This is a genomic window from Microbacterium sp. CCNWLW41, assembly GCF_037083505.1.
Map to the genome: position 1 here is coordinate 19,988 of NZ_JBAOJP010000016.1, position 56,210 is coordinate 76,197.

Genomic DNA, 56,210 nt, shown 5'->3' on the forward strand with positions numbered 1-56,210 from the left:
GTGCCCGACGACGTCGCCGCGTTCGTCACCGACCCCGCATCCACATCCGCCTGCTGCACCACATACGTCGCCGTGCACGTCAGTTCGGCACCCGGCGCCAGCGTCCGGTTCGCCGGGCACTCGATCGCCGACAGCGCACCCGCACCGGAGAAGGCGCCCTCCGCGATCGACACATCCGTCAGCGTCACGTTCCCGGTGTTCTTCGCCACGAACGAGTACGTCACCGTCTCCCCCACGACCAGATCGGTCTTGTCCGCCGACTTCACGACCGTGATCGACGGCGACGAGGTCCCCGTGATCGTCACCTCGGAGGGATCCGACGTCACCGGGTCACCCGTCGGCGGCGTGCCCGACGACGTCGCCGCGTTCGTCACCGACCCCGCATCCACATCCGCCTGCTGCACCACATACGTCGCCGTGCAGTCCAGGAACTCGCCCGGGGAGAGCGTCCGGTCGGCCGGGCACGCGATCGCCGACAGGTCGCCCGCGCCCGTGAAGGCGCCCTCCGCGACGGCGGCCTCGGTCAGCGTCACGTTGCCGGTGTTCGTCACGCGGAAGGAGTACGTCACCGTCTCGCCCACCACGAGGTCCGTCTTGTCCGCCGTCTTCGCGATGGACACGCTCGGGTCGGGGACCGAGGGGGTGGTGGTCTCGGACGGCTCCGAGGTCACGGGCGGGCCCGTGGGCGGCGTGCCCGTCGCGGTGGCGTCGTTGCGCATCGATCCGGCGTCGACGTCCGCCTGCTGCACCGTGTACGTGGCGGTGCAGACGAGCTGACCGCCGGGCGCGAGCGTCCGATCCGCCGGGCAGTCCACGGCCGACAGCGTCCCGGCGCCGGTGAACGCGCCCTCGTTGACGCCGACGTCGGTCAGGGTCACGTTGCCGGTGTTCGTCACGACGAACGAGAAGGTCACCGTCTCACCCACGACGAGCTCGGCGGTGTCCGAGGACTTCACGATGCTCAGCGAGGCGTTCTGATCCGCCGTGATGGTAACCGACGAGGGATCCGACGTGACGGCGATCTCATCCGGCGACACGGCCCGCGCGGTGGCGGTGTTCTCGACCGATCCGGCGTTCACGTCGGCCTGCTGCACACTGTACGTCGCCGTGCAGGTGACGGAGGCGTCCGGCGCCAGCGGCTCCGGCAGGGCCGGGCAGGAGACGGCCGACATCGATCCGGCTCCGGTGAACGCCGTCTCCGCCACGGAGACGTCCTTGAGGGGGACGTTGCCGGTGTTGGTCACGCGGAACGAGTAGGTCACGGTCTCGCCGGCGACGAGGGTGGTCTTGTCGGCGGTCTTCTCGAGCGACACTGCGGGCAGGCGGGCGTCGTTCGTGAACGTGCAGAGCGCGGCGACGCCCTTCGCTCCCCCGTCCGGGACGGTGAAGGCCCCGGATCCGCCGTCGCCCGAGCCGAGGGTGTTCCCGGTGTTCCGGTCCACGCAGGACCAGCGGGTGTCGTACTTCGGACGCCCGACGCCGGATCCCGTCTCCGAGACGGTGATCCGCTGGCCGGACAGCACGAGGACCGGCCCCGCTTCCTGGGGCTGGACGCCGGGGGCCGTGCCGCTCGTCGTGGCGGTGTTCCCGCCGGTGATCCCGTCACCGGTGATCGTCATCGTCACCTGGTCGGAGCTGGTGTTGCGCCCCTGCGGGAAGTCCTTGACGACGGTGACCGAGTTCGGCGAGGCGCAGGAGGCCATGTCCACCGAGCCCGCCGTCGGGAAGGCGACGTTGCTGATGTTCTGCCCCGTGGTCGGGTTGACCTTGTACATGCGGCTGCCGCCAGCGACGTAGAGGTATCCGTCGCCCGCGAACCCGATGCCGTTGAGGGGCGTCCCGCCGGTGTCGATCCGGACCAGCTCCTTGGCCGTGATCGGCACCGTCGTCCCGCCCGCCGAGGGGATGTCCTGCTCGACGACGCTGACGATGTTTGTCGTCCCCGCGCCGTTGCCCCCGGCCACGACGAACAGGTTGCCCTGGCTGTCGAACGCCCAGTCGCCGTTGGCACCGCCGTTGGGGACCGGCCCGCTCGCGACGAGACCCATGGACTGGTTCGTCTGGGTGTTGAAGCCGTAGACGTTCAGCGTGCCGTTGGTCAGGCCGCCGTAGTAGTAGTGACCGTTGGCCGCGTTGATCGCGCCGTGGGTGACCGCGGCCCCGGCGACGCCAGCGCCGAGGAGCGTCGTCTGCCCGGTGACGCTCGAGTACTGGTAGATCGAGCGCGCGGTGCCGGAGTTGGCGGGGAGGACGCCGATGATCACCTCGCCGTAGCCGTCGCCGTCCGCATCGTGGATGCCGGTGCCGTTCAGGTTGCCGGTGGCGCCGGAGATGTTGAAGGTCCCGGCCACGGTCTGAGCACCGGTCTCGCGGTCGATCTGCCAGATGTTGCGCGGGCTCTGACCCTGCTGCGTGTAGACGTCGCCGCAGAACAGCGCACCAGCCGCCGTCGCCGGCGTCTGGTCCACGATCGTGATGTTCACCGCCGTCAACGCGGCCACCAGCGTCGCGACGACAGTGGCGGCGACCACCCGCGAGCGGTGCATCAGCGTCTTTCGGACGCGACGATTCTCCCCAGTGCCAAGCATGCGTACCCCCACGGTCGGATTGGCTCCGTCCAACGATAGGGGGGTGATACCAAAATATGAGAATTACCTGGAGATTGCATACCAGTATCTCGGTATGCAATCCTCGAGCCGTCGGCGCAACCCGCCGCCCGATCAATGCCGTTCCGGAGCGCGGTGACCTCCGTGACGGCGCGGTGACCTCAGCAACGAGGGCTAGAAGCCGTCGACTCCGTGCTCCGCGAGGAACGCGGCCAGCCTCTCCCTGGCATCGATGGCCGCGAACGAGTAGCAGTCGTAGCTGGGCCGGGCCTCATCCTCGTCGCGGGAGAAGTCGCCGTACCCCAGCGCGGGGATCTCGAGGAGCCGCGCATCGAGATACTGCGCGTCGGCCAGACTCCAGGCATTCGAGCGGAAGCAGTAGTCGAACGCCGAGATCCGTTGGTCCTCCAGTGCGGTATCCGTCTCGTAGATCGCCCGCGCGATGTCCACGGCCGTGTAGTCCGGGACGCGCGGGACCAGATCGACGGAGATGCGCTGGCAGAGACCCTCGCAGGTCTTGGTCTCACTGTGAAGGGTCGCGTCGAGTCCGCCCTGCACGGCGGACACCTGCGACGAGATGGCCGCGAGCCGGTCCTCGTCCAGTCCCTCGGGAATCCCCAGCACCGAACATCCGCTCAGCCCTACGGCCAGCGCGGCGAGCGCAACGAGGAGGACCCTTCGACAACGTGCCATGCCACCATCAGACCACGAGGCTCGCGAGGTCCGCGCGCGACTGCCCACCCCGCACCCGCGGCGCGGCGGATCGCGGCGGTGTGATCGCGAGCATCCGACATCGGCAGAATGAAGGCATGGGGTACGGGCAGAGCGTCGCAGCGCAGGTCGCCCCGGTCATTCGTCACCTCGACGAGGTGAGCCCGGGCGATGTTCTCGGGGTCTATCTGTTCGGATCGGCCGCGTCTTCCGAGATCCGCCCGGAGAGCGACATCGACCTGCTGGTGCTCACCCGACGATCCCTGTCGAGTCGCGAACGGCGCGATCTGACGGATCTGCTGCTCGCCGTGTCCGGATGGCGGGGGCACGCCACTCGGTTCCCCGACGCTCAGGATCGTCGACCGATCGAACTCACCGGCCTGACGGCACCGCAGCCGGGTTCGTGGGCGGGCGCGCCGCTCCGCGACTTCCAGTACGGAGAATGGCTGCGCGAAGGGATCCTGAACGGGCACGTCCCGATGCCGGAGAACGACCCCGACGTGACGGTGCTGATCGCGACCGCACATCAGGCCCACCGGGTTCTCCTCGGGCAGCCCCTCGGCACCCTGCTCCCCGCGGTGCCCCCCGAGGCGCTGCGCGAAGCGATCCTCGCATCGGTCCCGGAGGTGCTCGCCGGCGTCGAGGGCGACGAGCGGAACACGCTGCTCACGCTCGCGCGGATCCTGGTCACGCTCGACACCGGACGAATCGTCTCGAAGGACGCTGCGGCCAAGACCGTGGCGGACACGCTCACGGGCGCCGATCGCGCGCTCATGGAACGCGCCCGAAGCCACTACCTCGGCATCGGGGACACCGCGTGGGACGCGCCGGCGGGTGCGACCACGGCCCTCGCCCGCCTGCTCGCGGACCGCGCCGCCGGCCCACGCCGTTTGTAGCCGACTGGCGCGGCCAGCGGCCACGCCGGCGTGTGCTCGTCAGGCCGTCATCGCGACGTTGTGCGTTCTCCACGCGCTGTTCCCGTTTTGACGCGCAACCTTGATTTGCGAGATCGCAGTTCCAGGACGGGTCGCCATCACCTCGCCTCTCGGCGTCCCATCGGCCGCGACCAGCCGATCGACCGGAGGGAGGCCCGCGGCCGTGCTCTCCGTGAGGACGTGATGATGGGAACCGATCGATGCGCCACACTGCGACCCGGACAGGCGAAAACCCCCGATTTCTCGGGGGTTTTCCTGGCGGTGACGGTGGGATTTGAACCCCTATCGCAGGCCACTGGATGCCGGAGCGACCGCTGAGATCCGCCTGATTCCGCGGAGGTTGGGCACATGTGCGCACACCTGAAATCGAGGTCCCGCAGATATTCGTTACCGTTGCGTTACCGCTGGAGGGATCATGGCCTGCTGGGCAGTCGCGAGATCCGCCCCGTGGAGCGCGAGGAGGCATCTGGACGTTCACGCGGCTGAAGCACCGTCACCTCGGCCGGCGGCCTCGATACCCCCGAGGGACTCCAGTCCAACCAGCGCGCAATGTAGTTGACCCCAAGCCCCGACGCACGCGAGGCGCCCTCCACTACGTCTCCTGTAGGGAAGGCCTCCCGGAGCGCTTTTCCGAGCCAGACAGCGGACTCGGTCCCGGGACGATGGGGCTCTTCCTTGTTCCATCTGCGAGCCGAGATCTGCTTGTAAAGCGACCGAGCCTGTGCATCATCGATCACACCCAGCTCTCGGAACCGGAACACAAAGGCCTTGATTGAATATCCCCACTTCTGTTTGAGCAACGCCAAAGTGCGCAGCGTGACCCGCCCGCCCAATGCCTCGAGATCTTCTAGGGCCGAATCGCCTGGCACGAGAAAAGAAGCCGCAAACCTGTTGGCCTGCTGTTCCATCCGGGCTGCCTCCGACGGCGCGGCCGGCTGCGCAGAACCTGCGTGAAGAACGAGATGTCCCAGCTCATGTGCGACAGTGAACCGTTGTCGATCACCTGGGATGTCCAGGTCCGCGTCGTGCGAAGGGCGTGCCACGCGGATGACCGGTATCCCCTCGACTGTGAGCGACATTCCCCAGTGGCGGCCAAGCTCGCGGTCGAGGGGCAGAACGACACATCCGAGTCGCTCGACGGCGCGAATGACGTTGGGGATGACTTCTTCAGCGTCGAGACCCGCGGCTGTTCGGACATCCGCCGCGATGCGGTCGATTTCGTCGTCATCATTCAGATCGCTGTCGTAGATGGGAAGTTTGACCGTGAGGGTACGCAACCCTGCCGAGCGAATTACCTCGATGGCGCTGATCGAGTCAAACGTAGTGCGATCGACTGCGCGCTGGGGCGCATCCGCGTATGCTCGCAGCTTCGGACGGTCGAACTCAGCGTTCGCTGAAGCTGTCAGATAGCTCGGTTGGCAGTCGAGAACCTCCGCGAGCGCACTCAGCATCGCTTGATCCGCCTCTTGGTGACCGTTCTCAATCATTGAGATCGACCCGGACGCGATTCCGCTTCGCACAGCCAGCTCAGTCTGAGTCAGGCCGAGCGCAAGTCGAAGCTGCCGAACGCGCGCGCCAACAACAGCCGCACCTGGCGGCATTGAGTCAATCACGATGCTCCCTAGGCTTGCTTGTCGACGTCGTCGGAATCCGGCATGTCCCAACCCGCAAGCGAGTCACCGCTATCGGGAGTGAACGACGCGCCGCCGCGCGGAGCGGGCTCATCGAAGCGGTGCATCCAACCAAACTCAAGATGCGCAACGGCACCCTCCGACTGGCCGATGACTTCGGCGACGAAGAAGCTCACCGAGTCGTTTTCCCCGAACGTGCACCCGAACACGTACGGCACCTCCCGCCAAAAGCCGTCGTCCGACAGACCTCCCCAAGTGGATCCGCTATTGGCGATGACGCGCAGGTCCTCACCTACAAGCTCAGCGCTGCGCAACCGAATGATGGCGTACTCGTCGCCGTTGAACTCATACAGCTCGACGGCGCCCCCCAGGCCCGAACGGGGATTAAGTCCTCGCCGCCCGGCAGCGGCACGGAACTCTCGCGCGATGATCGACCGCACCAACGCAGATCGCGGGACGTTGTTGTCAGTGAACGCAGGATGAAGCTCAAGCGCTGCAGTGACAAGGCCTGCGCTCGCCTCGAACTCCTCCCGGATGTCCAGCGCAACGCCACCGAGGAGATCAACGAGATCCGAAGAAAGTGCGACCATGACTATGAGGATATTCCATCAAATGTCACAGCACAAGCGCCCCTGTCCCCCCACGCCTCCCCTGCGAGTGGGTCTTCGACCTCAGATGAGGCCGTTCTCTTCTGCCCACTGCGCGAATCGGCCCTGCTTGAACGGGAGACGGTACTCCCCACCAAGGAGGTCATCGGCAAGGTCTGAGACCATGGCTACGGTGAGCTTCTCCTCGCGGATGGCGTCGCACAGCAGTGCGAGCGTTCCCCGGCAGTTCAGTTTCTCCCGGCGAGCAAGACTGCTAGCCACCCTGTCGTCAACAATGAGCTCGTGACCGCGGGTTTTTCCTAGCGCCAGGACGCCGCACTCCCCTGTATTCCGACCGCCTGCGGCGAGAAGTCGTTCGAAGCCTGCGAACGCCTGCAGGTAGGCGAGGTCAGTGCTGCGATCAACAGTGATCCAGTCAGCATCGAGAACCTGCAGCAACCCGGGATCGGTGCGGCTCTGATCTTTGACTTCAGCCTCCACGCTCTCGGGGATCATCACGTCGTAGTCCCGGCACAAGTACTTCAGCACACCGAGCCACTGCTGTAAGGCGAAATGCCGCAAGGGACCTGTGTCGAACACGCGTCCCGGCCGGGAGTCCGTCACGAGACGAACTGCCAGATGTCGCCATCCGTCGGTACATGCGGTGCGGGTAGCTCGTCCTCATCGACCGTCCCCCAGAGAAGCTCGAGCGCACGGGCCCCCGAAATCAACTCATCCCGCACCAGCCGCAATACCGCTTGCTGGTAGATCCGCGGCTGGGTTACACCTGCCAGGTCGTCGTGCGGATGGAGATCGTGCTCAATCATGTCAGCGCCGGTCGTCCGGACCTGCCGAATCTGACCGGCCTCCGCCCCGTTCACCAACTCGAGATCCATAAGTCGGCGCGCCAGCGTCGCCATATCCACCCGGAAAGTGCCCGCGGTGACGACCGCCGCAGTTCGCACGCCATCGACGATCATGCGCGTCCACAAGTCCCGCAATCCTCGGGACGGCAAGAGAAACGCCCGCGCAAAGTGGTCCAGCAGCGCTTCAGTCTGCTGCCCACCCGCAGTGACATCCCAGTCGACTGAATAGTCGTCCGCGACTAGGAAGTGCCCAAACTCGTGTGCGGCCGCGAGCCGACGACGCCCCACCTTCTGTGCGCTGTTGACGAGCGAGACCCCAGTAGCATCGCGCAGCAGCACCGTACCGGCATCGGCCGTGTCCGTCCCAAGATCACGGGTAAACACCAGCAGGCCCGCATCCCCAAGGAGGCGCTGAAGGTCGCGCGCAGGCGAATGCTCGTCAAGACCCACCGAGGCGCGTGCACGCTCCGCCATCTTCTCGGCGTCCGTGTGCGTCTGTGGCACATCGAGATGGGACCCGGGGACTTCTCGTCGGTCAAGCGCGCCGAGTTCCTGTACGAGCTCAACATCGGCCGCAAGACCCTCCAGCATCGCATCGATCTGAGAATCGACGACTTCCAGCCCCTGGGAGGACCGATGAGAGACGATTGCCGGAACTGGAGTAGTGAAGAACGATGCCATGCGCACTCGGAGCGCGTCAGCAATCTGCGAAAGCTCAAGAGCCGACACCTTCCGCGTGCCGTTCTCAATCTTGTTCACCATCGTTCGGTCCAGTTGAAGGCGCTCACCGAGATCGGACTGGTTCAGCCCGCGACGCTCTCTGGCTTCGCGGATACGCGTGCCAAGTTCAGCCGATGTCATCTCAGTCATGTGTGCGATTCTCGCACACATGACTGAGAGCGTCACTACCGGAGCCGCCCTCCGCTACCTACGACCCGAGTGAAGCAGAGCGCTGACTGTCCAGCGCAACCGCGACGGAGTCGAGATCGCCGTCGAAGAGCTCCGCGTACGTGTCGTGGGTCATCGCCGCGCTCGCGTGCCCAAGCATCCGCTGTACAGCCTTGACGTTGGCTCCCGCGCTGATCGCGAGCGACGCGGCGGTGTGGCGCAGGTCATGAGGAGTGACTCGCGGCATGATCGGCGACACTTCCTCGCCTCGCCCCTTTGCCTCAGCCGCAGCCTTGGCATCCTCAGCGCGGATCCTCTTCACAGCTCCCGCGAACCACCCCGAGACGGCGTTACCCGACCGGAGGTATCCCCGAACTCCGCCGGCAGAAGCTCGCCGACGCATCTGCACACCCCACGCTCGTCCTGTTCCTGGCATACACGGGTCTCAGATGGGGTGAGGCTACCGGGCCGTGTCAAGCACGTAGACGCGCTCAGACGGCGCGTGAGCGTCGAAGAGAACGCCGTCATGGTCGGCACCGTGATCCACGTGGGGACGCCGAAGACCCACGAGACGAGATCGTCCCCTGCCCGGAGTTCCTGGCACTGCGGATCGCGAAGCTCTGCGAGGGCAAGGGCCGCGATGATCTCCTGCCCGGTGACGATCAACTGCACGTGCGACTCCCGAACTCGCGTGACGGCTGGTTCGCGGCCGCGGTGAAGCGCGTGCTCTCCGACGAGGAAAAGCTCGTGGCCGCTGCGAATTCCCGGGGTGAGAAGCCACCGGCCACAATGCCGCGCGTCACGCCGCACGACCTCCGGCACTGCAGCGTCTCTGGCGATCTCGGCTGGAGCGAACGTGAAGGCCGTGCAGCGGATGCTTGGGCATGCCTCCGCGAGTATGACGCTCGACACGTACGCAGACCAGTTCGATGACGACCTCAACGGCGTTGCAGCGACCCTCGATCAGGCACGTCGCACTGCGAGTGTTGTCACGCCGTTGTCACGAGGAAAGTAGAAAGCCCGCCCTCCCCAGTGTTTTCTAGGGAGAACGGGCTTCCGGACTGGCGGTGACGGTGGGATTTGAACCCACGGTAGGGGGTTACCCTACACAACTTTTCGAGAGTTGCACCTTCGGCCGCTCGGACACGTCACCGCAGAAGAGTTTACGTCACGCCGAGCGCGGACGCGAATCGGGCTCACCAGGACACGGCGACGTCCGCGTGGGTGCGGAGGATGTCCTCGGTCGCGCCCGCCGGCGCACGGCCGATCCCGCACTCCGTCGCGACGCCGAAGGCGGGCGCGTGCGGTGCGGCGGCGGCGATCCGACGCCGGGCTCCTTCCACGCCGTCCTCGCGGTGCACGAGCCCGAGGTACAGCTCGGTCCCGTCGGCGAGCGCCAGGTCGTCGAGGGGCGCGAAGTACGCGTCGTCGTCACGGGCGATCGGGACGGGAAGGTGCAGCCACGTGAGCGTCCGCCCCGACGCCGCGGCGACGGCGTTCGCGAAGCGGACGAGGTTTCCCGCATCGGTCGGCTCGATGAAGTGCTTCTCGCCGGCGTCGCCGTAGCAGAGGTGCACTCCGGCCTCCACGTCGGCGGGCACGGCGTCCACGAGCGCGGCCAGACGGCCGACGAGCCCGTCGAACGGGTCCCCCGGCCACCACGCCTCCATGACCCGGCCGTACCCCGCTGCCCGCTCGATGATCCCCATCTCGCTGGCCACGTCCCACTGGATCGACAGGTCCTCGTGCGGAACGGTCCGGAGGATCCCGTCCAGCTCGCGCAGGATCGCCGCGGTGTAGAGCGGCTCGATCGCGCCGCGGTCGTCGCCGGAGAAGAAGGAGGAGATGACCGCGAGGGGCGTGGGAAGCGACACCTGGAAGCGCGTCCCGGCCGGGATCACGCCCGCGTCGCGGAGGCGGCGGAAGATCCCGTACGACGCCACGGCGGCGTCCTCGTAGCCCAGCGGCGGCAGGACGATCGACTGGGGGTCCACACCCTCGCCGATCCGGAGCGGACGCGCGTCCAGCCCCGCCCCGAAGGGGATCGGGGCATCGCCGACGCGTTCGATGCCCTCCGCCGCCCCGAGGACGTCCGGCTGGAACATGATCCAGTGGAATCGCTTGCCCACCTCCCCGTCCGGGATCCGCCTGAGCCGAGCGCCGAGGATCTCGGAGGCCGTGCGCATGGTCTTCTCGGCGTCGTCGAAGTTGACGCTCCCGACGAGATGGGCTCCCTGAGGCTGTGTCATTCCCCCAGCGTAGCGACGGGCCCGTTTTGCACGGCTCCGCGCCCGACGGGAGCACGCCCGCCGAGTTAGGATGTCCTAAGTAGGTCGCGCCCCGGGAAGGGCGCGGACGAGATGAGGGGAGCCGAGATGTCGTTCATCCGCTCGGAGGCGCTGGAGGAGACGGGATACGTCGTGCTCGACCGGTACGACCAGACGGCGGATCCGGCGGAGTGGTTCGACCTCGAGTACGTCCCGTGGCGCTCGTCCGGCATCACGCGCTTCGCCCCGCTGGCGAGCTATGCCGGCGAAGTGGAGTGCAACGGCTTCTGGAACCACACCCCGCCCCGCACGGACAAGGACGGCGTCTGGGTACCCTCGCAGTCGGCGCTCGCCCCGACGCTCGTACGCCGTGCCGCGGAGGCCGGCGCCAACGTCGGGCGCTGCCGCGTGATCGAACTCCAGCCCAACACCTACGCCGACGCGATCTACAACCTGCACCAGGACGACAACAACCGGCTCAACGACGAAGGCACCGGATGGGTGGTCCGGGGCTTCTTCAACCTCACGGACGACCCGGACTCGCTCCTGATCCTGCGATCGGACCGCTTCGACCCCGCCACCGAGATGCGCCTGCCCCTCCCGGAGGGGTCGCGGATCGTCGTGGACACCCAGCGGTTCTGGCACGCGGTGTGGCACCGCGGCGTCGCCCCCCGCTACGCCCTGATCACCTCGTGGACCTCGGGTCCCGAGCTCGACGCGTACATCGCCGCGAACCACGGCGACCCGCATCCCGCCTCGATCCCCGTGGACCCCGAGACGGTCACGGCGGCGCAGGCCGAGATGCACCGCCGCATCGAGGAGCGGCGCCGCTCGTTCGAGGCGCAGGGCATCACGATGGAGCCGCTCGAGCCGCTCTGGCCCTGACCCGCTCCCGGTCGGCCGCGCGGTCCGGGGCCGCGTGCCGATCGCCGACAACAGCGGCACGTTCCCGCCGCGACGAGGCCACCAAGGCCTCGGCTCCGTCCGCGGATCAGCGGCCGACAAGCGCGGAGAGGTTCTGCAACGACGACCGCAGGCCCGTGAGGTGGTCCTGCTCTGATACCCCCTCGGGCACGTTCTCGGCACGGATCGTTACCCTCGCCCGGTCTCCCTCCGCCGTCACGAGCCACGACATCCGCATCACGCCGCCGAAAGCAGGATCGTCAGAGGCGAACTCCACGTCCTGGATCACCCGCTCGCCCTGCTCGATCTCGACGAACGTCGCCTCGACGACGTCCTCCCCGCCGCCGGACTTCCCCTCCTCCGCCGCTGGATCGTCGTAGCGCAGGATCATCCGGTATCTCCCGCCCGGACGCGGCTCGAAGCGCTCCATGCGTCCGGTCATCCCGCCGGGCGGGAGCCAGCGCACCAGCGCATCCGGATCCAGGAGCGCCGTGAACACGCGCGCCGAGGAGGCATCGATCAGCAGGTCCGCTTCGTCCGTCCGTGCCATATCCTCCACGCTACGTGGGCTCCGGCGCGTCGGCCACCGAGCCCGGATCGATCGGACCGCTCAGGCGGTACGCCCATCCTGAAGGCGGACCACGCGGTCGATGCGCCCCTCGGGCGGTGCGACGTGGGAGATGAGGAGGACGGACTGGTCGCCTGCGGCTCCCAGGAGGTCGTCCAGCAGCGCCTCCGACGTCGCCGGGTCGACACCCGCCGTCGGCTCGTCGAGGACCAGGATCGGGAATCCGCGCAGCAGCGCCCGAGCCAGGGCGATGCGCTGCGCCTGCCCGCCGGAGACGAGCGCGCCGCGCTCCCCGACACGCGCGTCGAGGCCGCCGCGCTCGCGCACCCAGTCTCCGAGCCCGACCCGCTCCAGCACCGCGAGGAGCTCCTCGTCGCTGGCCGTGTCCCGGGCGAACAGCAGGTTCTGGCGGATGTCCTCGTCGAAGAGCTGGGGCTCCTGCTCGCACAGCCCGACGACCGCACGCAGGGCGGGGCCGGGCATCCGTGCGGCGTCCTCGTCGCCCACGCGGTACTCCCCCTCGGCGGCGAGGAACCCGACGAGCGCGGCGGCGAGAGTGGACTTCCCCGCTCCGCTCGCCCCGGTCACGAGGACCCGCTCGCCCGGTCCCAGATCCAGATCGACCCCGGTCAGCGCCGGGCGCTCCGCCCCGGGCCACCCCGCACGCAGACCCCGCACCCGCAGCGCGGGCGGACGGGTCACGGGCGAGGCGGCGGGAGGAGCCGGCGTCACGACGCCCGTGGAGCCCGGCTGGTCCGCACGGATCTGCGCGGGCAGCTCTGCCGGCAGCAGCGCGTGGATGCGCTGCGCGCCCGCCCGCACCCCGCGCCAGGACGACGCGGCCTGCGGAACCGCGCCGAACACGTCGAACACCGCCATCGGCAGGAGCACCGCCACCGCGAACCACGGCGCATCGACCGCGCCGCCGGGAAGACCCGGCACCGCCACCGCGATCGCCCACAGGGAGGCGAGGCCTGCGGCCACGGACACCGCCCCGGCCGAGGCGGCCTGCGCGCGGGCGGCCCGCGAGACCGTGTCGCGAAGGGCCTCGTCGGCGGCCCGGATGCGCGCGCGCGACGCCTCCTGGACCCCGAACGCGCGGAGCACGTCGGCCGAGGCCATGTCATCCACGAGCGCACCGGCGAGCGCGGCGCGGCGCTCGGAGACCGCGCGCTCCGCCCGATCCCCGAGCACGCGTCCGACGAGCACCGCGACGACCGCGGCGAGCACCAGGCAGACGGCGAGCGCGCCCGCGGCGGCGGGCGAGACGACGGCCATCACCGCGACCGAGGCCACCGCGACCACGCCACCGGACACCAACGGCAGCACGACGCGCAGCGGAAGGTTCTGCAGGTTCTCCACATCGTCGACGAGCGCGGACAGGACGGATCCGCGGTCGGTGCGTCCGAGCCCGGCCGGTGACAGCGGGATCAGCCGACGCACGATCGAGGCGCGCAGGTCCGCGAGCCGGCGCAGCGCCGCGTCGTGGCCCGCGATCCGCTCCAGGTATCGGAAGACCGCGCGCGAGACGGCGAAGAACCGCACGCCGACGACGGCGACCGACAGCGGCACGAGGGAGTCCACGAGCGAGGCGCTGACGATGAGCCAGCCGCTCACCAGCAGCAGGCAGACGGCGGCGGCGGCGGACAGCACGGCGGAGACGAGGGCGGGAAGGAACCGGCGCATCGGAGGCATGGCCGCCCGCAGGATGCCGCGGACCGAGGTGTCCAGCGGTGCCTCGGCGGCGGGATCCGGTTCGGAGCGCGACACGCGCCCCTCCTCCACCCACGGTGCCGGGCTGGCCGGGACGGGGAGCCGCGCGCCGACCGCGGCGGACGTGGCCGGCGCGGCCGCCGCCGCGGTTCCCGCGGTCAGGACCGGAACGACGGGACCGCTCTCCCGCACCGCAGGAGCATCCGGCGCGAGGACGACGATGCGATCGGCGATCGCCCGCGCAGAGGGCCGATGGGAGACGAGGAGGATCGCCGTGCCTGCGTCCGCGAGGGCGCGAAGGCTCCGCCACAGGGCCTCCTCGGTCTCGGCGTCGAGCGCGCTGGACGGTTCGTCGAGGGCCAGCACCTCCGCTCCCGAGCCGAGCCGGTGCACCGCTCGCGCCACGGCCACGCGCTGGCTCTGCCCGCCGGACAGCCCCGCACCCTGCACCCCCAGCGACGTGTCCGGGTCCAGCTCGGGGGCACCGGCGGCGTTCAGGGCCGCGCGCACCCGCTCGGCGTCGGGAGTCACCTCGCCCAGCGCCACGTTCTCGGCGACCGTGCCGCGCACCAGCCCCGGTCGCTGGCCGGCCCACGCCAGCCAGGACGACGCGTCGAGCGTCCGGACGTCCCGGCCCGCCCAGCTGACCCGCCCCTCGAAGGGCGCGACCCCGCGCAGCGCCGCCAACAGGCTGGACTTCCCGGCTCCGCTGGGCCCCTCGACGAGGACGATCTCGCCCGCCGCCACCGTCAGCGACACGGCGGGGAGGATCCGGTCCCCGCGGCGGACGCGTGCATCCGCGACGACGAGCACCGGATCCGCGGGCGGACCGGACGGGGCGGGGTCTGTCACGCCGGACGCGCCCAGGGCGCGGGCCGCATCGAGGGAACGTCCCGACGCCCCAGACGCGGCCCCGGACGCGGACGCCGACGCCGGACGATCCTCGTCCAGCACGGCGAAGACGTCCTCGGTGGCGGCCACCCCTTCGGCGGCCGCGTGGAACTGCACGCCCACCTGCCGCAGCGGCAGGAACGCCTCGGGTGCCAGGAGCAGCACGAACAGGCCAGGGCCGAGCTCGATCTCCCCGGCGAGGAGGCGGAATCCGACGGACACCGCGATGAGCGCGACGGCGAGCGAGGACAGCAGCTCCAGGGAGAACCCGGACAGGAACGAGTAGCGCAGGACCCTCATCGTCTCGCGCCGGTACTGTTCTGCGGTCTCGCGCATCCGCGCCGCCGCCCGCCGCTCGCGTCCGAACACGCGCAGGGTGGCCAGTCCCTGCACCGTGTCGGCGAAGCGGGCCGCGAGCTGCTGGAGCACACGGAGCTGTCGCCGCTGCACGGTGCGGGTGGCGATGCCGATGAGGATGAGGAAGATCGGGATGAGCGGGAGCGTCACGATCGCCGTGAGCCCGCTCGGCCAGTCCTCCAGCCACATCACGAGGACGATCACCGGGGTCGCGATCGCGGTGAGGACCAGTTGCGGGATGTAGCGGGCGAAGTACGGGTCCAGGGCGTCCAGACCGTGCCCCGCCGTGACGGCCAGGGCCGCCTGGTTCCGGCGGGCGAGCCACTCCGGGCCCCGGCGCCGGATCGCGTCCAGCAGCGCCTCCCGCAGCTGCATGCCCGTGCGCGCCGCGGCCCGCGCGCCCCACGCCTCCGACGCCCAGACCAGCCCGCCGCGGACGAGGACGACGCCCGCGAGCGCGAGGAGCGAGCCGTCCGCCAGCGGGCGCTGCTCGGCGACCGCCGTGATCGCCGCCGCCACGATCCACGCGAACGCCAGCGTGACCGCCGTCTGCGCGAGCGCGATCCCCGCGGAGACGACCAGCCAGGTCCGCGCGGCGGGGGCGTACCGGAGCAGACGCGGGTCGACGGGCTTCATCCCTCGATCCTCCCCGTTCCGTCACCGGAACCCGCGACACCGCACCCGCGTCGCGGGAGCCCGTCAGGGAGAACGGGTCCCACGACGCGGGCGGCGCCCCCTCTTGCACGGGATGCGTCCCCGCGCCCGGACGACGACGCCGGCCGTCCGGGCCATCCCGCGTCCCCGGGTCTCACGCGTGCGCCGGCGCCGCCTCGATCGACGTCCGGGTCACGCGCTTGCGGAACACCCAGTACGTCCACGCCTGGTAGGCGAGCACGAGCGGCATCGCGATGAGCGCGGTCCACGTCATGATCTGGAGCGTGTAGGGCGTGCTGGACGCGTTCTCGATCGTCAGGCCGAAGGCCGGATCCGTCGTCGACGGCAGGACGTTCGGGAAGAGCGCCCCGAAGAGCATGACGACCGCGGCGAGGGTCGTGACCATCCCCGCGAAGAACGCCCAGCCCTCGCGCCCGCGGGCGGTGAACAGCACCGAGGCGAGCAGCGCGACCGCGGCGAGCGCGCCGAAGACGACGACCATCGCGAGCAGCGACGGGCGTCCGGCCGCGATCACGATCGTCCAGACGACCGTCGCCGCCGCGGCGAGCACGGTCGGGAGCGACGCACGCAGCGCCAGGCGTCGGGCGTTCTCGCGCACCGGCCCGTCCGTCTTCAGCGCGACGAACGTCACACCGTGCAGGAAGAACAGCAGGAGCGTCGTGACGCCGACGAGCAGGCCGTACGGGTTCAGCAGGGTGAACAGGCTTCCCGTGAAGACGTGGTCCTCGTTCAGCGGGACGCCCTGCACGATGTTGCCGAACGCCACGCCCCACAGCAGGGCCGGGACCGCGGAGCCCACGACGATCATCGTGTCGAAGCGGCGCTTCCAGCGCGGGTCGTCGCGCTGGTGCCGGTACTCGAACGACACGCCCCGCAGGATCAGGGCCAGCAGGATGATCAGCAGCGGCAGGTAGAACCCGCTGAACAGCGATGCGTACCACTCCGGGAACGACGCGAACAGACACGCGCCGGCCACGATCACCCAGGTCTCGTTGAGATCCCAGACCGGCCCGATGGTGTTGATGATCTGCCGACGGGAGACGTCGTCCTTGCCGAGGAACGGCAGCGACATCCCGACGCCGAAGTCGAACCCGTCGAGCACGAAGTAGCCGACGAAGAGGAACGCGACGATCCAGAACCAGAGGTATGCGAGATCCATGACCATCCTCCTCAGTAGACGACCGACGAGACGCCGCCGGGGGTTCCGGCCCCGTCCGCGTCCGCGGGCTTCTCGGTGGTGTCCGGCCCCTTCTGGGCGGCGCGGATGATGAGCGCGACCTCCACCACGGCGAGCGCGGCGTAGATGGCGGTGAAGCAGATGAGCGAGATCAGGACCTCCACCCCGCTGACGCCGGGCGAGACGCCGTCACGCGTCGTCATGAGGCTGAACACGATCCAGGGCTGCCTGCCCATCTCGGTGAAGACCCAGCCGACGATGTTCGCGCCGAGGGCGAGCGGGTAGGACCAGATCGCGATCTTCCACATCCACGCGGCCGGCTCGCTCTTCGCGCTCTTGCGGGTGACCCAGAGGCCCACGAGGGCGATGAAGGCGTGGAGCATGCCGAGCCCGATCATCCAGCGGAACGCCCAGTAGGTGACCCAGAGGATCGGGGTGAACTCGGTCAGGCCGGTGTCCGCGAACCGCTCCGCGTACTCGGCGTTCAGATCGTTGATGCCGTGCACGCAGCCGTCGACGGTGTGCGTGGACAGCAGCGACAGCAGGTAGGGAACACGGATGGAGAAGAGATCCGTCTTCCCGTCCGGCGTGCCGAGCGTGAAGAGGCTGAAGGCCGCGTCCTTGCCGCACACGGTGTTGAACGTCGCCTCGGCGGCCGCCATCTTCATCGGCTGCGTCGCGTACATCGCCAGGCCCAGCTGGTCGCCCGTGAGGACCACCCCCGCGGCGGAGACGAGCATCGCCCACAGGCCGAAGCGCAGCGAGATCCGCATCGTCGACGTGTGCTGCCCGCGATACAGGTGCCAGGCGGAGGTGGAGATCACGACACCGGCGGCGAACATGAACGCGCCGAAGATCGTGTGCGGGAACGCGGTCACGGCCACCGGGTTGGTCAGCAGCGCCCCGAAGTCGACGAGCTCAGCACGGTTGGTGGCGGCGTTGTACTCGTATCCGACCGGGTTCTGCATGAACGCGTTGGCCGCGATGATGAAGTACGCAGAGAGGATCGACCCGACGACCACGCACCAGATCGTGGCGAGGTGCAGCTTGGGCGGGAGCTTGTCCCACCCGAAGATCCACAGCCCGATGAACGTCGCCTCGAAGAAGAAGGCCAGCAGTCCCTCGAACGCGAGCGGGGCGCCGAACACGTCGCCGACGAAGCGGGAGTAGTCGGACCAGTTCATCCCGAACTGGAACTCCTGCACGATGCCGGTGACCACGCCCATGGCGAAGTTGATGAGGAAGATCTTCGCGAACAGGCGGGTGAGGTGCAGGTACTCGATCTTGGCGGTGCGCACCCACATCGTCTGGAAGATCGCGGTGACCGTGGCCATCCCGATCGTCAGCGGGACGAACAGGTAGTGGTACACCGTCGTCAGTCCGAACTGCCAGCGTGAGAGCACCAGCGGGTCGAGCCATTCCATGTGCTGCTCCTTCCTCGTCCGTCAGCCGCGCGCTGCGGCGGTCAGCAGCTCGGTGGTCAGCTGCACGGTGCATTCCTCGGGCCGGTCGGCCGCGCGCACGCATTCGGCCGACAGCGGGCCGCCCGCCTCGGCGAGCACGCCCTGCATGAGCCCCAGGTGGACCTGGCACAGCACTGGCCGGTGCTCGGGCCGGGCGGCCGCGTGCGGGCACGGGGTGAGCTCGACCCGCAGGCCGTCTTCGGCGACGACCGGCTCGAATCCGCTCTCCTCGAGGTGCTCGACGAGGGCGTCGAGCTGGTAGGTGGCCTCGCGTCCCAGCTCCGACCCCTCGGTCCGGAGGAGGCGCCGCATGAGGTCGCCCCGCTCGGCCGCGGCGGACACCTTCCTTCGCGCGACCGGGCTGGACGCGTCTGGGGCGCCGGTGGCGGCGCTGTAGAGCGTCCGGGGACGCCCCCGAGTCGTCCGTCGCTCGGTGCTCTGGATCACGTATCCGCCCTCGATGAGCCGCTGCAGGTGCTCGCGGATCGTGTTGGCGTGGAGCCCCGTCGCCTCGGTCAGCTCGCCGATCGTGCGCGGGGACCGCGACTGCACCAGGTGCAGGATCCGCACCCGGGAGTAGCTGGAGATCGGCCCGCAAACGGGCGCACCGTTGGCCATGGCTCCATTATTGCCAGGCCACGGACGCCTTCTGAGGCTTTGGGCCGTGAATAATCGCGCCGCCGATAGGTATTGCTGATCGTGACGATTCCCCTTCCGGATGCCCGCCCTCCGTGCGCCGCACTGGCGCGCCGCCGCCGCGCGCCGTGCGCCGCGCCGCGCCGCCGCGTCCGTGTGGCCCGTGCCCCGCCCTCCCCGCTGCGCCGCCGCGTCCGTGTGGCCCGTGCCGACCGGGTCCACGTTGTCGAGTGGTCAGTTTTTGTGGGTTCCCGGCCCCGCAACCCACAGAAACTGACCACTCGACAAGCGCCTCGGGTCGCGGGCGACGCCGGCGAGGGGTGACGGTGGGCGGTGGGCGGTCGTCGTGCGGGCGGCGGGGGCGCGCGATCGCCCCGGGAAGGCGGCTGGCGGCTGGCGGCTGGCGGCTGGCGGCTGGCTAGGCTGACGGGATGAGCGACACGACTCCGCACGACGCCGTGCGCGCCGCCGTACTGACCGTGTCCGACCGCTCCGCCGCCGGTGAGCGCCCAGACGCCGCGGGTCCCGTCGCGGTCGCCGCCCTGCGCGCCTCGGGCTTCGCCTGCGACGACGCCCTCGTCGTGGCGGACGGCGCCGACAGCGTCGCTGCGGGTCTTCGCCGGCTGCTCGCCGGCGGCACGCGGCTCGTCGTCACGTCCGGCGGCACCGGCATCGCGCCGCGGGATCAGACCCCCGAGGGCACGATGCAGGTCCTCGACCGGACGCTCCCGGGGATCGCCGAGGAGCTGCGTCGCCAGTCCGCCGCGATCGCCCCCGGCGCTCTGCTCTCGCGCGGCGTCGCCGGAGTCTCCGGCACCGCGCTGATCGTGAACCTCCCCGGCTCCCCCAAGGCCGTCGCCGAGGGCATGCCGCTCGTGCTCTCCCTCGCCCGCCACGCTCTCGACCAGCTCACGGGCGGCGACCACTGACCCGACCAGGTCTCCTCCCGTCCCGTCCCGTCCCGCCGTTCCGTCCCGTCCCGCCGTTCCGTCCCTGCCCCTGACCGCGAAACCCCCTCCCAGCGCCGATACCCCCTCGCAAATACGTGGATACGAGGGGGTATCGACGCGGAGAGGGGTTTCGGCGAGATGGATCCGACGTGCCACCCGAACGACGTCAGGTCCGACCCGGATGGGCCCCGCGACCCCGCTTAGCCGGACGGAAGCTCAGAGCTCCATGACGTCCACGAGGTCGCCGACCGACACGCGCTCCACCTCGGCGGGGACGATCGCGTACGCCTCGGCCGTGCCCAGCCCCACGGCCAGGTGTGAGCCGGATCCGCCGCGCGTCGCCGGACGCACCCGCGGCGCCGCGGGGTCGCTCCGGTCGATCACCGCCGGCAGGTACTGACGCCGGCCGGCCGGCGTGCCCCACTCGACCGCGGCCGGCAGACGCAGCAGCGGACGGTGCACGGCCGCGCATCTCTGCATCGCCAGCAGCGCCGGGCGCACGAACACCTCGAAGGACACCGCGGCGCTGACCGGGTTGCCCGGAAGCCCGAAGAGCAGGAGGCCGTCCTCCGTGACCCCGAAGCCCTGCGGCTTGCCCGGCTGCATCGCGATCCGGACGAACTCCATGTCGGCGGCGAGGGTCTGGCGCACGACCTCGTACGCGCCCGCGCTCACCCCGCCGGAGAAGACGACGACCTCGGCGCCGAGCGTCCGCGCCTCGCGCACGGCCTCGGCGGGTCCCGCGCCCTCGTCGTCCACCACGACCCGGAGGACGACCTCGGCCCCCGCGTCCTCAGCGAGGGCCGCGAGCAGGATGCCGTTGGAGTCCGGGATCCGTCCGCGAGACAGCGGGCTTCCGGGCGCCACGAGCTCGGATCCGGTCGAGACGATCGCGACGCGAGGACGCTCGGACACGCGGACCTCGGCGATCCCTGCCGAGGCGAGCGCGCCGAGCTGACGCGCGCCGAGGAGCGTCCCTGCGGGAAGCACGCGATCGCCGGGGGCGACGTCGTCTCCGGCACGGCGCACGAACGTTCCGGCGGCCCGCGCCGCACGGCGCACCACGGCCGTGTCGAGGGAGTCCGCCAGCCCGCCCTCGGTGTCCTCGAAAGGCACGATCGCATCGGCGGCGGACGGCACGGGGGCGCCGGTCATGATGCGCACCGCCGACCCGGCCGGCATCTCGGGATCGAGATCGCTGCCCGCCGGGACGTCCGCGACCACCCGCAGCCTCACCGGCTCGTCCGCCGAGGCGTTCGCGACGTCCTCGAATCGCACGGCGAACCCGTCCATCGCGGAATTGTCGAAGGGAGGGACCGCGCTGCGCGCCTGCGCGTCCTCGGCCAGGGTGCGACCCGCGGCCTCGGCGAGCGGGACAGCGCGGACAGCGGTCCGGGTGATGCGGTCGAGGATGCGGAGCTGCTGCTCCTCGACGCTGCGGAAGTCGCTCATCCTCCGAGGCTACCCACCCCGACACTCCCGCGCGGGATCAGGCCAACGCGCCAGATCAGGCCTGCGCCACCATAACCCGCCTGACCTGGCGCGATTGCCTGAACCCGCGGCAGGAACAAGCGGCCACCCCGGGGACAGACCCGCGACCGGCCCACTCCGTCCGAGCCACCCCACGGCCTCGCCGAAACAGGCAAACGCACCAGATCAGGCCACCAGCGCCACCACCCGCCTGACCTGGCGCGGCTGCCTGAACCCGCGACACGAACAAGCCCCCCCCTTCCTACCCGACCGCGCGCGGCGCGACGTCGGAGGGGGCGGATAGCCTGAACCCATGGCCTCCCGTCGTCCCACCCCCGCCGCATACGTCTGCTCGGAATGCGGGTGGACCACGGTGAAGTGGGTCGGCCGATGCGGCGAGTGCCAGCAGTGGGGCACGGTCGTCGAACAGGCCGCTCGCAGCGGGATCGTCCGCCAGGTGTCCGCGGTCGCCCCGGTCGCCGGACGCCAGGCGCGACCGATCACGGCGGTGACCACGCAGGAGTCTCCGCGACGCTCGACCGGCGTCGCCGAGTTCGATCGGGTCCTCGGCGGCGGGATCGTCCCCGGAGCCGCGATCCTGCTCAGCGGCGAGCCCGGCGTCGGCAAGTCCACCCTTCTGCTCGAGGTCGCCGCGGCGAGCGCCCGCGACGGCCGTCGCGTCCTCTACGCCAGCGCCGAGGAGTCCACCGCGCAGGTCCGCCTCCGCGCCGAGCGCACGGGCGCGCTGCACGACGAGCTCTACCTCGCCAGCGAGACCGATCTCGCGACGGTCCTCGGACACATCGACGAGGTCGCGCCCGACCTGGTGATCGTCGATTCTGTGCAGACCGTGGCCTCAGCGCTCGTCGACGGCGCGGCCGGCCAACCCAGTCAGGTGCGGGAGGTCGCCTCCGCGCTGATCCGCGTCGCCAAGGAACGGGACCTGCCGATCGTGATCGTCGGTCACGTGACCAAGGACGGCCAGGTCGCCGGACCACGCGTCCTGGAGCACCTCGTCGACGTCGTGTGCCACTTCGAGGGCGACCGGCAGACCGCCCTGCGCTTCGTGCGGGCTCTGAAGAACCGCTTTGGACCGACCGACGAGGTGGGCTGCTTCGAGATGACCGGCGACGGCATCGCCGAGGTTCCGGATCCGAGCAGCCTCTTCCTCTCGCACGGGCGCCCGGAGCCCGGTACGTGCGTGGCCATCGCCCTGGAGGGGCGTCGCGCCCTGCCCGTCGAGGTGCAGGCGCTGACGATCCCGAGCACCGCCCCGAACCCCCGCCGCGTGGTCAACGGCCTGGACGCGTCACGGGTGGCGATGGTGCTCGCCGTGCTCGAGCGCCGCGCCGGCGTGAAGACGAGCGACAAGGACGTGTACGTGTCGACGGTGGGCGGGGTGCGCTTCACGGAGCCCGCCGCGGATCTCGCCATCGCGATCGCCGTCGCCGGAACGCTGGCCAACAGCGCGGTGCCGAGGACGCTCGCCGCCGTGGGCGAGCTGAGTCTCGCGGGCGAGGTCCGGCCGGTCACCCAGGCGGCGCAGCGCCGGGCCGAGGCCGCGCGGCTCGGATACGCGCACGTGATCGACGACCGGTCCGGGACGCTGCGCGCCGCGATCGACGACGTCCGCGCGAGGACCGCTCCCCGCCGCGAGGCCGAGGTCCCCGCGTTCTGACCTGTTCACCGCCTGGTTCCGCTCACGGACGGGGACCGATGGTCCGGCGTGAAGGACTCAGACCTCGAGGGCGCGCAGGAGCTCGTCCGGGGGCGCCTGCATGGGATGCGGGCCCGCGATGTCGAGGAACACGGTCGTGATCGTGTCCCGGTGCGTCGTCAGGAACGAGCGCAGCCAGGCCGGTGAGTAGATGCCCACGCCCGGCGGCAGGTTCGCCGGCTTGTGGGCTGCGTCGCTGAACAGCAGGAGCGCCACGTCCCCGGTGGAGGGGTCCCGGTAGGTCCAGACCTCGCCCCCGTCGAGCGGGTTGTCGCGCGCGCCCGGGCGGATGAGCGGGACGACCGTGTTGCCGTTGCGCAGCGCCAGGGCGACCGCCGCCATGTCCTGCTTCTCGAGGGCCTGAGCCAGCGCCTCGGATCGGAACGCCTCGGGAGCGGGCGCCTTCTTCTTCGCCTTCTTCGCGGCCATCCTCCCAGCCTAGGAGAACGGAACCCCCCGAACGCTCATTTTGGGGACTGGGCGTCGAGGGGTTCCTGAAGCCTCCGGAAGCGGCGAATGTCGATGCGCTGGGGACGCGGGGATTCGACGCCACTGGGGATGGCTGCCGCCCGATGCGCGGAGGCTAGATCCATGGTATCCCAAACAAACGCCGCTGTCATCGCGTGCGCGGCGTCACTCCAGTGTGAACGCCGTGCTCTGCGCGCTGTCGAACCCACCGATCGACACGCTCAGGTGATAGGTCGCCCCGCCCCCGGGGGCCCGCTGACGCTCCGCCGATCCGCACGTCTCGGGCGTGGATCGCGTGCGGTCCCAGGCCACGGGCTGAGAGCTGGTGACGGTGGACCCCGCCTTGAGGGTCACCACCATGTCGCTGGGGTTCTGCTGGCAGTCGGTCGATCGCCACCACACGTCGTCGCCGCTCTTGATCTCGAAGCGCTGCTGCGTCGTCCCGACGTTGATCGTGCAGTCCTGGGCGCCCGTGTTCGTGAGCGAGATCGAGAGCTGCGGCTGCACGTCGGGGCCGTAGGACGAGGCGTCCGTGACCGCCGCGACGGCGATCCCGGCCGCCTGGCATGCGCCTGTTCCGTCCTCCGGCGGTGGTGTCGCGCCCTCCGAGGCCGGCGGGCTCGTCTCCGCCCCCGTCCCGCCCTCGGCCGGGGGCGCGGTGCTCGTCGCCGGCTCCGGAGACGCGGACGACGACGCGCTCGGCGCCGGAGTCGGGCCGGAGCCCTCGGACCAGGACCGGGCGATCAGGGACCAGACGAGGACGACCAGGATCGCGAGGACCACGATGACCCCGCCGAAGAACACGATCCTGCGGCGACGGTAGACCGCAGCGGACTGACGGGGGTTCATGGCTCCAGGCTACGTCGGGCCGAGGCTCCGACGACATGCGACGCCCCGGTCACAGCCGCTTGAGCATCCGCGTGTTGCCGAGCGTGTTGGGCTTGACGTGGGCCAGGTCGAGGAACTCCGCGACCCCCTCGTCGCCGCTGCGCAGCAGCTGCGCGTACACATCGGGGTCCACCACCTGTTCGCCGATGGGCTCGAATCCGCGGCGGGTGAAGAAGTCCACCTCGAAGGTGAGACAGAACAGGCGCGTGAGCCCCAGACCGCGCGCGTTCTCCTCCAGCCGCTCCACGATCCGCCGGCCGACGCCGTGCCGCAGCCAGTCCTCGCGCACGAGCAGCGTGCGCACCTCGCCGAGATCCTCCCACATGACGTGCAGGGCTCCGCAGCCGATCAGCTCGCCGTCCTTCTCCGCGACGACGAACTCCTGGACCGCCCCATAGAGCACCGCGAGGTCCTTGCCGAGCAGGATGCGTCGCTCCACCAACGGCTCCAGCAGTCCGTGGATGCCGAGGATGTCGGTGCTGCGCGCGGCGCGGACGGAGTAGCTCACGTCATCCAGCCTAGAACCGGCGGCCGCGTCACCCGTGCAGGACGACCCCGCTCCGCCATCGCCGGCCCGTTCGCCCGGCGTGGAGATCGGGTCCACGGATCTGGAGCGCAAGTAGTTGCCGAAGGCAACCATTCGGCGTACCGTGACGACCATGACCTCATCGGAGACCGCGCTGCTGAGCGCCCTCACGCGCCTGAGCGTTCACTGGGGCTCGGCACGCACCCAGGCCGAGGTCGCCGCGGTCGCCGGAGTACGCATCGATCCCGCCGACATCCCGCCCCTGTACGTGCTCGGGATCGAGGGGCCACGGCGCGCCGGCGAGCTCGCCACCGTGCTGCGGCTCTCCCGACCGACGATGACCAAGCAGGTGGACCGCCTGGAGCGCGCCGGACTCGTCGAGCGGATCGCCGATCCGGACGACGCCCGCGCCCGTGTCGTCCGACTCACGGACGAGGGCCGGGGGATCCACGCCGCACTGGTCGCTCAGGGGCTCGCGATGATGAGCGACGCCCTCGCGGAGTGGCCCGCGGACGACGCGGCGAGGTTCGCCGCCGACCTCACCCGTTTCGTGCGCGCGCTCGGCGTGCCCGGCAATGCGCTCCCGGCCGTCTCTCCGACACCGAGGCCGGAGGACGCCGGCTCCGACACGCACGCGCGCAAGGACACCGACGAACCGACCCGCCGCGATCCCGCAGCGGGAGGCGAACAGCGGCCCGCACCGCCGCGAGAGGGAGGACACCCATGACCCGCACCTATGTCGTGACCGGATCCGCATCGGGGATCGGCGCCACGACCGCCGCACTGCTCCGCGATCGCGGGGAACGGGTGGTCGGCATCGACCTGAGGGGCGCCGAGGTCGAGGCGGATCTGTCGACGCCGGACGGCCGCCGCGACGCCGCCACCCGGGCCACGGAGCTCGCCGGAGGCACGATCGACGCCGTCATCGCGTGCGCCGGGATCTCGGCACCGATCCCCGCGACGATCTCGGTGAACTTCTTCGGGGTGACCGAGCTGCTCGACCACCTCCGTCCTGCGCTCGTGGGCTCCCCCGCGCCTCGCGTCGCGGTGGTCTCGTCCATGGCGTCCCTGCAGCCGCACTCGGGCGAGATGGTCGAGGCCGCGCTCCGCGGCGACGAGACCGAAGCGCTCCGGATCGCCGAGGAGCTCACGGCGCAGGGCCCCGAGGTCGGCTACCTCGTCTACCCCTCCTCGAAGCGCGCGCTGGCGCGCTGGGTGCGCCGCCAGTCGATCACCCCGGAGTGGGCCGGTGCGGGGATCCCGCTCAACGCGGTCGCGCCGGGTACCGTGTTGACGCCGATGACGGCGGGCCTCCTGGAGACCCCGGAGGGACGCGCAATGGTCGACGCCGCGGTGCCGATGCCCCTGAACGGCCACCAGCCGCCGGAGTCGATCGCGAACCTGCTCATCTGGCTGACCGGCGTCGAGAACACGCACATGGCCGGCCAGGTGATCTACGACGACGGCGGCGCCGACGTGTCCCTGCGCGGAGACGACATCTGGTCCTGGAACGACTGACCCCCTCCGCATCGCCCCGCCCTCGATCGAGTGGTCATTGTGGGGGGTTACCGCGCCGCCACACCCACCAAAACTCACACCGCGATACTCGATCGGAGACGACGACGGGGCGGATGCCGAAGCATCCGCCCCTTCGTCGTCGATCCGGGATCACTCGCCGCTGGCGACCGCCAGGTCCGGGGTGGCCGAGATGTCGCCGCCGGTGTTCACGCCGACCGAGACGCGCTCGCCCCGCGGGCCGTGCTCGAACTGGAACTCGCCGTCCGCGAAGTCGACCTTCACGTGGTCGCCGGAGTCCAGCTCGCCGTGCAGGATCTTCTCGCTGAGCCGGTCCTCGACCTCGTGCTGCATCGCGCGGCGCAGCGGCCGGGCCCCGAGCGCCGGGTCGAAGCCGACCTCGATGAGGCGCTCCTTGGCGGCCTGGGACAGCTCGATCGTCATGTCGCGGTCCAGCAGACGCTCGCCCAGACGCTTCGTGAAGAGGTCCACGATCTGGATGAGCTCCGTCTTCGACAGCTGCGGGAACACGATGATGTCGTCGACACGGTTCAGGAACTCGGGCTTGAAGTTGCGCTTCAGCTCCTCGTTCACCTTGCCCTTCATCCGCTCGTAGCTGGTGGAGTTGTCTCCCTCGATCTGGAACCCGACGGGACCGCCCGCGATGTCACGCGCACCGAGGTTGGTGGTCATGATGATCACGGTGTTCTTGAAGTCCACGATCCGGCCCTGGCCGTCGGTGAGACGACCCTCCTCGAGGATCTGCAGGAGAGAGTTGAAGATGTCCGGGTGCGCCTTCTCGATCTCGTCGAAGAGCACGACCGAGAACGGCTTGCGCCGCACCTTCTCGGTGAGCTGCCCGCCCTCCTCGAAGCCGACGAATCCGGGAGGCGCGCCGAACAGGCGCGAGACCGTGTGCTTCTCGCCGAACTCGCTCATGTCGAGCGAGATCAGCGCCGCCTCGTCGTCGAACAGGAACTCGGCCAGCGCCTTGGCCAGCTCGGTCTTGCCGACGCCGGTGGGACCGGCGAAGATGAACGACCCCGACGGACGCTTGGGGTCCTTCAGGCCCGCACGCTGACGACGGATCGTCTTCGACAGGGCCGCGATGGCCTCCTCCTGGCCGATGACGCGCTGGTGCAGCGCCTTCTCCATGAAGACGAGGCGGCTGGACTCCTCCTCGGTGAGCTTGAACACCGGGATGCCCGTGGCCTGGGCCAGCACCTCTGCGATCAGGCCCTCGTCGACGACCGCCTGCGTGGCGACGTCACCGGAACGCCACTGCTTCTCCAGGCGCAGCCGCTCGGCGAGCAGCTCCTTCTCCTGGTCGCGCAGCGACGCCGCCTTCTCGAAGTCCTGCTCCTCGCTGGCCGCCTCCTTCTCCTCGCGGACCTTGGCGATCTTCTCGTCGAATTCGCGCAGCTCCGGAGGGGAGGACAGGATCGACAGCCGCAGGCGTGCGCCCGCCTCGTCGATCAGGTCGATGGCCTTGTCGGGCAGGAAGCGGTCGCTCACGTAGCGGTCGGCGAGGTTGGCCGCGGCGACAAGGGCGCCGTCGGTGATCTGCACCTTGTGGTGCGCCTCGTAGCGGTCGCGCAGGCCCTTGAGGATGTTGATCGCGTGCGGGAGGCTCGGCTCCTGCACCTGGATCGGCTGGAACCGGCGCTCCAGCGCGGCGTCCTTCTCGAAGTGCTTGCGGTACTCGTCGAGCGTGGTGGCGCCGATGGTCTGGAGCTCCCCGCGAGCGAGCAGCGGCTTCAGGATGCTGGCCGCGTCGATCGCGCCCTCGGCGGCGCCCGCCCCCACGAGGGTGTGGATCTCGTCGATGAAGACGATGATGTCGCCGCGCGTACGGATCTCCTTGGTGACCTTCTTCAGGCGCTCCTCGAAGTCGCCGCGGTAGCGGGATCCGGCGATGAGCGAGCCGAGGTCCAGCGAGTAGAGCTGCTTGTCCTTCAGCGTCTCGGGGACGTCGCCCTTCACGATCGCCTGTGCCAGCCCCTCCACGACGGCGGTCTTGCCGACGCCGGGCTCGCCGATCAGGACGGGGTTGTTCTTGGAGCGGCGGGACAGGATCTGCATGACCCGCTCGATCTCCTTCTCGCGCCCGATCACGGGGTCGAGCTTGTTGTCCCGCGCGGCCTGGGTCAGGTTGCGACCGAACTGGTCGAGGACCTGCGAACCGCCCTGCGCCGACTGCTGCGAGTCGTGCGCGGCGCCGGAGACGGCCGCAGGCTCGCGCCCGGGCGATCCGGACAGCATCTGGATGACCTGCTGGCGCACCTTGTTCAGGTCGGCACCGAGCTTGACCAGCACCTGGGCCGCCACGCCCTCGCCCTCGCGGATGAGGCCGAGGAGGATGTGCTCGGTGCCGATGTAGTTGTGGCCGAGCTGCAGCGCCTCGCGCAGGCTCAGCTCCAGGACCTTCTTGGCCCGCGGGGTGAAGGGGATGTGCCCGGTCGGCTGCTGCTGACCCTGGCCGATGATGTCCTGCACCTGCTCGCGGACGGCGTCGAGGGAGATGCCCAGCGACTCCAGCGCCTTGGCGGCGGCGCCCTCGCCCTCGTGGATGAGCCCGAGCAGGATGTGCTCGGTGCCGATGTAGTTGTGGTTGAGCATCTTCGCCTCTTCCTGGGCGAGGACGACCACACGACGGGCTCGGTCGGTGAATCTCTCGAACATGTCACTCCTTGTTCGCGTGCCCGTCTGCACGGGCCGTGGGCACTTTCCGTGCCGGTACATCGAGAGTAACCAGCGCGCGGGCGACGTATGCCCGTGTTCGCCGTCGGCATACCCCCTGGCGCCGCGCGGCGTCACATGGGTGCTTCCGGTCGTCGCGCGGAGTGGCGCGAGACGCCCTCCCCCGCCGGTCGTTGAGCGAGCGAAGCGAGACGAAACGCGCTCCTCCCGTTGACACCCTTATCGACAATCGTTATGTTAACGAAAATCGATAAGCGCCGGATCTGGCGCCCCGCACCGAAGGAGGAGTCATGACCACCGCACCCGCCCGCCTCTCCCGCGGCGACGCCGTGGCGCTCGGCGTGATCGCCACGGCCGCGGTCAGCGTCGCGATCGCATCGATCGCGGCGATCGCGGTGCGCGCCGCGGACCTGTTCAGTGCACGGGTCTCGGTGCCGATGCCCGTGCACGACGCCGAATCCGTCGCAGCGCTCGCGGATGCTCCCGGCATCGCCGCGTCGCAATACGCCTCCGCCGTCGTCACGTTCACGGACCTCGCCGCCGGGGCCCGCTGGCTCCTCCTGCTCGAAGGCGCGCTTCCCGCGCTGGCCACGGTGGGAGTCTGCGCGGTCGCCTGGTGGCTCGGCGTCTCGCTCATCCGGTCGCAGCCGTTCCGCACGTCGATGTCCTGGACGCTCGGGATCGCGGCGGTCCTGGTCCTCGCCGGCGGGATCCTCGGCCAGGCCGCCGGCGCCTTCGGGCGCGCGGTCGCCGTCGACGCCCTCGCCTCCGTGGATCCGGGCGTGCACGACGTCCTCTGGCCCCTCCTCGCGGAGATCGACCTCGCCCCCGTCGGATGGGGATTCGCGCTCGCGCTCGTCGCGTCCGCGTTCACGCTCGGCGCCCGACTGCAGAAGGACACGGAGGGACTCGTATGACCCCCGAACAGCGCTCGCCGTCCCGTTCCGAGCGCGCGGACGCCGTCACCGTCCTCCTGCTGGGCGCTGCCGCCGTCGTCGTCATCGCCTGGCTCACGACGGCCCGCATCCTCACCACGTTCCGGTCGGACGGGATCGCTTGGACGCTCCCCATCGATCAGCAGCCGATCGAGGCCACCATCGATGCCGGCGCGACGGATCTGCACGGCTATGCGACTCAGGCTCTGGTCATCGCCCCGGGCGTCGACGCCATGGCCACCGCCGCCATCGTCGCATCGATCGTCGTGGGCACCCTCACCGCGCTGACGATTACGGCCGGGGTCATGTGGATCGCATGGAGCTTCCTGCGCGGCCGGGTGTTCGCACCGGCCACCGCCCGCGCGTTCGACCTGATCGGCTGGACGCTCGTCGTCGGCACGCTCGTCGCCCTGGGCCTGGACACGGTCGGACGCAACGGAGTGACAAGCGCCCTGGGAGCGGGTCCGGGCGAGCCGCTGCACCCCGCCGAGCTCTGGTTGTGGGCGCCGGTCTGCGCGACGGGGATCGCGGTGGGCCTCCTCGGCCGAGCGTTCCGCCGTGGGGTTCGGCTGCAGAAGGACACGGAGGGACTCGTATGACCCCGGCCGCGCAGGACGACGAGGACACCGGCATTCACTGCCGCCTCGACGAACTGCTCGCCGCGCGGGGGATGACCCTGACCCAGCTCAGCGACCGGGTCGGCGTCAGCATCGTGAACCTGTCGGTGCTCAAGAACGACCGGGCGCGCGCGATCCGCTACTCCACGCTCCGCGCCATCTGCGACGCCCTGGACTGCGAGGTCGGCGACCTGCTCGTCCTCGTCCCGCGCTAGGCGGTCGGGGACTCCGGGCTCGTGGCGCGCCGTAGCACTCGGTGCTACATTGGGGCCATGAGCGCGGAGATCAGTCAGCGGGACCTGCGCAACAGGTCGAAGCAGATCATGGACGCTGTCGAACACGGCGAGTCGTTCACGGTGACCAGAGACGGCAGGGGCATCGGGGAACTCATCCCGCTGCGCCGCCGACGGGCGTTCCTCTCCCGCGCAGAGTTCGTCGCCGGGGCGCGGACCGCCCCTGTCGTCGATCCTGACGCGTTCCGCGCCGACCAGGATGCTGCCCTCGACGGACGACTGAGCGATCCGTATGCCCGCTGAGCGCTTCCAGCCGCATGCGCGCGGCCTCATCGACACCAACATCATCATCCTGCGCCACGCGGTGGATGCCTCGCTCCTTCCTGAGGAGGTCGGGATCAGCGCCGTCACCCTCGCGGAGCTTTCGGCCGGTCCCCACCTCGTCCAGGGGATCGGCCCTGAGGCCGACGCCGAGCGCGCCCGTCGGGTCGCAGTCCTCCAGCACACCGAGAGCGAGTTCGACCCGCTCCCGTTCGACGCGGATGCCGCTCGCATGTTCGGCCGCATCAGCGCCGCCGTCCGCGCGTCGGGGCGGTCGCCGCGCAGCCGCGTGGCGGATCTGATGATCGCGGCCGTCGCGGCGTCCGTCGACCTTCCTCTCTACACCACGAATCCCGACGACTTCGCCGGCCTCGACGGCCTCGACGGCCTCGTCGACGTCGTCGCCGTTCCCCGCCCAGAGATCTGATCCACCCCGCACGCCCGGCACCACGTTTCGACCCGCGGGGACCCGCACTGAGCGAGCGAAGCGAGTCGACGTGTCGCTCGACGACCGGGGAGGGGGCGTCACGGTTCGTCACGAACACCGCGGGAATACCGACGGCTGCATACCGTTGACCCACACGGTGCATCCGCGCCCGCACACACGACCCCGGAGTCCTCATGTCCACCACCGCCGTGCGCCGTCCTAAGGCGCCCGACACCCGCGGACCCGTCCGCAAGCTGCTGACCTCCTTCGGCTTCCAGATCGTCGCCGCACTCGTCCTCGGCATCGGCGTCGGCCTGCTCGGCGTCCAGCTCGGCGCCTCGCCGGAGAACCCCACGGCGCTCTCCGACACGCTCAGCAGGATCGGCAGCTCCTACGTCACGATCCTGCGCGCCGCCGTGGTCCCGCTCATCTTCACCGCGATCGTCGCCAGCATCTCCAACCTCCGCCGCGTGCAGAACGCCGCCCGCCTCGCCGGGCAGACGCTGCTGTGGTTCGCGATCACCGCGTTCATCGCCGTGGTGATCGGCATCGGGCTCGGCCTCGTGCTGCAGCCGGGCAACCGCGCGGGCGAGGGCCTCGAGACCGGCGAGCCCTACACCGTCGGCACCTGGTGGAACTTCCTGCTCGGGCTCATCCCGCAGAACTTCCTCGGCCTGTCCGTGAGCACCTCCGAGAACGACGGAGTGCTCGCCTCCTCGGTCAACTTCAACATCCTCCAGATCATCGTCGTGGCCGTGGTCGTCGGCATCGCGGCGCTGAAGGCGGGCAAGAAGGCCGAGCCGTTCCTCGCGTTCACCGAGTCGCTGCTGAAGGTCATCCAGCGGGTGCTGTGGTGGATCATCCGCCTCGCGCCGATCGGCACCTTCGGGCTCATCGGATCCGCCGTGATCCAGTACGGCTGGGGCAAGCTCACGTCCCTCGCCTGGTTCGCCGGCGCGATCTACATCGGGCTCGCGCTCGTCCTCTTCGTCGTCTACCCGATCCTGGTGAAGACCCACGGCCTGTCGATCAAGCAGTACTTCTCCGGCGTCTGGCCGGCGGTGCAGCTCGCCTTCGTCAGCCGCTCGTCGATCGGCACGCTGCCTCTCACCGAGCGCGTCACCGAGCGCAACCTCGGCGTGCCCCGCGCGTACGCCTCCTTCGCGGTGCCGCTCGGCGCGACCACCAAGATGGACGGCTGCGCCGCGATCTACCCGGCCATCGCCGCGATCTTCGTCGCGCAGTTCTTCGGCATCGAGCTGAACCTCGTGCAGTACCTGCTGATCGTCATCGTGTCCGTCGTCGGATCCGCCGCCACCGCCGGCACCACCGGCGCCGTGGTCATGCTCACGCTCACCCTCTCCACCCTGGGCCTGCCGCTCGAGGGAGTGGGCCTGCTGCTGGCGATCGACCCGATCCTCGACATGGGACGCACCGCGGTGAACGTCGCCGGCCAGGCGCTCGTGCCGGCGATCGTCGCCAAGCGCGAGGGCATCCTCGACGAGGAGCTGTACAACGCCCCGCGTCGCGGCCTGCCCTTCGCCGAGGAGGACGACGCCGACGAGACGCCCGCCGACACCGAGGCGGACGCGGCGGCCGCGGGCTCGCGGGACGACGCCGCCGATTCGGACGCCGTCGCCGCGCGCTGACGCGCATCGCAGAGGATCCTGCCGTCACCGGTTCCCCGGGGCGGCAGGATCCTCTGCGTGGGGACGCCAGGACGCCGGTCGCCGGAGCGCGTCCCGGTGACGAGCGCGCCGGGGTGACGGGCCCCGGCGCGGGTCCTCAGCGGTCGCGACGGGCGTCCGCGCGGGTGTCCAGGGCGAGCTCCTCGGCGTCCATCGCGACGATCAGCTCCCGCATGACCTCCTCGTTCAGCTCCCCGGCGTCCCGCTCCTGGAGCAGCACATCGCGGCGTACCTCGATCCACCCCTTGGACAGGGACATGAGGTCCGCCTTCGACGGCATCGGGACGCGCTCCTCGGCCTGCGCCCTCTCGGTGTCCTTGCCGATCCGGATCATCCGGCGCGCGAACTGATCGAAGCGCTCCGTCGACTCGGGTCCGTACTTCTCCTCCCAGAGCGTCCGCTGTCGCGCGAGGTAGTCCGCACCCGCCTCGCGCGTGCGGCTGAGCACCTGGTCGATCTGCCGTGCGTCCTCGGCGGCCTCGTCGTCGTCCGCGATCCGCATCCATCGGATGAGCGGCGGCAGCGTCAGCCCCTGCAGCAGGAGCGTTCCCACGGTCACGACGAAGGCGACCACGACGATCGCGTGCGCGGCGGCCTCGTCCAGACCGGCGAGATCGGCGGCGGCGAGCGCCGTCGCCAACGTCACGACCCCGCGCATCCCCGCCCACGACACCACGACGTTGTCGCGGGCCGACAGCTGCGGCTCGACCATCCGCCGGCGCAGCTGCTCGGCCGTCATCGGCCGGCCGCGACGCCCCGAACGGCGATGCGCCTCCTCCGCGCGCTGCTCCCACTGCTGCATCCGCCCCTGAGCGACCTGGCGCTCCCACCTCCGCATCCGGAACCCCTGCCACATCTGGCCCCACGCCGAGGCGGGGAAGACGAAGGCCGGTCGGACCAGGAGCACGACGAGGAGCACGACCCCCGACAGCGCGAGGACCGACCCGACGTCGCCCTCGTCGAGCTCGCTGATCACCCGCGGCAGCTGGAGGCCGATGTACGCGAAGACGAACGACTCCAGGAGGAAGTCGGCCGAGAGCCAGATCGGCGTCTCCTGCTGCCGCGTCGCGTAGCTCGTGCGAGGCGCGTTGAACCCCACGACCAGCCCCATCGCCACCACGCCGAGGACGCCGGATCCGCCCAGGTGCTCCGTGATGGCGTAGATCCCGAACGGCGCGAGCAGGCCGAAGGTGCCGTTGACGACCGGATCCGAGATCCGCATCCGCAGCACGTGCAGGCCGGATCCGGCGAGGACGCCGATCCCGACGCCGACGACCACGGCGACGACGAACTGCCACACGCCGTCCCACACGGTCAGCGTCGCGCCTGCGACGATCGCGGCGAACACGCGGTACAGGGTGAGCGAGGTGGCGTCGTTGATGAGGCTCTCCCCCGACAGCACGGTCATGATGCGTCGCGGCAGCCCCAGCTTGCGGCCGATCGCGGCCGCCGAGACGGCATCCGGCGGAGCCACGATCGCCCCGAGCAGGAGCGCGCCGGGGAGCGTCAGGGACGGCATCAGCAGCCAGGCCACCAGCCCGACGGCCGCCGCGGTGACGACGACGAGCCCCACTCCGAGCCGCCGGATCTGGGGCATGCTGCGGCGGAAGCTCACGAACGATACGTCCAGCGCCGCCGAGTACAGCAGCGGCGGCAGCACGAGGTTCAGCAGGATGTGCCCGTCGATGGAGAGATTCGGCACCGCGGGGATGAACGCGACGGCGAGCGCGACCGTCGTGACCAGCAGAGGCGCCGGCCAGCCGCGCCATCGTGCGATGGCCGCGACGAGCACGGAACCGACGAGGACGTAGAAGATCTCGGCATCCATGCGGCAAGGGTAACGGTGCGCCCGCCCGCGGCTCCCGACGGCCCACGGCTCCGACCGACGGGAATGCGTCCGCGCGTGCACCGGTTGCCCCTGAGGATGAGTACCGCGTCCCCCGCCCTGTCCGTCCTCGATCTCGTCCCCGTGCGCACCGGCCAGACCAGTGCGCAGGCGATGACGTCGTCGCTCGCCCTCGCCCAGCGCGCCGACGAGCTCGGCTACCGCCGCTACTGGTTCGCCGAGCACCACAACATGCCGGCCGTCGCCTCCACGACGCCACCGGTGCTGATCGCGGCGGCGGCGACGCGCACCCGGCGCATCCGCGTCGGCTCCGGCGGGGTGATGCTCCCCAACCACGCCCCGCTCATCGTGGCCGAGCAGTTCGCCGCCCTCGAGGCCCTGGCACCGGGACGCATCGATCTCGGGATCGGGCGGGCACCGGGCAGCGACCCGGTCATCACGCAACTCCTTCGCGCCTCCGGCACGGCCGGCGACGTGGAGCGCTTCCCCTCGCACGTGCAGGACATCGCGCTCATGCTGCAGGCGGCCGGCGCCACGGTCCAGTTCACCAGCGGCGGCGAATATCAGGTCCATTCCACGCCCGCCGCCGAGGGAGCCCCGGAGATCTGGCTCCTGGGATCCAGCGACTACTCGGCGCAGCTGGCCGCGTCCCTCGGCCTGCCCTACGTCTTCGCCAACCACTTCTCCGGCACGGGCCTCGACCGCGCCCTATCCCTCTACCGGTCGGCGTACCGTCCGAGCGAGGCGCACCCGGAGCCGCGCACGTTCCTCACCGCCAACGTCGTCGCAGCCCCCACGGCTGAAGAGGCGGAGGCGCGCGCCCTGCCGCAGCTGCGGATGATGGCCCGGCTCCGGCTGAACCGCCCGCTCGTCCCGCTGGAGACCGTCGAGGAGGCCCGTACCGCCCTCGCTGCGGCACCGGACCCGCAGGAGGAGCAGATCCACGCCGCCGCCAAGGCGAACTGGTTCGTCGGGGACGCCGCCTCCGTGCGCGACGAGCTGGCGGCGTTCGCCGAGCAGCACGGCGTCGACGAGATCATGCTCTCCCCGGTTGCCGGATCCTTCGCGGAGGAGCCCCTCGACGAGACCCGCGGCCGCGTTCAGACCCTGGAGTTGCTCGCCGGCTGACCCGCCCGGAACCGCCGGTCAGCGGCCGAAGCCGCCGGCGGGCCCGAGGCCCCCGAGGTCGCCGATCCGACGGAGGGTGTCGATCACCTGACGCGCACCGGCGTCGTCCATTCCGACCTCGGCGCGCAGACGCGCCACGGCTTCCTCCTCGCGTCCTCGGCGGACCAGCCCGAGAAGCTCGTCGACGACCTGTGGAGACACGGATCGGGAGGACGAGACGGAGCCATCAAGGGAGGCACCGCCGCTGTGCGACGCGGACCAGCTGATCGTCGTGGACGAGGAGCTCGTGAACGCGGCAGGCCCGTCCGTCGCGGCGGCGGCCGAACCACCGCTCAGGAAGCCGGCGGCATCCGCCTTCGCGAGCCCGTCCACCACCCGTTCGGCCCAGTCACGGTCGCGGCCGGTCGAGGCCCGCAACGCGGCGACGGCGTCGTCCCGGCGACCGGCGGCCACGAGCTCCACCACCTCGCGCGGGAGCTCCACGTCTCCGGCGGCCGCATCCACGGGTCCGCCCGGGGCACCGGGTGTCGGGAACGGCGGCAGCAGCCCCGCCGGGGCGGGCGGGATCGGCGCGAGGCCGGGCGGGACCGGGCCGGGCGCGACCGGGTTCCCGTGGCGGGTGGGAGTCCCGGTGCCGGACGGCGAGGACGTCGGATTCAGGACGGCCCCGGAAGGCAGGACCGCGCCGATCCCCGGCTGCGCGTTCCGCCGGGCCCGGCGCCGCGCCGCCATGAGGACGACGATCGCGACGACCGCGACCGCCGCCACCACGACGATGCCGATCATCAGCGCGCTCGAGACCATGGATCCCCTCCCGATTCCGACCGGACTCTACTGCTCGGGCTCACCGGAGACGAGGCTGCGCAGCCAGTCGCGGGCCTCGACGAAGACCTCGTCCGCATACCTCTCCGGGTACTGCACGATCCGGCGGTCGGCGCGCGGGTACGAGCCGAGGTAGACCACGCGCGGACTGAACCGGCGGATGCCGAGGACGGCGTCCGCCATCCGCTCGTCATGGATGTGCCCGTCCGCGTCCAGGACGAAGCGGTAGCGGCCGAGCTCGTCGCCGATGGGTCGGGACTGCAGCAGCGACAGGTTGATGCCGCGTGTGGAGAACTGCTCCAGCAGCTCCAGCAGCGCGCCCGGGTGGTCCTCGGGGAGCTCGACGATGAGGGAGGTCTTGTCCGCACCGGTGGGAGGGGCGGGAGCCGTGGTGCGCGTGACGAGCACGAACCGCGTCACGGCGTTCTCGTTGTCGCCGATCCCGTCCGCCAGCAGCTCCAGGTCATGGTGCCGCACGATCCCCGGCGCGGCGATGGCGGCATCGGCGGGGAGCGTGCCGTCCAGGATCCCGAGGGCGGACGCGACGTTGCTCGCCGCAGGGACGTGCGAGTGGGCGGGAAGGTGCGCGCCCAGCCAGCCGTGGCACTGCGCGTACGCGACCGGGTGAGCGGCGATCACCCGCACGTCCTCCATCCGGGTCCCGGGCGGGGCGACGAGGACGAAGTCGACCTTGACCAGGTATTCGCCCACGATCCGGAGCCCCGGGAGGGTCGCGAGCGCGTCCAGCGTGGTGGTCACCCCGCCCTCGACGGAGTTCTCGATCGCGATCATGGCCGCGTCGCTGCGTCCTTCCAGCACGTCGGCGAGGGCCTCGCCCACGTTGTGCACCGGGCGCCATTCGTGGCCGCGGGCCTCGGGGACCTGCTCGAGCGCCGCCTCGGTGAACGTGCCGGCCGGCCCCAGGTAGCTGTATGTACGGCGTGCGGTCTCGGCTTCGGTCACGGCGTTCAGCCTAGCCCCGCCCCGCACACGCCGAGTGGTCAGTTTCTGTGGGTTCCGCGGCCGCGAACCCACAGAAAGTGACCACTCGGGAGATGACGTGCGCGTGCGCTTCGGGGTGCAGTCAAAGCAAGCACGCGGCAGACTGGTCCCATGACGAGCCGAGCCGGCCTCCCCGCGGAGGAAAGTGACCTCATCGACGTCGACGAGCTGATCGCCGCCTACTACGACCGCGTCCCCGATCCTGAGGTCCCCGGCGAGCGCGTCGTCTTCGGGACGAGCGGACACCGCGGGTCGTCCCTGTCGAACAGCTTCAACGAGCGCCACATCCTCGCCACGACGCAGGCCATCGTCGACTACCGCCGCGCGCAGGGCATCCAGGGCCCGCTGTTCCTCGGCCGGGACACCCACGCCCTGTCCCGGCCCGCGGAGCGCAGTGCGATCGAGGTGCTCGTCGCGAACGGCGTGGACGTGCGGGTGGACTCCCGCGACTCCTGGGTCCCCACCCCCGCGCTCAGCCACGCGATCCTCGCCCACAACCGCGGACTCGCGACGGACGAGGCGGGCCGCGCGGACGGCATCGTCGTGACCCCGTCCCACAACCCGCCGCGCGACGGCGGCTTCAAGTACAACCCGCCCCACGGCGGCCCGGCCGACACGGACGCGACCGGCTGGATCGCCGAGCGCGCCAACGCCCTCATCGCCGCCGGCCTCGACGGCGTGCAGCGCGTGCGCTTCGCGGACATCGACCCGTCGACGATCGGCACGTACGACTTCCGCGACGCCTACGTGCGCGACCTGCCCTCGATCATCGACGTGGATGCGATCAAGCGCGCCGGAGTCCGGATCGGCGCCGATCCCCTCGGCGGCGCGTCCGTCGACTACTGGGCGCTGATCGGCGAGCTGTTCGGCCTGGAGCTGACGGTCGTGAACCCGGAGGTGGACCCGACCTGGCGCTTCATGACGCTCGACTGGGACGAGAAGATCCGGATGGACCCGTCCTCGCCGTCCGCCATGGCCTCCCTCGTCGCCAAGAAGGGCGACTACGACGTGCTCACCGGCAACGACGCGGACGCCGACCGGCACGGGATCGTCACCCCGGATGCGGGCCTGATGAACCCGAACCACTACCTCGCTGTGGCGATCGACTACCTGTTCGCGCACCGGCCGGGCTGGCGGGCCGACGCCGCGATCGGCAAGACCCTGGTGTCGTCGATGATCATCGACAAGGTCGCCGCCGCGCTCGACCGGCCCCTGCTGGAGGTGCCGGTCGGGTTCAAGTGGTTCGTCCCCGGTCTGCTCGACGGCTCCGTCGCGTTCGGCGGGGAGGAGTCCGCGGGGGCCTCGTTCCTGCGCATGGACGGGACGCCCTGGTCGACCGACAAGGACGGGATCCTGCTGTGCCTTCTCGCGGCGGAGATCATCGCCGTCACGGGGAAGACCCCCTCGCAGCGGTACGCGGAGCTGGAGGCCGAGTTCGGCGCCTCCGCCTATCAGCGCGTGGACGCCCCCGCGACGCCGGATCAGAAGGCCGCGCTCGGAGGGCTCTCGCCGGAGGCCGTCACCGCGACGGAGCTCGCGGGCGAGCCGATCGTCGCGCGCCTCACCCACGCCCCCGGGAACGGTGCGGCGGTCGGAGGCCTCAAGGTGCAGACCGAGCACGCGTGGTTCGCGGCACGGCCGTCCGGCACGGAGGACGTGTACAAGCTGTACGCCGAGTCGCTGCGGGGTCCGGAGCACCTGGCGCAGGTCCAGGCCGAGGCCCGCGCCGTCGTCGCCGGCGTCCTCGGCGCCTGATCCTGACGCACGCCGCGGTTCGGGGCGCGTTTTCGGGCCGGACGGCCCCGGATCGGACCCCGAAGCCCCGGGGTGCGCCCCAAACCCGCGGGAGAGGCGAGAGAGTCGGGCTCAGTCGCCGCCGGGGGAACCCAGGAGCTCGCGCACCCGGCTGGAAACACGGTGGAACTCGGGCGTCTCCAGCACCTCGGCGTACCCCCGCTGCGGCGGAAGGGCGACGCGGTGCTCCTCGAGGATCCGCCCGGGACGCGGGCTCATCACGATCACCCGGCTGGCCAGGTAGACCGCCTCGGGGACGGAGTGGGTGACGAGCAGCACCGTGGTGCCGGTCGCCGCCCAGATCCGGTTGAGCTCGACGTTCATCCGCTCCCGGGTGAGCGCGTCCAGGGCCCCGAACGGCTCGTCCATGAGCAGCACACCGGGCTCGTGCAGCAGCGCCCGGCACAGCGACACGCGCTGCTGCATCCCGCCGGACAGCTCGTGCGGCAGCGCCTTCTCGAAGCCGGTCAGCCCGGTCATCTCGATGAGCTCGTCCGCGCGCTCCTGGGCCTTGCGCATGTCCATCCCGCGCATCTCGGCCTGGAGCAGGATGTTGCCCCGGACGCTGCGCCATTCCAGCAGCGCCGCCCGCTGGAACACGAAGCCGATGTCCTGACGCGGACCGGTCACCGCCTCGCCCCGGAGCAGGATGCTGCCGCCGCTCGGCCGGGTGAGACCTGCGACGGCCTTCAGCAGCGTCGACTTCCCGCAGCCGGACGGACCGGCGATCGTGAGGAACTCCCCCGCCTGCACCGTCAGGTCCACGTCCTCCAGCGCCGTCACCCGGCCCCGCTTGGAGGCGAACGTGATGGCCAGGTCGCTGATCTCCAGCGCGGTCCCCGTGGGCGCGTTCGTCATGGGCGTGCTCTCCTGATCCTGCTCCGGCAGACCGCGGCGTCCGACCGCCGCGAGCCCCGAGTCCTGCATGGTCGGCATCGGGTCCTCGTCACTTCCCGGGCGCGAACGAGCCGTCGTAGTACGTCTCGATCGTGCCGTCGCCGGAGATGAGTCCCGCCTTGGCGAGCACGTCGAGCGTGGCCTGCCAGTCCTCCTCGGCGTTCACGCCGGGAGCCTCGCCCTCGGTGGCAGACGTGGTGAGAAGCTTGATCGTCTCCTGCCACTGGTCGAGCAGGACATCCTCGGCGGGCATCTGCGGATCCTTGCCCGCCATGGCGGCGACGGCGCCCTCGGGGTCCTCGGCCGCGGCCGCGAACGCCTCGGAGGTGGCGGCGACGAGCTCCTTGACCAGTTCGGGGTTCTTCTCGATGGTCTCGTTCGGCGCGATCAGGCCGTTGCTGTAGAAGTTCAGCGCCGCGTCCGAGTAGCGCAGGTACGTCATCTCCTTGCCGGACTTCCCGGCGATGGTGGGCCCCTGGTCGTGCGCGAAGCCGATGAGTCCGTCCACCTGGCCGGTGAGCACCGCGGCGATCTTGCCCGCCGGGTCGAGGTTCTGCTGCGTCACGTCGGACTCGGAGAGCCCCACGGCCTCCAGATACATCGGGAACGTCGTCGTCGGGGCGTCTCCGGCCGAGACCGCGATGGTCTTGCCCTTGAGATCCTCCGGCTTCTCGATCCCGGACTCGGTGAAGACCTGCACAGCGGAAGGCGTCGTCTGCAGGAAGACGCCGACGCTGGTGATCCCCACGCCCTTGTCGATGTTGGCGAGGACCGCGGGGGTGTCGGCCCACCCGAAGTCGACCTGCTTCTGTCCGACGGCCTGTGCCGTCTTGGTGGAGCCCTGGCCTGCCTTGATCGTGAGGTCGATGCCGTGCTCGGCGAAGATCCCCTTCTCGACCCCGTAGTAGAACGGCGCGTGCTCGCCGTAGGGGTACCAGTTGAGCATGAGCGTCACGTCCGTGGTCTCGGCGGCGCCGTCCGATCCGCCCTCCGTGGGCGCGTCCGCCGGGGCCGAGGCTCCGCCGCAGCCGGCGAGGGCGAGGACGGAGGCGGACAGCAGCGCGACGGCGCCGAGGACGGATGCTGACTTCTTCATCAGGACTCCTGTTGTTCGGGTGCGGATCAGAGACGGACGGTGTTCGCGGAGACGTCGCGCTTGGACGCGTGCCAGGGGATGAGGAACCGCTCGGCGATCTGGATGATCGCGAAGAGCAGGACGCCGAGGATCGACATGATGATGAGGGCGGCGAAGAGCATCGCCGTGTCGACGTTGCCGTTGGCCTGGAGGATCACGTAGCCGAGTCCCTCGTTCGCGCCGACGAACTCGCCGACCACCGCGCCGGTCACCGCGAGGGTGGCGGCGACCTTCAGCCCGGACAGGAGCTCGGGAAGCGCGGCGGGCAGGCGCACCTTCAGGAAGGTCTTGGCGCGTCCTGCGCCCATCGTGGAGGTGAGCTGCAGGATCTCGGGGTCGACCGCGCGCAGCCCCGCGAGCCCGGAAATGACGACCGGGAAGAAGGCCATCAGCACCGCGACCAGGATCTTCGGGGACGTCCCGAAACCGAGCCACACGATGAACAGCGGCGCGATCGCGATCTTGGGGATCACCTGGGCGAAGAGGATCACCGGGTAGAGCGTCTGCTCCAGTCCCTTGGAGTAGACCATGACGACGGCGACGAACAGGCCCACGACCACCGCGATCACGAATCCGACGAGCGTCTCGTAGGTGGTCACCCAGGTGTGCTGCGCGAGGTAGGCGGCGTTGTTCGAGAACGCGGCCCACGTGTCGGCGGGCGACGGGATGATGAACGGCGGCACCCACTTCAGCGCGGTCGCGACCCACCAGAGGACGAGGACGACCGCGACGAACACCACGGGGTGCCAGTTCCGGGACCACCAACGGAGGAAGGCGTTCGGCTCGCGGCCGGCCGCCGGCAGAGCCAGTGCCATCGTCGCGTTCGTGGTGGACGACATGGGTCTCCTCGACAACTTCGTCTGTGGTGGATGCGATGGGAAAGCGCATTCCCATCGAGTGGAATCGAGCATATGTCGCCCGTCCGGGGCTGTCAATGCTCGGCGTCTCCGTGGACGCATCCGCCGCCGCCCACCACGATTCGGGGCGCATTTCCGGCCCGAACGGCACCGGATCGGGCCCCACGGCACCGGAACCCGCCCCAAACCGGAAGGAGGGGGAGGGGAGGGGGGAGAGAAGGGAGTTAGGGGGAGGCGAGGCGCGCGGCGGCGGCGCGCAGGTGCGTGATCGGATCGGCGAGCGCCGCCTCTGTCGAGCCGGCGATCCCGGTCAGCGACTCCGCGGCCGCGAACGGCGACAGGTCCGCGTCGTCCGTGATCCGCCCCGCCACGACGAGAGCCCGCGTGCCGGCCTCCGCGGCGAGCGCCGCGACGAAGGAGGGCACCTTGCCGTCACCGGACTGCCCGTCGTAGGAGCCCTCGCCGGTCACGACCACGTCCGCCCCGGCCACGGCGTCGGCGAGCCCGACGAGGCGGGCGACCTCCTCCGCGCCCGGCACGAGAGTCCCGCCCCAGGCGAGAAGCGCGCCCCCGGTGCCGCCCGCCGCCCCGGCGCCCGCGGTCCGCGGATCCAGCGCCAGGAGGGAGGCGAGGGACGACAGACCGCGGTCCGCCCGCCGGATCTCCTCGGGGTCCGTCAGTCCCTTCTGCGGCCCGAACACCGCCGCGGCCCCGCGAGTGCCCGTGAGCGGATGGGTGACGTCGGTGAGCACGCGGACCTCCGGGGCCGGGCGGAGTCCGGACAGATCGATCCGCGCGATGAGCCCGAGCCCTCGCGCTCCCGCCGGCGCCTCCGCCCCCTCGGCGGTGAGGAAGCGGGCGCCCAGCGCCCGGAGGAGGCCCGTGCCCCCGTCCGTCGACGCGCTGGAGCCGATCCCGAGGACGAGGCGGGAGACGCCGTGATCGAGCGCAGCGGCGATCGCCTGGCCGAACCCGGTGGTGTCCGCATCGAGGGGGCGCAGATCGTCCAGCAGCTCGATGCCGGAGGTGGACGCGAGATCCACGACCCCGGTGCCGCCCGGGGCATCCGGGCTCGGCGGCAGCAGCAGCCACCGCGTGCGCACCGGCACCCCGGCGGGACCGTCCACCGTCACCGGCATCGCGGTCGCGCCGTCGATGGCGGTCGCGAAGGCGGCGACGGTCCCCTCTCCGCCGTCGGCCATGGGCCGATGGACGAACTCCGCCGTCGGATCGACCGAGGCCCACCCCGCGGCCAGCGCCTCGGCGACGGAGGCCGCATCGAGCGATCCCTTGAAGCTGTCGGGGGCCAGCACCACTCTCGTCACCGCGCTCCTCCGATCCGGCGCCCACCGGCACCCTCCACCGCCCCGCGCCCCTCCCTCGCCGCACCGTCGCCCGCCGCAGGGTCGCCCGCCGCACGGCCGCCGCGTGCGGACGGGACCGGCCGGCGCACGCGGGCGTCCGGGCGGATCATCCGAGCGGCCGACCCGGTGTGCTCGCGCGCACGACGACCTCGACCGGCAGCGGGTCCTGGACCCAGTCGTCGTCGGCGATCGCGCGGAACGCCTGGTATCCGGCCTCGCTCAACGGCACCCGCACGGTCGACAGCGCCGGTGTCACGTCACGACTGGACGGCACGTCGTCGAACCCGCACACCGCGATGTCCTCGCCGACGGCGCGGCCGGCGTCCCGGATCGCGGACATCGCGCCGATGGCGATGACGTCGCTCATCCCGAACACGAGCGTTCCCGGGTCCACGCCGTCCGCGAGCGCCCGCGCCATGGACTCCGCGCCCGACTCCCGCCGGAAGTCGCCGCGGTACACGCGCTCCACCCGGCCGCCGGCCTCCTCGAACGCCCGCCGGAATCCGCCGAGGCGGTCGTCCGAGGTGCGCACGCCCTCGGCCGCGCCGATGGCGAGCGCGCGCCGGTACCCGAGCTCCGCCATGCGCGCGCCGAGCTGGGCCGCGCCGCCCTCGTTGTCGATCTCGACGGTGCGGATCCCCTCGCGGGCCGCGCCGAAGGCGACGATGCGCCCGCCCAGGGCCGCGAAGTCCGCCAGCTCCTCCCCGGCCGCGTCGTCGTCCTCGGAGCGGGAGGAGGCGAGGATGAGCCCCTGCGGGCGCTGTCCGCGCAGAGCCCGGATGATCCGCCGTTCGCGGTCCGGGTCGCGCTCGGTGATCGAGACCGTCACGACCAGGCCCCGCTCGTCCGCTCCCCGGGCGACCCCGGAGGCGATGAGCCCGAAGTAGGGGTCGGCGATGTCGGCGACCAGGAGCGCGATCACCGGCGCGTGTCCGCGCGCCGTCGCCTGCGCCGACACGTTGGGGGTGTAGCCGAGCTCCTCCGCGGCACGCTCGACTCGTTCGCGGAACGACTCGGCGACCTTCCGCGCGGACCCGTTCAGCACGCGCGAGGCGGTCGCCAGCGAGACCCCCGCCGCCCGGGCGACGTCGTGCAGGGTCGCCGCGCCCGTCCGTCCCGCCGCGCGCGACGGGTCGGAGCGGTGCTGCCGCGAGGGGTCGTCCACCGCGCCGCCGCGGGCCGAGGAAGGGCTTTCCGCATCCATGCGCCAGAGCCTACCCGGGCGTGTCCTGCGTTCCCCGGGAGGCGTCTGCGATCCAGGAGCGCAGGATCGCCGCCTCCCCGGCGAGGGCGGCGGGGTCGTCCTCCGGGACGAACTCGAGCAGGGCATCGCGGGGCGGGTGTGCCGCGGACGCGGCCTCGGCGAAGAACGGACGCCACAGGCCCTCGCGCGCCGCCAGCGGATGCCGTTCGGTCCGCGGCCACCAGGAGAACACGTGCACGGCGTCGACCTGCCCGGCGAGCGCGGCGTACTCGGCGAGCGCCGTGCCGTCGTCGGCGCCCACCGTCGGCTGCCAGTAGGCGCCGAGCGCCGGGTGTCCGACGTCGGCGAGGAGCCGACTCGTCGCCGACGGGGTGTCCGCCAGCGTCCCCCCGTGGTACTCCAGCGCGAGCCGGATGCCACGCTCCCCGGCGGCCTCCGCCGCGCGGACGAGCGCGGCCGTCACCTCGGCGCGGTCGTCCGCCGTGGCGTCAGCAGACCCGCGGCGTCCCGCCCAGACGCGGACCCGGTCGGCGCCGAGGGCCTCCGCCGCGTCCAGCACGGCGTCGATCCGCTCCCCCGCGGTCGCCCGGAAGTACGAGCCGTACGAGCTCACCGCGAGCCCGGCGTCCCGGGTGACCCGCGCCACCTCGCCGGCCCGCGCGGTGTCGCCGGGCGGGACGTGCACGTCCCCGCCCCATTCGACGACCGCGAGCCCCGCCTCCGCCGCGAGCGCGGCGATCCGGGCGGGCTCCCGGTCACGGAAGGTCACCGAGCACAGCCCCGGACGGATCCTCATCCCTCCACCCTCCCAGAGCCGCGCCCAGCACGGGAGTGCCCCGGATCCGCGACCGCGCTCACGGGAGGTGGGGGGACACGACGCCCGCGAAGGCCTCCGCGGTGCGCCGGACGACCTCGGCGGGCTCGGTCGCCCAGATGTCGGCGTTGAAGATCTCGACCTCGATGCCGCGGTCGTATCCGGTCTCGACCACGGCGCGGGTGAGCGTCGCGAAGTCGATGATCCCGTCCCCCGGGTAGTGCCGGGAGAGCAGCACGTCGGCCGGGAGCGGCGTCCTCCAGTCGCACACCTGATAGGTCGCGATGCGCCCTTCGCGCCCGGCCCGCGCGATCTGATCGAGCACCTGCGGATCCCACCAGATGTGGAACGTGTCGACGGCGACGCCGACCACCTCGGCGTCGAAGTCGGCGGCGAGGTCGAGCGCCTGGCCGAGCGTGGACACCACGCACCGGTCGGATCCGAACATCGGGTGCAGCGGCTCGATCGCGAGCGTCACCCCGGCGGCGCGCGCCTCCGGCGCGAGCACGCCGATCGCGTCGCGCACCCGTTCCCTCGCCCCGGCCAGATCCCTCGAGCCCTCCGGCAGGCCGCCCGCCACGAGGACGAGCACCGCCGTGGACCCCTCGGCGCCGGCGGCCGCGAGCGCTGCGGTCTCCTCGATCGCCCGCCGGTTGTCGTCGAGGGCGGCGATCCGTTCGGGACCGTCCGGCAGCGTGAAGAACCCGCCTCGGCAGTGCGTCGTGAAGCGCAGACCGGAGTCCGCGAGCATCCGGCCGGCGGTGTCGAGACCGACCTCGTTCACCGGCTCGCGCCACAGGCCGATCCCCGTCACCCCGGCCTCCGCCGTGACCCGCAGCGCGGTGGCGAGGTCGGCGGCCTTGATCGTCGCCTGGTTGATCGACAGGCGCGGGTCGGCCCCGGTCATGCGTCCGCCCCCGCCTCGATGCCGTTGAGCCGCAGCATCCCGTGCCAGCGCTCGCGGGCGAGCCCCGGATCCTCCAGCGCGAGCGCGTCGTTGGCGAGCGCGACGATCCGGCTGAGGTGCGGGAGGCTGCGGGCGGAGTGCAGGCCTCCGACCATCTGGAACGCGGGCTGGTGCCCGTTCAGCCAGGAGAGGAACGCGACGCCCGTCTTGTAGTAGAAGGTCGGCGCGGCGAAGATCTGCCGGCTGAGCGCCTCGGTCGGCCCGAGGATCTCCCGGTAGCGCGCGGGGTCGCCCGCGTCGAGCGCCTGGATGGCGGCCGAGGCGACGGGGGTGATCGCGGCGAACGCCCCGAGCAGCGCGTCCGAGTGTCCGCCTCCGGTTGTCGCGCGAGCGGACCGAGACGACACGCCGTCCGCCCCCGCGGCACGATCGGCCTCCCGCGCCGCGCGCCCCTCCTCCACCGCATCGCCGCCGATGAGAGAGACGTAGTTGAAGTCGTCGCCGGTGAACATGCGGACGCCCTCGGGCAGGCGCTCGCGCACCGAGACCTCCGATTCGGCGTCGAGCAGGCTCATCTTGACGCCCGAGACGGCGCCCGCGTGGCCGCCGATGATCTCGAGCAGCGTCCGCGACGCGGTCTGCCAGTCCGCCGCACCGAAGTACCCTGCGAGCTCCGGGTCGAACGCGGTGCCCAGCCAGTGCAGCACGACCGGCGTCGTCGCGCGGGACAGCACCGCGTCGTACACGCGGACGTAGTCCTCGGCGCTCTCGGCGGCGCGCGCGAGGTGCCGAGACGCCATGAGCACGGGTCCTGCGCCCTGCTCCTCGGCGAAGTGGAGCTGCGCCACGTAGGCGTCGATCACCCGGTCGAGCGAGATGTGCGGATCCTCGACGTGGTCGGTGTTCACGCCGACGACGACGGATCCCCCCTCCTCCCGCGCGACCTCGGCGCTTCGGGCGATGAGCTCCCGGGTCGCGGCGGCGTCCAGGCCCATGTTGCGCTGGGCGGTGTCCATCGCGTCGGCGACGCCCAGGCCCCAGGAGTAGACGTTGCGACGGAACGCCAGCGTGGCGTCCCAGTCGATGTCGGCGGGCCGGCCGGGGGTGTTGTCGGCGTGGACCTTCGGCACCACGTGCGCCGCGGCGTACGCCACACGGCTCGCGAGCGGCTGCGTCGGGCGGGTGTAGGCCCCGGCCTCGGCGAGCGGCGCGTCCGTGACCTCGCCGGTCGCGGACAGCAGTCGGATCGTCGTCATCGGCTCCTCCTCCTCGGGTTCGACCCGGTCAGCCCAGGGCGAGGGCGGGCAGCGCGACCTTGCGCCCCTCGGCGCTGGAGGCCAGGCCCGCCTCGGCGAGCTGGACGCCCCGGGCACCGGCGAGCAGGTCGAACGGGTAGTCGGTGCCCTCGACGTAGGAGACGAGGAACTCCTCCCACTGCTGGCGGAAGCCGTTGAGGAATACGTCGTTGACCGGGACCTCGGCCCAGTCGGCGCCGTAGTCGTGGCCGTCCGCGAGATCGGGGTTCCACACCGGCTTGGGCGTGGCGTTGCGGTGCTGGATCTTGGCGCCGAACAGGCCGACGACGGCCGAGCCGTGCGTGCCGTCGACCTGGAACTCGACGAGCTCGTCGCGGTTCACCCGCACGGTCCAGCTGGAGTTGATCTCGGCGATGATCCCGCCCTCCAGCTCGAAGATGCCGTATGCGGCGTCCTCGGCGGTGGCGGTGTACTTCTCGCCGTTCTCGTCCCACCGCTCCGGGATGTGGGTGGCGGCCTGCGCGTACACGCTCCTCACCTCGCCGAACAGGTTCTCCAGCACGTAGTTCCAGTGCGGGAACATGTCACTGATGATCCCGCCGCCGTCCTCGGCGCGGTAGTTCCAGCTCGGACGCTGTGCAGGCTGCCAGTCGCCCTCGAAGACCCAGTACCCGAACTCGCCGCGGACGGACAGGATCCGTCCGAAGAAGCCCGAGTCGACGAGGCGCTTCAGCTTCTGCAGTCCCGGCAGGTAGAGCTTGTCGTGGACGACGCCGGTCTTGATCCCCGCCGCGTCGGCGAGGCGGGCGAGCTCCATCGCCTCGTCCAGGCTCTCCGCCGTGGGCTTCTCGGTGTAGACGGCCTTGCCCGCGGCGATCGCCTTGCGGATGGCGGACGCGCGGGCCTTCGTCACGAGGAAGTCCGCGTAGATCTCCCAGCGGGGGTCGGCCAGTGCGGCGTCCAGATCCGTGGTGTAGTCCTCGATGCCGTGCGCGGCGGCGAGCTCAGCGAGCTTGGCCTCGTGGCGTCCGACGAGGATCGGCTTCACGGTGACCCTCGACCCGTCGGGCAGCTCGATGCCGCCCTGGTCGCGGATCGCGAGGATCGAGCGCACAAGGTGCTGCCGATAGCCCATGCGTCCGGAGACGCCGTTCATGATGATGCCGATCTCGCGGGTCGTCGCCTGTGACATGGTGATCCGTTCTCTCGTGCCGTCGAAGCCGTGCGCTCGCACCGCGATGGGTAAGCGCTTTCCCGTCATCCTGACACGCCCGCGCACCCGACGCAACCGTTCCCGCGCCCCGCCGCCTCGCACGCCGCCTCCTCCCCCTCCCGCCTCCCCCACGTCGATTGGTCAGTTTCTGCGGGTTCACGGCCTTTCAACCCACAGAAACTGACCACTCGACAAGGGAGCGGAGCACGAGCGCGACGGATGTTCGGTTCTGTTCGTTTCCCACGGCGGCCGCGCGGGAGGGCGGGAGCGGAGGGCGGGAGCGGGAGGGCGGGAGCGGGGGGCGGGCGCTAGGCGGGGAGGCGCAGCTCGCGCTCCACGCCGTCGGCGAAGCGGAGCACCGCCCGGACACCCCGCTCGTCGTCCCCGAGCTCCAGGAGCTCCGGCGGTTCCGGCGCGTCGGCACCCGGGCCGGTGAGCCAGGTCGCGACGACCATCACCGTGCGCGCCGACGCCGCGGTCGTCTCCAGCACCGGGACGACCGCCTCGCCGCCGTACGGACTCGCCCCGCGCGCGCGGTGGACCCCGGCCGTCGCGCCGACGCCGAGATCCGCGATCCCGGAGCGGAGTCCGCCGCCGACGACCTCGGACCGACCGCTCCCCGCCGCGACGTCGTCACCGGCGCCGACCACCGCGAAGCCCCCGACGCGGATCCCCCGGCCGGGCTCGGCCTCGACGACGTGCAGGTGCGCTGCGAACGGGCCGTGGACGAGGGACGCCGTCGCGATCCGCCCGACGACAGACGGCTCCCCCGACGGATCGTCCGGAGGGAGGGTCGCGACGTGACGACTCGCGAGCGTCCCCGGCACGGCGTCCGGGATCCTCTCGATGAGGCCGCGCCGGGAGCCGCGCCCCCGGGCGTCCACGATCGCGAGGTGCTGGTCGACCGGGTCCGCCTCGAAGCTCGGCGCCGTGGCGGACGAGTAGCCGAGCCGATCGTAGAGCGGCGCGTCGGTTCCGCTCAGCGGATGGTGGTCGCTGCCGTGGTTCACCAGGCGCACGATCCCGTCGGATGCCGTGGTCGACAGCAGCCACCCCGGCCCGGCGAGGATCCGCTCCGCATCGGAGCGCTCCACCGGCGACGCCTCACCCGGGGCGGACCACACCGGGGAGTCGGCGGGCAGGAGCAGCCCCACGAAGCCCTTGCTCGCCCAGTACGGGGACGCGGGCCCGGAGTACTCCTGGATCATCGGCGGGAACGCGCCGAGCCACCCGGAGGTGAGCACGCCGGCGTCGTCCAGCGCCCCGCCGTCGACGAAACGTCGCAGTACGCGGGAGGTCAGCCGTCGCGTCTGCCCGGGGGACAGCGGCGAGACGCCGTGGAGCTCCCCCAGCCAGAGCGGCGCGAGCGCGGCGAAGCGATAGGACAGCGAGCGCCCCTGGAACACCGGCGTCCCGTCCGCGCCGAAGAAGCGGACATGCGCGGGCAGGAACGCCGCGAGGCGCTCCTCTGACCGCTCGCGGACCTCGGCCGCGAGGGAGGGCACCCGTTCGGCGGCCATGCGCGTCCACAGCAGCGGGTACAGATGCATCGCCCACGCGTTGTAGTAGTCGAAGTTCTGCCCGTCGCCGTCGCGGTACCACCCGTCGCCCTCGTACCAGCCGTCGATGCGGGCGAAGCCTCCGCGGATCACGTCCGGATCGGCGGGGAAGCCCGCCCCGGCCAGGAACTCCTGGATCACGACCGGGAAGAGGACCCAGTTGTTGTCCGCCGTCGCGACGTGGGCGGAAGGCGCCATCCACTCGGCGACCCGTCGGCGCTCCGCCGCCGAGAGGGTGTCCCACAGCCACGGCCGCGTGAGCTGGAGCCCGAGGGCGATCGACGCGGCCTCGACGAGGGCCTGGCCGCGATCGACGATCGGGATCCAGCGGTCCTCGTGGTCCGGATCCGTCCCCGCGATCAGCCCCTCGCGGTAGCGAGGGAGCAGATCGTCGGGATCGGCCCCGCCGGCACCGGCGACCCGGAACGCCACGAGAAGGAAGCTGCGCGCGTATCCCTCGAGGAGGTCCGAGCGCGCTCCCGACCAGCTCGAGCGTCCGGGCAGACGGATCCCGGCTCCCGAGTCGAGCCGGAACGGCGCCAGGGCCCCGAGCAGTCGGTCGGCGGCGTCGAGCCAGCCGTCACGGGTGAGATCCTCGTCGATCATCGGGCTCCTTCGCGGCCGGCCGGGCTCCGCCCCGCTGACGGGTGCCGTCGGGCCGACGACACGGCCAGTGTAGGGTGAGTCCGCGTTCGGTCGCACGAACCGAACAGTTCCGAACATCCGGGAGGCCCGATGCTCGCCCACGGTCGCCACGACGCCATCCTCCGTGAGCTCGAGCTGCGCGGCACTCTGCAGGCCGCGCGGTTCGCCGAGCGCATCGGCGTCTCGAGCATGACGCTGCGGCGGGACCTCGACGAGCTCGAGCGTCAGGGTCTCCTCGTGCGGGTTCACGGCGGTGCCGTGTCGCTGGCCGTCGCCGCGCAACGCGACCCCGCGCAGGCGTCCTCGCGAGCGCCGAGACGCCCCGTCGCCACCATCGGGATGATCACGCCGTCCGCGAGCTACTACTACCCCGAGGTGATCCGCGGCGCCCGCGACGCCGCCCGAGAGCTCCACTGCCGCCTGGTCCTGGGCACCACCAACTACTCGGAGCGCGAAGAGCTGCGCCAGGCCGAGCGCCTGATCGCCGGTGGAGTGGACGCGCTGATGATCACGCCGAGCCGGGTCCGCATCGAGGGCACGCGACTGCACGAGGTGCTCACCGAGGCGCCGCTGCCGGTCGTCGTCGTGGAGCGGGCGGTCGAGGAACGAACCGGCGGCCGCGTCGAGAGCGTGCGCACGGATCATGCCTACGGCGCCGAGCTCGCCGTCCGCCGCCTCGCGGAGCTCGGCCACGGGCGCATCGCCCTGGCCGCGAGGGAGACGCCGACGAGCCCCTGGCTGATCGACGGCTACACCCGTGCGACCTCGCGCGCCGACGGCCCCGACGACGCCCTGCGCGCGGTGCTGCCCACCCCGCTCACCGGCGACGACTCCTCGGTCGAGGCGCTCGGCGTCTTCCTCGAATCCCTCCTCGCGAACGGGGCCACGGCGGCGATCGTCCTGACCGACGTGGACGCCGTGTCGCTCGTGGACCTCGCCGCCGACCGCGGGATCCGCGTGCCCGAGGACCTGTCGATCATCGCGTACGACGACGAGATCGCCGGGCTCGGCCGCGTCCCGCTCACCGCCGTCGCTCCCCCGAAGTACGACCTCGGGCACACGGCGCTGCGCATGTGCATGGATCGCCTGCGACACTCCTCCGACGCGCCGCGTGCGGTCACTCGGACGGCCATGCTCCCCCGGCTGACCGAGCGGGACTCCACCGTTCCACCGCGGGATGTTCGTTAATGTTCGTTTTGCGCTGATCTGCTTGCATTGTGCATCCCGTCGCGGTTGCCTGACTCCGCCGGCCCGCGTTCGCCCGATCCCGTGGCCGCCCTGTTCAAAGGAGAATCAGCCATGCACGTGCGCCGCACCCTCGCACCGATCGTCGCCCTGATCGCAACGGGCGCCCTGGCCGCCGGCTGCGCAGCCGGATCCGGCAGCGCCGCCCCGAGCGCGGACGCTCCCGCCGAGGGCGCGGGGGAGCCGACCGGCGAGATCACGTTCTGGTCCGCCATCCCCGGCATGGACAAGGTCACCGAGGCCTTCAACGCCCGCCAGGACGACATCACGGTCACCTTCGAGGAGATCCCGAACGGAGGAGGCGGCGGATACGCCAAGCTCGCCACGGCGATCTCCGCCGGGAACGGCCCGGATGTGGCCGGCTTCGAGTATCCGCAGCTTCCGCAGTTCGTCAGCACCGGCGCCGTCGTCCCCCTCGACGAGCACGTGTCGAAGGACACCCTGGGCGAGTACCCCGAGAGCGTCCGCAACCTCGTCACCTTCGAGGATCGCGTCTACGGGCTGCCGTACGACGCCACCCCGATGGTGATGTTCTACCGGCAGGACGTGCTCGACGCCGCCGGGGTGAGCATCCCGAAGACCTGGGACGAGTTCCGCGCCGCGGCGGAGAAGGTGCGTGCGGCCGACCCCGGACAGTACCTGGCGAGCTTCAACCCGAACGAGCCCGCCGTCCAGGCCGCCCTGTCCTGGCAGGCCGGCGCCGACTGGTTCGACGTCGAGGACGGCGCCTGGAAGGTCGGCGTCGACGACGAGGCGAGCCGGAAGGTCGCGGAGTACTGGCAGGGTCTCATCGAGGACGACCTGGTGAAGGTCGAGGCCTCGTTCAGCGACGAGTGGACCGCCGACATGGCGGGCGGCGTGACCGCCGGGGTCCTCGGCGCCAGCTGGAGCGCCGCCGGGATCAAGTCCCGCACCGAGGCGAACGGCCAGGCCGGGAAGTGGATCGCGGCGACGCCGCCGTCGTGGGGCGACGACGCCAACGCCTTCTACGGGGGAACGAGCTTCGCGATCACGAAGAACTCCGACAACCCGGCGGCCGCGGCGGCCTTCATCGAGTTCCTCGCCACGGACCCCGCCGCCATCGAGGCCCGCGGCGACGTCGGCAGCGCCTACCTCGCCTTCCCTGGCCTGAACGAGGTCGCGCAGGGCGTCTTCCCGACCGACTACTTCGCCGGCGACCTGTACGGCGTGTACGACGAGGCGATCGCCCGGGTGTCGGACGACTGGGCGTGGGGACCCAACTTCGACATCACGAACACCGCGCTCAAGGACGCGATGAGCGCCGTCGGCGCCGGAGGCAGCCTCGTCGACGCGTACGCGACCGCACAGAAGAAGACGGTCGCCGGTCTCACCGGGCTCGGCCTCGACGTCACGGAATGACCCGCCGGCCGGGCGCCGGAAGCCGCCGTCCGCCCGCCCGGCCGCTGCCGCTCCCCCACGTCCCCCGCTTCCGCTGCCCTGAGGAGACTCCATGACCACCGCCGCTCCACCCCGCGCGGGCCGCCGACGCACTCCGCTGCGCGGCACCGGAGGACGCACCGCCGCGATCTTCCTCGCCCCGTTCCTGACCCTGTTCGTCGTCGTCATGATCGCGCCCATCGCCTACGCGATCGGGATCAGCTTCTTCGCCGAGAAGCGCTCCGGGCTCGGGTTCGGCGGCGCCGAGACGGTGTTCGTGGGCCTCGGGAACTACGCCGACGTGCTCACGGACGAGGGCTTCCTGTCCGGGCTCGGGCGCCTCGGCCTGTACTGCCTGATGTACATCCCGGTCATGCTCGGCGCCGCTCTGCTGCTGGCGCTGCTCCTCGATGCCGTCGTCACCGTCGCCAAGCGCCTCTTCCAGGTGCTGCTCTTCCTCCCCCACGCGGTGCCCGGCGTCATCGCCGCCCTGATCTGGGCGTACCTGTACACGCCCGGCGTGAGCCCGATCGTCGGCGCGCTCGGCTCGGGCGGCATCCAGATCGACTTCCTCTCCGTGCACGTCGTGCTGCCCTCGATCGTCAACATCGGGGTGTGGGAGTGGACCGGGTACAACGTGATCATCCTCTTCACCGCGTTGCAGGCGGTGCCGCGCGACATCCTCGAGGCCGCCCGGGTGGACGGTGCGAGCGAGCTGCGCGCGGCCCTCTCGATCAAGGCCCCGCTGGTGCTCCCCGCCTTCAGCGTCACGCTGCTGTTCACCGTGATCGGCACGCTCCAGATGTTCACCGAGCCGCACATCATCGCGCAGTCCACGACCTCGGTGACCAGCACCTGGGTGCCGAACATGTGGGCCTACGACGCGGCGTTCAACCGGCACAACCTCCCGCAGGCGGCCGCCGCCTCGATCGTCCTCGCGCTGCTGGCCGGGCTCCTGTCCTGGATCGTCACGCGCGTCAGCTCGAAGGAGGCGCGATGACCCTCACCGCCCCGCCGCCCGCCGCCGACCTCCGGCACCGCACCGCCGCCCCCGCGCCCCGGCGCCGCGGGCCCGCGCACCCCCTCGGGTCCCGGATCGTCGTCAACGGGCTCCTCCTGGTCGGCTCGCTCTACATGGTGCTGCCGATCCTCTGGCTCGTGTTCGCCGCGACCAAGAGCGCGTCCGAGCTGTACGGGACGCCCGGGTTCCACTTCGGATCCGCGCTCGTCCAGAACGTCGCCGACGTCCTCACCGAGGCGGACGGCGTGTTCGTCCGCTGGATGCTCAACAGCGTCCTCTATGCCGGGATCGGAGCGCTCCTGGGCGGGCTCATCTCCGTCATGGCGGGATACGCGTTCGACAAGTTCCGCTTCCGCGGGCGCGGCGCGCTCCTCGGCGCCGTGCTCGTCGGCGTCCTCATCCCGAACACCGCCACCGTGCTGCCGCTCTACCTCCTCGCCAGCAGCGTCGGGCTCACCAACACCGTGTGGGCGGTGCTCGTCCCCGTGCTCTGCAACCCGTTCGGGGTGTATCTTGCGCGTGTGTTCAGCGCGGCGTACGTTCCCGACGAGGTCCTGGAGGCCGCCCGGGTGGACGGCGCGGGCCCGGTCCGCTCCTTCGTCAGCATCGGCCTGCCCATGCTCACCCCCGGGTTCGTCACCATCGCGCTGTTCCAGTTCGTGGGGATCTGGAACAACTTCATGCTCCCGCTGGTGATGCTCCAGAACCGAGAGCTGTTCCCCGTCAGCGTCGGCATGTCGATCTGGCAGGGCTACACGCTGCCGCAGCCGGAGT

General features: G+C 71.1%; 48 protein-coding genes, 1 tRNA gene and 1 pseudogene (1 of these 50 cut by a window edge). 18 read left to right on the plus strand and 32 right to left on the minus strand.

The window, feature by feature from the left end:
- Both V6R91_RS34680 and V6R91_RS34685 read right to left on the minus strand, forming a co-directional pair.
- Positions 1-2,546 (minus strand): DUF7507 domain-containing protein (locus tag V6R91_RS34680; protein WP_442928216.1); only part of this gene is annotated, 2,546 nt, incomplete at its 3' end.
- A 234-nt stretch (positions 2,547-2,780) separates the two neighbouring features.
- On the minus strand, positions 2,781-3,299 hold the full coding sequence (locus tag V6R91_RS34685; RefSeq protein WP_336399114.1) for a hypothetical protein: 519 nt from the start codon (positions 3,297-3,299) through the stop codon (positions 2,781-2,783).
- Between the two features lie 116 nt (positions 3,300-3,415).
- On the opposite strand from V6R91_RS34685, the gene V6R91_RS34690 reads away from it, so the two are divergent.
- Positions 3,416-4,213: an aminoglycoside adenylyltransferase domain-containing protein gene (locus V6R91_RS34690; RefSeq protein WP_336399115.1), complete on the plus strand. Its 798-nt coding sequence runs from the start codon at positions 3,416-3,418 to the stop codon at positions 4,211-4,213.
- 452 nt (positions 4,214-4,665) lie between these two features.
- Here V6R91_RS34690 and V6R91_RS34695 read toward each other — a convergent pair whose 3' ends face one another.
- The 7 genes and pseudogenes from V6R91_RS34695 to V6R91_RS34725 all read right to left on the minus strand — a co-directional run bounded on the left by V6R91_RS34695 (position 4,666) and on the right by V6R91_RS34725 (position 10,473).
- Positions 4,666-5,853, minus strand: coding sequence for a helix-turn-helix domain-containing protein (locus V6R91_RS34695; RefSeq protein ID WP_336399174.1), 1,188 nt, complete (start codon positions 5,851-5,853; stop codon positions 4,666-4,668).
- Between the two features lie 20 nt (positions 5,854-5,873).
- Positions 5,874-6,473 (minus strand): hypothetical protein, encoded by a 600-nt coding sequence (locus V6R91_RS34700; RefSeq protein ID WP_336399116.1) that lies wholly within the window; start codon positions 6,471-6,473, stop codon positions 5,874-5,876.
- A gap of 81 nt (positions 6,474-6,554) precedes the next feature.
- Entirely contained in the window at positions 6,555-7,019 is a 465-nt protein-coding gene (locus V6R91_RS34705; RefSeq protein WP_336399117.1) for a nucleotide-binding protein, read from the minus strand.
- A 71-nt stretch (positions 7,020-7,090) separates the two neighbouring features.
- Positions 7,091-8,206, minus strand: coding sequence for a helix-turn-helix domain-containing protein (locus V6R91_RS34710; RefSeq protein ID WP_336399118.1), 1,116 nt, complete (start codon positions 8,204-8,206; stop codon positions 7,091-7,093).
- A 58-nt stretch (positions 8,207-8,264) separates the two neighbouring features.
- Positions 8,265-8,564 (minus strand): annotated as a pseudogene (locus V6R91_RS34715) (tyrosine-type recombinase/integrase); the annotation flags it as partial.
- Positions 8,565-9,286: 722 nt separating this feature from the next.
- A tRNA-Ser gene (locus V6R91_RS34720) sits at positions 9,287-9,377 on the minus strand.
- Between the two features lie 43 nt (positions 9,378-9,420).
- Positions 9,421-10,473: a hypothetical protein gene (locus tag V6R91_RS34725; RefSeq protein WP_336399119.1), complete on the minus strand. Its 1,053-nt coding sequence runs from the start codon at positions 10,471-10,473 to the stop codon at positions 9,421-9,423.
- Positions 10,474-10,599: 126 nt separating this feature from the next.
- Between V6R91_RS34725 and V6R91_RS34730 the strand changes: the two genes are divergently transcribed.
- Positions 10,600-11,376, plus strand: a complete 777-nt coding sequence (locus tag V6R91_RS34730; protein ID WP_336399120.1) for a hypothetical protein — start codon at positions 10,600-10,602, stop codon at positions 11,374-11,376.
- A gap of 106 nt (positions 11,377-11,482) precedes the next feature.
- On the opposite strand, the gene V6R91_RS34735 is transcribed toward V6R91_RS34730, so the two are convergent.
- From V6R91_RS34735 to V6R91_RS34755, 5 genes are all read right to left on the minus strand, one after another.
- Positions 11,483-11,944 carry an SRPBCC domain-containing protein gene (locus V6R91_RS34735; RefSeq protein ID WP_271062744.1) on the minus strand — a complete coding sequence of 154 codons (462 nt, stop codon included), beginning with the start codon at positions 11,942-11,944 and terminating at the stop codon, positions 11,483-11,485.
- Between the two features lie 60 nt (positions 11,945-12,004).
- Complete coding sequence (gene cydD, locus V6R91_RS34740) at positions 12,005-15,559, minus strand: thiol reductant ABC exporter subunit CydD (protein WP_336399121.1); 3,555 nt, start codon at positions 15,557-15,559, stop codon at positions 12,005-12,007.
- A gap of 172 nt (positions 15,560-15,731) precedes the next feature.
- On the minus strand, positions 15,732-16,757 hold the full coding sequence (cydB, locus tag V6R91_RS34745; RefSeq protein ID WP_271062748.1) for a cytochrome d ubiquinol oxidase subunit II: 1,026 nt from the start codon (positions 16,755-16,757) through the stop codon (positions 15,732-15,734).
- A gap of 11 nt (positions 16,758-16,768) precedes the next feature.
- A complete protein-coding gene (locus V6R91_RS34750) occupies positions 16,769-18,199 on the minus strand; it encodes a cytochrome ubiquinol oxidase subunit I (protein ID WP_067250625.1) in 1,431 nt (476 codons plus the stop codon).
- Positions 18,200-18,220: 21 nt separating this feature from the next.
- The gene (locus V6R91_RS34755; protein ID WP_219086179.1) at positions 18,221-18,856 is read right to left on the minus strand and encodes a helix-turn-helix transcriptional regulator; all 636 of its coding nucleotides are present in this window, start codon (positions 18,854-18,856) and stop codon (positions 18,221-18,223) included.
- 449 nt (positions 18,857-19,305) lie between these two features.
- On the opposite strand from V6R91_RS34755, the gene V6R91_RS34760 reads away from it, so the two are divergent.
- Positions 19,306-19,803 carry a MogA/MoaB family molybdenum cofactor biosynthesis protein gene (locus V6R91_RS34760; protein ID WP_336399122.1) on the plus strand — a complete coding sequence of 166 codons (498 nt, stop codon included), beginning with the start codon at positions 19,306-19,308 and terminating at the stop codon, positions 19,801-19,803.
- A gap of 237 nt (positions 19,804-20,040) precedes the next feature.
- Here V6R91_RS34760 and V6R91_RS34765 read toward each other — a convergent pair whose 3' ends face one another.
- Complete coding sequence (locus tag V6R91_RS34765) at positions 20,041-21,276, minus strand: molybdopterin molybdotransferase MoeA (RefSeq protein ID WP_336399123.1); 1,236 nt, start codon at positions 21,274-21,276, stop codon at positions 20,041-20,043.
- Between the two features lie 331 nt (positions 21,277-21,607).
- Between V6R91_RS34765 and radA the strand changes: the two genes are divergently transcribed.
- On the plus strand, positions 21,608-22,972 hold the full coding sequence (gene radA, locus V6R91_RS34770) for a DNA repair protein RadA (RefSeq protein WP_336399124.1): 1,365 nt from the start codon (positions 21,608-21,610) through the stop codon (positions 22,970-22,972).
- 57 nt (positions 22,973-23,029) lie between these two features.
- On the opposite strand, the gene V6R91_RS34775 is transcribed toward radA, so the two are convergent.
- The 3 genes from V6R91_RS34775 to V6R91_RS34785 form a co-directional block, all read right to left on the minus strand.
- Positions 23,030-23,440, minus strand: a complete 411-nt coding sequence (locus tag V6R91_RS34775) for a dehydrogenase (protein WP_067249975.1) — start codon at positions 23,438-23,440, stop codon at positions 23,030-23,032.
- 204 nt (positions 23,441-23,644) lie between these two features.
- The gene (locus tag V6R91_RS34780; protein ID WP_271063035.1) at positions 23,645-24,328 is read right to left on the minus strand and encodes a hypothetical protein; all 684 of its coding nucleotides are present in this window, start codon (positions 24,326-24,328) and stop codon (positions 23,645-23,647) included.
- Between the two features lie 49 nt (positions 24,329-24,377).
- Positions 24,378-24,875, minus strand: a complete 498-nt coding sequence (locus V6R91_RS34785) for an amino-acid N-acetyltransferase (RefSeq protein WP_336399125.1) — start codon at positions 24,873-24,875, stop codon at positions 24,378-24,380.
- Positions 24,876-25,026: 151 nt separating this feature from the next.
- Here V6R91_RS34785 and V6R91_RS34790 point away from each other — a divergent pair, with 151 nt between their 5' ends.
- A complete protein-coding gene (locus tag V6R91_RS34790; RefSeq protein ID WP_336399126.1) occupies positions 25,027-25,620 on the plus strand; it encodes a MarR family winged helix-turn-helix transcriptional regulator in 594 nt (197 codons plus the stop codon).
- Complete coding sequence (locus tag V6R91_RS34795; RefSeq protein ID WP_336399127.1) at positions 25,617-26,411, plus strand: SDR family oxidoreductase; 795 nt, start codon at positions 25,617-25,619, stop codon at positions 26,409-26,411. Before V6R91_RS34790 ends, V6R91_RS34795 begins: the two co-directional genes overlap by 4 nt.
- 150 nt (positions 26,412-26,561) lie before the next feature.
- Here the strand turns inward: V6R91_RS34795 and V6R91_RS34800 are convergent, their stop codons facing one another.
- Positions 26,562-29,090, minus strand: coding sequence for an ATP-dependent Clp protease ATP-binding subunit (locus V6R91_RS34800; RefSeq protein WP_067249982.1), 2,529 nt, complete (start codon positions 29,088-29,090; stop codon positions 26,562-26,564).
- Positions 29,091-29,398: 308 nt separating this feature from the next.
- Here V6R91_RS34800 and V6R91_RS34805 point away from each other — a divergent pair, with 308 nt between their 5' ends.
- The 6 genes from V6R91_RS34805 to V6R91_RS34830 all read left to right on the plus strand — a co-directional run bounded on the left by V6R91_RS34805 (position 29,399) and on the right by V6R91_RS34830 (position 33,290).
- Positions 29,399-30,025, plus strand: coding sequence for a hypothetical protein (locus V6R91_RS34805; RefSeq protein WP_336399128.1), 627 nt, complete (start codon positions 29,399-29,401; stop codon positions 30,023-30,025).
- Positions 30,022-30,642, plus strand: coding sequence for a hypothetical protein (locus V6R91_RS34810; RefSeq protein WP_336399129.1), 621 nt, complete (start codon positions 30,022-30,024; stop codon positions 30,640-30,642). Before V6R91_RS34805 ends, V6R91_RS34810 begins: the two co-directional genes overlap by 4 nt.
- On the plus strand, positions 30,639-30,875 hold the full coding sequence (locus V6R91_RS34815) for a helix-turn-helix domain-containing protein (protein ID WP_336399130.1): 237 nt from the start codon (positions 30,639-30,641) through the stop codon (positions 30,873-30,875). Before V6R91_RS34810 ends, V6R91_RS34815 begins: the two co-directional genes overlap by 4 nt.
- A gap of 57 nt (positions 30,876-30,932) precedes the next feature.
- Complete coding sequence (locus tag V6R91_RS34820; RefSeq protein WP_336399131.1) at positions 30,933-31,196, plus strand: type II toxin-antitoxin system Phd/YefM family antitoxin; 264 nt, start codon at positions 30,933-30,935, stop codon at positions 31,194-31,196.
- A complete protein-coding gene (locus V6R91_RS34825) occupies positions 31,186-31,641 on the plus strand; it encodes a type II toxin-antitoxin system VapC family toxin (protein ID WP_336399132.1) in 456 nt (151 codons plus the stop codon). Before V6R91_RS34820 ends, V6R91_RS34825 begins: the two co-directional genes overlap by 11 nt.
- A gap of 194 nt (positions 31,642-31,835) precedes the next feature.
- Complete coding sequence (locus tag V6R91_RS34830) at positions 31,836-33,290, plus strand: dicarboxylate/amino acid:cation symporter (RefSeq protein WP_336399133.1); 1,455 nt, start codon at positions 31,836-31,838, stop codon at positions 33,288-33,290.
- Positions 33,291-33,426: 136 nt separating this feature from the next.
- Here V6R91_RS34830 and V6R91_RS34835 read toward each other — a convergent pair whose 3' ends face one another.
- Positions 33,427-35,157, minus strand: coding sequence for a cation:proton antiporter (locus V6R91_RS34835; RefSeq protein WP_067249574.1), 1,731 nt, complete (start codon positions 35,155-35,157; stop codon positions 33,427-33,429).
- 96 nt (positions 35,158-35,253) lie between these two features.
- On the opposite strand from V6R91_RS34835, the gene V6R91_RS34840 reads away from it, so the two are divergent.
- Positions 35,254-36,303, plus strand: coding sequence for an LLM class flavin-dependent oxidoreductase (locus tag V6R91_RS34840; RefSeq protein ID WP_336399134.1), 1,050 nt, complete (start codon positions 35,254-35,256; stop codon positions 36,301-36,303).
- Positions 36,304-36,321: 18 nt separating this feature from the next.
- Here V6R91_RS34840 and V6R91_RS34845 read toward each other — a convergent pair whose 3' ends face one another.
- Entirely contained in the window at positions 36,322-37,107 is a 786-nt protein-coding gene (locus V6R91_RS34845) for a hypothetical protein (RefSeq protein ID WP_336399135.1), read from the minus strand.
- 27 nt (positions 37,108-37,134) lie between these two features.
- Positions 37,135-38,088 (minus strand): prephenate dehydratase, encoded by a 954-nt coding sequence (gene pheA, locus V6R91_RS34850; RefSeq protein ID WP_231819889.1) that lies wholly within the window; start codon positions 38,086-38,088, stop codon positions 37,135-37,137.
- 150 nt (positions 38,089-38,238) lie between these two features.
- On the opposite strand from pheA, the gene pgm reads away from it, so the two are divergent.
- Positions 38,239-39,882, plus strand: coding sequence for a phosphoglucomutase (alpha-D-glucose-1,6-bisphosphate-dependent) (gene pgm, locus V6R91_RS34855; protein WP_336399136.1), 1,644 nt, complete (start codon positions 38,239-38,241; stop codon positions 39,880-39,882).
- 111 nt (positions 39,883-39,993) lie between these two features.
- Here pgm and V6R91_RS34860 read toward each other — a convergent pair whose 3' ends face one another.
- The 10 genes from V6R91_RS34860 to V6R91_RS34905 form a co-directional block, all read right to left on the minus strand.
- Positions 39,994-40,857, minus strand: coding sequence for an ABC transporter ATP-binding protein (locus tag V6R91_RS34860; RefSeq protein ID WP_336399137.1), 864 nt, complete (start codon positions 40,855-40,857; stop codon positions 39,994-39,996).
- A gap of 10 nt (positions 40,858-40,867) precedes the next feature.
- Positions 40,868-41,914 (minus strand): ABC transporter substrate-binding protein, encoded by a 1,047-nt coding sequence (locus V6R91_RS34865; protein ID WP_336399138.1) that lies wholly within the window; start codon positions 41,912-41,914, stop codon positions 40,868-40,870.
- A gap of 26 nt (positions 41,915-41,940) precedes the next feature.
- The gene (locus tag V6R91_RS34870) at positions 41,941-42,792 is read right to left on the minus strand and encodes an ABC transporter permease (protein ID WP_084344837.1); all 852 of its coding nucleotides are present in this window, start codon (positions 42,790-42,792) and stop codon (positions 41,941-41,943) included.
- 242 nt (positions 42,793-43,034) lie between these two features.
- Positions 43,035-44,135 (minus strand): glycerate kinase, encoded by a 1,101-nt coding sequence (locus V6R91_RS34875; RefSeq protein WP_336399139.1) that lies wholly within the window; start codon positions 44,133-44,135, stop codon positions 43,035-43,037.
- Between the two features lie 145 nt (positions 44,136-44,280).
- A complete protein-coding gene (locus tag V6R91_RS34880) occupies positions 44,281-45,378 on the minus strand; it encodes a LacI family DNA-binding transcriptional regulator (RefSeq protein ID WP_336399140.1) in 1,098 nt (365 codons plus the stop codon).
- A 10-nt stretch (positions 45,379-45,388) separates the two neighbouring features.
- Positions 45,389-46,174: a sugar phosphate isomerase/epimerase family protein gene (locus V6R91_RS34885; RefSeq protein ID WP_336399141.1), complete on the minus strand. Its 786-nt coding sequence runs from the start codon at positions 46,172-46,174 to the stop codon at positions 45,389-45,391.
- 58 nt (positions 46,175-46,232) lie between these two features.
- Positions 46,233-47,099: a sugar phosphate isomerase/epimerase family protein gene (locus V6R91_RS34890; protein WP_336399142.1), complete on the minus strand. Its 867-nt coding sequence runs from the start codon at positions 47,097-47,099 to the stop codon at positions 46,233-46,235.
- On the minus strand, positions 47,096-48,355 hold the full coding sequence (locus V6R91_RS34895; protein WP_336399143.1) for a dihydrodipicolinate synthase family protein: 1,260 nt from the start codon (positions 48,353-48,355) through the stop codon (positions 47,096-47,098). Before V6R91_RS34895 ends, V6R91_RS34890 begins: the two co-directional genes overlap by 4 nt.
- Positions 48,356-48,383: 28 nt before the next feature.
- Positions 48,384-49,547, minus strand: a complete 1,164-nt coding sequence (locus V6R91_RS34900; protein ID WP_271061143.1) for a Gfo/Idh/MocA family protein — start codon at positions 49,545-49,547, stop codon at positions 48,384-48,386.
- A gap of 329 nt (positions 49,548-49,876) precedes the next feature.
- Positions 49,877-51,733 (minus strand): DUF2264 domain-containing protein, encoded by a 1,857-nt coding sequence (locus tag V6R91_RS34905; protein WP_336399144.1) that lies wholly within the window; start codon positions 51,731-51,733, stop codon positions 49,877-49,879.
- 129 nt (positions 51,734-51,862) lie between these two features.
- Here V6R91_RS34905 and V6R91_RS34910 point away from each other — a divergent pair, with 129 nt between their 5' ends.
- The 4 genes from V6R91_RS34910 to V6R91_RS34925 form a co-directional block, all read left to right on the plus strand.
- Entirely contained in the window at positions 51,863-52,960 is a 1,098-nt protein-coding gene (locus V6R91_RS34910; protein WP_336399145.1) for a substrate-binding domain-containing protein, read from the plus strand.
- Positions 52,961-53,071: 111 nt separating this feature from the next.
- Positions 53,072-54,397 (plus strand): ABC transporter substrate-binding protein, encoded by a 1,326-nt coding sequence (locus V6R91_RS34915; RefSeq protein WP_336399146.1) that lies wholly within the window; start codon positions 53,072-53,074, stop codon positions 54,395-54,397.
- 91 nt (positions 54,398-54,488) lie between these two features.
- Entirely contained in the window at positions 54,489-55,415 is a 927-nt protein-coding gene (locus tag V6R91_RS34920; RefSeq protein ID WP_336399147.1) for a carbohydrate ABC transporter permease, read from the plus strand.
- Positions 55,412-56,210 carry the 5' portion of a carbohydrate ABC transporter permease gene (locus V6R91_RS34925; protein ID WP_336399148.1) on the plus strand. Its footprint extends 113 nt past the window's final position, so the window shows 799 of its 912 coding nt (coding positions 1-799); the start codon lies at positions 55,412-55,414; its stop codon lies beyond the right edge, outside the window. The genes V6R91_RS34920 and V6R91_RS34925 overlap by 4 nt, the downstream gene beginning before the upstream one ends.

What these genes read in the sequence shown, in the direction of transcription:
- V6R91_RS34755 (WP_219086179.1), bottom strand. Translation starts at nt 18,856, where the DNA reads ATGGCCAACGGTGCGCCCGTTTGCGGGCCGATCTCCAGCTACTCCCGG.
- V6R91_RS34885 (WP_336399141.1), bottom strand. Translation starts at nt 46,174, where the DNA reads ATGAGGATCCGTCCGGGGCTGTGCTCGGTGACCTTCCGTGACCGGGAG.
- V6R91_RS34900 (WP_271061143.1), bottom strand. Translation starts at nt 49,547, where the DNA reads ATGTCACAGGCGACGACCCGCGAGATCGGCATCATCATGAACGGCGTC.
- V6R91_RS34810 (WP_336399129.1), top strand. Translation starts at nt 30,022, where the DNA reads ATGACCCCCGAACAGCGCTCGCCGTCCCGTTCCGAGCGCGCGGACGCC.
- V6R91_RS34830 (WP_336399133.1), top strand. Translation starts at nt 31,836, where the DNA reads ATGTCCACCACCGCCGTGCGCCGTCCTAAGGCGCCCGACACCCGCGGA.
- V6R91_RS34805 (WP_336399128.1), top strand. Translation starts at nt 29,399, where the DNA reads ATGACCACCGCACCCGCCCGCCTCTCCCGCGGCGACGCCGTGGCGCTC.
- cydD (WP_336399121.1), bottom strand. Translation starts at nt 15,559, where the DNA reads ATGAAGCCCGTCGACCCGCGTCTGCTCCGGTACGCCCCCGCCGCGCGG.
- V6R91_RS34870 (WP_084344837.1), bottom strand. Translation starts at nt 42,792, where the DNA reads ATGTCGTCCACCACGAACGCGACGATGGCACTGGCTCTGCCGGCGGCC.
- V6R91_RS34790 (WP_336399126.1), top strand. Translation starts at nt 25,027, where the DNA reads ATGACCTCATCGGAGACCGCGCTGCTGAGCGCCCTCACGCGCCTGAGC.
- V6R91_RS34825 (WP_336399132.1), top strand. Translation starts at nt 31,186, where the DNA reads ATGCCCGCTGAGCGCTTCCAGCCGCATGCGCGCGGCCTCATCGACACC.
- V6R91_RS34845 (WP_336399135.1), bottom strand. Translation starts at nt 37,107, where the DNA reads ATGGTCTCGAGCGCGCTGATGATCGGCATCGTCGTGGTGGCGGCGGTC.
- V6R91_RS34820 (WP_336399131.1), top strand. Translation starts at nt 30,933, where the DNA reads ATGAGCGCGGAGATCAGTCAGCGGGACCTGCGCAACAGGTCGAAGCAG.
- V6R91_RS34910 (WP_336399145.1), top strand. Translation starts at nt 51,863, where the DNA reads ATGCTCGCCCACGGTCGCCACGACGCCATCCTCCGTGAGCTCGAGCTG.
- V6R91_RS34800 (WP_067249982.1), bottom strand. Translation starts at nt 29,090, where the DNA reads ATGTTCGAGAGATTCACCGACCGAGCCCGTCGTGTGGTCGTCCTCGCC.
- V6R91_RS34780 (WP_271063035.1), bottom strand. Translation starts at nt 24,328, where the DNA reads ATGAACCCCCGTCAGTCCGCTGCGGTCTACCGTCGCCGCAGGATCGTG.
- pgm (WP_336399136.1), top strand. Translation starts at nt 38,239, where the DNA reads ATGACGAGCCGAGCCGGCCTCCCCGCGGAGGAAAGTGACCTCATCGAC.
- V6R91_RS34840 (WP_336399134.1), top strand. Translation starts at nt 35,254, where the DNA reads ATGAGTACCGCGTCCCCCGCCCTGTCCGTCCTCGATCTCGTCCCCGTG.
- V6R91_RS34690 (WP_336399115.1), top strand. Translation starts at nt 3,416, where the DNA reads ATGGGGTACGGGCAGAGCGTCGCAGCGCAGGTCGCCCCGGTCATTCGT.
- V6R91_RS34865 (WP_336399138.1), bottom strand. Translation starts at nt 41,914, where the DNA reads ATGAAGAAGTCAGCATCCGTCCTCGGCGCCGTCGCGCTGCTGTCCGCC.
- V6R91_RS34915 (WP_336399146.1), top strand. Translation starts at nt 53,072, where the DNA reads ATGCACGTGCGCCGCACCCTCGCACCGATCGTCGCCCTGATCGCAACG.
- V6R91_RS34795 (WP_336399127.1), top strand. Translation starts at nt 25,617, where the DNA reads ATGACCCGCACCTATGTCGTGACCGGATCCGCATCGGGGATCGGCGCC.
- V6R91_RS34700 (WP_336399116.1), bottom strand. Translation starts at nt 6,473, where the DNA reads ATGGTCGCACTTTCTTCGGATCTCGTTGATCTCCTCGGTGGCGTTGCG.
- radA (WP_336399124.1), top strand. Translation starts at nt 21,608, where the DNA reads ATGGCCTCCCGTCGTCCCACCCCCGCCGCATACGTCTGCTCGGAATGC.
- V6R91_RS34695 (WP_336399174.1), bottom strand. Translation starts at nt 5,853, where the DNA reads ATGCCGCCAGGTGCGGCTGTTGTTGGCGCGCGCGTTCGGCAGCTTCGA.
- V6R91_RS34775 (WP_067249975.1), bottom strand. Translation starts at nt 23,440, where the DNA reads ATGGCCGCGAAGAAGGCGAAGAAGAAGGCGCCCGCTCCCGAGGCGTTC.
- V6R91_RS34835 (WP_067249574.1), bottom strand. Translation starts at nt 35,157, where the DNA reads ATGGATGCCGAGATCTTCTACGTCCTCGTCGGTTCCGTGCTCGTCGCG.
- V6R91_RS34890 (WP_336399142.1), bottom strand. Translation starts at nt 47,099, where the DNA reads ATGACCGGGGCCGACCCGCGCCTGTCGATCAACCAGGCGACGATCAAG.
- V6R91_RS34685 (WP_336399114.1), bottom strand. Translation starts at nt 3,299, where the DNA reads ATGGCACGTTGTCGAAGGGTCCTCCTCGTTGCGCTCGCCGCGCTGGCC.
- V6R91_RS34725 (WP_336399119.1), bottom strand. Translation starts at nt 10,473, where the DNA reads ATGACACAGCCTCAGGGAGCCCATCTCGTCGGGAGCGTCAACTTCGAC.
- V6R91_RS34710 (WP_336399118.1), bottom strand. Translation starts at nt 8,206, where the DNA reads ATGACTGAGATGACATCGGCTGAACTTGGCACGCGTATCCGCGAAGCC.
- V6R91_RS34735 (WP_271062744.1), bottom strand. Translation starts at nt 11,944, where the DNA reads ATGGCACGGACGGACGAAGCGGACCTGCTGATCGATGCCTCCTCGGCG.
- V6R91_RS34895 (WP_336399143.1), bottom strand. Translation starts at nt 48,355, where the DNA reads ATGACGACGATCCGACTGCTGTCCGCGACCGGCGAGGTCACGGACGCG.
- V6R91_RS34860 (WP_336399137.1), bottom strand. Translation starts at nt 40,857, where the DNA reads ATGCCGACCATGCAGGACTCGGGGCTCGCGGCGGTCGGACGCCGCGGT.
- V6R91_RS34920 (WP_336399147.1), top strand. Translation starts at nt 54,489, where the DNA reads ATGACCACCGCCGCTCCACCCCGCGCGGGCCGCCGACGCACTCCGCTG.
- V6R91_RS34760 (WP_336399122.1), top strand. Translation starts at nt 19,306, where the DNA reads ATGAGCGACACGACTCCGCACGACGCCGTGCGCGCCGCCGTACTGACC.
- cydB (WP_271062748.1), bottom strand. Translation starts at nt 16,757, where the DNA reads ATGGATCTCGCATACCTCTGGTTCTGGATCGTCGCGTTCCTCTTCGTC.
- V6R91_RS34880 (WP_336399140.1), bottom strand. Translation starts at nt 45,378, where the DNA reads ATGGATGCGGAAAGCCCTTCCTCGGCCCGCGGCGGCGCGGTGGACGAC.
- V6R91_RS34750 (WP_067250625.1), bottom strand. Translation starts at nt 18,199, where the DNA reads ATGGAATGGCTCGACCCGCTGGTGCTCTCACGCTGGCAGTTCGGACTG.
- V6R91_RS34765 (WP_336399123.1), bottom strand. Translation starts at nt 21,276, where the DNA reads ATGAGCGACTTCCGCAGCGTCGAGGAGCAGCAGCTCCGCATCCTCGAC.
- V6R91_RS34815 (WP_336399130.1), top strand. Translation starts at nt 30,639, where the DNA reads ATGACCCCGGCCGCGCAGGACGACGAGGACACCGGCATTCACTGCCGC.
- V6R91_RS34730 (WP_336399120.1), top strand. Translation starts at nt 10,600, where the DNA reads ATGTCGTTCATCCGCTCGGAGGCGCTGGAGGAGACGGGATACGTCGTG.
- V6R91_RS34905 (WP_336399144.1), bottom strand. Translation starts at nt 51,733, where the DNA reads ATGATCGACGAGGATCTCACCCGTGACGGCTGGCTCGACGCCGCCGAC.